Origin of the sequence: Pseudomonas sp. NPDC077408 (assembly GCF_050269105.1) — a bacterium.
Classification (GTDB): domain Bacteria; phylum Pseudomonadota; class Gammaproteobacteria; order Pseudomonadales; family Pseudomonadaceae; genus Stutzerimonas.
This window is the reverse complement of sequence record NZ_JBNNHS010000011.1, coordinates 1-57136: the sequence shown is the minus strand read 5'-3', so window position 1 is coordinate 57136 and position 57136 is coordinate 1. Positions and strand designations below refer to the sequence as shown.

At 55.6% G+C, this 57136-nt stretch carries 47 protein-coding genes and 5 pseudogenes (1 of these 52 cut by a window edge); 19 read left to right on the top strand and 33 right to left on the bottom strand.

Annotated features, from left to right (window positions below; translation table 11 throughout):
- The 8 genes from ACQKEK_RS20495 to ACQKEK_RS20460 all read right to left on the bottom strand — a co-directional run.
- A protein-coding gene (locus ACQKEK_RS20495; protein WP_017245520.1) for an SDR family oxidoreductase crosses the window boundary here: on the bottom strand, positions 1-273 show its 5' portion. The gene continues 726 nt to the left of window position 1, outside the view; only the first 273 of its 999 coding nucleotides appear in the window; its start codon is at positions 271-273; its stop codon lies beyond the left edge, outside the window.
- A gap of 33 nt (positions 274-306) precedes the next feature.
- Entirely contained in the window at positions 307-1767 is a 1461-nt protein-coding gene (locus tag ACQKEK_RS20490) for a vitamin K epoxide reductase family protein (RefSeq protein WP_230697812.1), read from the bottom strand.
- A gap of 230 nt (positions 1768-1997) precedes the next feature.
- Positions 1998-2327, bottom strand: a complete 330-nt coding sequence (locus ACQKEK_RS20485) for a four-helix bundle copper-binding protein (RefSeq protein WP_017245518.1) — start codon at positions 2325-2327, stop codon at positions 1998-2000.
- A 469-nt stretch (positions 2328-2796) separates the two neighbouring features.
- Positions 2797-3612, bottom strand: coding sequence for a c-type cytochrome (locus ACQKEK_RS20480; protein ID WP_017245517.1), 816 nt, complete (start codon positions 3610-3612; stop codon positions 2797-2799).
- A 9-nt stretch (positions 3613-3621) separates the two neighbouring features.
- Positions 3622-4620 carry a copper resistance protein B gene (locus tag ACQKEK_RS20475; RefSeq protein ID WP_037000667.1) on the bottom strand — a complete coding sequence of 333 codons (999 nt, stop codon included), beginning with the start codon at positions 4618-4620 and terminating at the stop codon, positions 3622-3624.
- Positions 4610-4912: a hypothetical protein gene (locus ACQKEK_RS20470; protein ID WP_014822233.1), complete on the bottom strand. Its 303-nt coding sequence runs from the start codon at positions 4910-4912 to the stop codon at positions 4610-4612. Before ACQKEK_RS20470 ends, ACQKEK_RS20475 begins: the two co-directional genes overlap by 11 nt.
- Before the next feature lie 12 nt (positions 4913-4924).
- Positions 4925-6766 (bottom strand): copper resistance system multicopper oxidase, encoded by a 1842-nt coding sequence (locus tag ACQKEK_RS20465; RefSeq protein ID WP_019407031.1) that lies wholly within the window; start codon positions 6764-6766, stop codon positions 4925-4927.
- Positions 6767-7314: 548 nt separating this feature from the next.
- On the bottom strand, positions 7315-7524 hold the full coding sequence (locus ACQKEK_RS20460) for a co-regulatory protein PtrA N-terminal domain-containing protein (RefSeq protein ID WP_015275566.1): 210 nt from the start codon (positions 7522-7524) through the stop codon (positions 7315-7317).
- Positions 7525-7954: 430 nt separating this feature from the next.
- On the opposite strand from ACQKEK_RS20460, the gene ACQKEK_RS20455 reads away from it, so the two are divergent.
- The gene (locus ACQKEK_RS20455; RefSeq protein ID WP_003292635.1) at positions 7955-8635 is read left to right on the top strand and encodes a heavy metal response regulator transcription factor; all 681 of its coding nucleotides are present in this window, start codon (positions 7955-7957) and stop codon (positions 8633-8635) included.
- Between the two features lie 90 nt (positions 8636-8725).
- Here ACQKEK_RS20455 and tcmP read toward each other — a convergent pair.
- Positions 8726-9357 (bottom strand): annotated as a pseudogene (gene tcmP, locus ACQKEK_RS20450) (three-Cys-motif partner protein TcmP); the annotation flags it as partial.
- Positions 9358-9614: 257 nt separating this feature from the next.
- Complete coding sequence (locus tag ACQKEK_RS20445; RefSeq protein ID WP_499143508.1) at positions 9615-10049, bottom strand: hypothetical protein; 435 nt, start codon at positions 10047-10049, stop codon at positions 9615-9617.
- Positions 10050-10619: 570 nt separating this feature from the next.
- On the opposite strand from ACQKEK_RS20445, the gene ACQKEK_RS20440 reads away from it, so the two are divergent.
- The 4 genes from ACQKEK_RS20440 (at position 10620) to ACQKEK_RS20425 (ending at position 15352) form a co-directional block, all read left to right on the top strand.
- Positions 10620-11513: a site-specific integrase gene (locus tag ACQKEK_RS20440; RefSeq protein ID WP_003291594.1), complete on the top strand. Its 894-nt coding sequence runs from the start codon at positions 10620-10622 to the stop codon at positions 11511-11513.
- Positions 11514-11705: 192 nt separating this feature from the next.
- Positions 11706-11945 carry a ribbon-helix-helix domain-containing protein gene (locus tag ACQKEK_RS20435; RefSeq protein ID WP_003089107.1) on the top strand — a complete coding sequence of 80 codons (240 nt, stop codon included), beginning with the start codon at positions 11706-11708 and terminating at the stop codon, positions 11943-11945.
- Positions 11945-12355 (top strand): putative toxin-antitoxin system toxin component, PIN family, encoded by a 411-nt coding sequence (locus ACQKEK_RS20430; protein ID WP_017246347.1) that lies wholly within the window; start codon positions 11945-11947, stop codon positions 12353-12355. The genes ACQKEK_RS20435 and ACQKEK_RS20430 overlap by 1 nt, the downstream gene beginning before the upstream one ends.
- A 3-nt stretch (positions 12356-12358) precedes the next feature.
- Positions 12359-15352: a Tn3 family transposase gene (locus ACQKEK_RS20425; RefSeq protein WP_003299771.1), complete on the top strand. Its 2994-nt coding sequence runs from the start codon at positions 12359-12361 to the stop codon at positions 15350-15352.
- Between the two features lie 12 nt (positions 15353-15364).
- Here the strand turns inward: ACQKEK_RS20425 and ACQKEK_RS20420 are convergent, their stop codons facing one another.
- Genes ACQKEK_RS20420 through ACQKEK_RS20410 form a run of 3 tightly spaced genes read right to left on the bottom strand, consistent with a single transcriptional unit; the run spans position 15365 to position 16223 of the window.
- Entirely contained in the window at positions 15365-15577 is a 213-nt protein-coding gene (locus tag ACQKEK_RS20420; protein WP_003089113.1) for a GDCCVxC domain-containing (seleno)protein, read from the bottom strand.
- 7 nt (positions 15578-15584) lie between these two features.
- Positions 15585-15860, bottom strand: coding sequence for a mercury resistance system periplasmic binding protein MerP (gene merP / locus ACQKEK_RS20415; RefSeq protein ID WP_003150552.1), 276 nt, complete (start codon positions 15858-15860; stop codon positions 15585-15587).
- A gap of 12 nt (positions 15861-15872) precedes the next feature.
- Entirely contained in the window at positions 15873-16223 is a 351-nt protein-coding gene (locus ACQKEK_RS20410; protein ID WP_003089115.1) for a mercuric transporter MerT family protein, read from the bottom strand.
- Between the two features lie 74 nt (positions 16224-16297).
- Between ACQKEK_RS20410 and merR the strand changes: the two genes are divergently transcribed.
- Positions 16298-16696, top strand: coding sequence for a mercury resistance transcriptional regulator MerR (gene merR, locus ACQKEK_RS20405; RefSeq protein WP_003089120.1), 399 nt, complete (start codon positions 16298-16300; stop codon positions 16694-16696).
- A gap of 84 nt (positions 16697-16780) precedes the next feature.
- Here the strand turns inward: merR and ACQKEK_RS20400 are convergent.
- Positions 16781-17638, bottom strand: a pseudogene (locus ACQKEK_RS20400) (IS5-like element ISPst7 family transposase); the annotation flags it as partial.
- Between the two features lie 172 nt (positions 17639-17810).
- On the bottom strand, positions 17811-18731 hold the full coding sequence (locus ACQKEK_RS20395; protein WP_037041098.1) for a cation diffusion facilitator family transporter: 921 nt from the start codon (positions 18729-18731) through the stop codon (positions 17811-17813).
- A 378-nt stretch (positions 18732-19109) separates the two neighbouring features.
- Here ACQKEK_RS20395 and ACQKEK_RS20390 point away from each other — a divergent pair, with 378 nt between their 5' ends.
- A complete protein-coding gene (locus tag ACQKEK_RS20390) occupies positions 19110-19439 on the top strand; it encodes a hypothetical protein (protein WP_128576267.1) in 330 nt (109 codons plus the stop codon).
- A gap of 639 nt (positions 19440-20078) precedes the next feature.
- Here the strand turns inward: ACQKEK_RS20390 and ACQKEK_RS20385 are convergent.
- The 3 genes from ACQKEK_RS20385 to ACQKEK_RS20375 are packed head-to-tail and all read right to left on the bottom strand — an operon-like array spanning position 20079 to position 25936.
- On the bottom strand, positions 20079-23249 hold the full coding sequence (locus ACQKEK_RS20385) for an efflux RND transporter permease subunit (RefSeq protein ID WP_038663116.1): 3171 nt from the start codon (positions 23247-23249) through the stop codon (positions 20079-20081).
- Positions 23250-23266: 17 nt separating this feature from the next.
- On the bottom strand, positions 23267-24619 hold the full coding sequence (locus ACQKEK_RS20380) for an efflux RND transporter periplasmic adaptor subunit (RefSeq protein ID WP_037041095.1): 1353 nt from the start codon (positions 24617-24619) through the stop codon (positions 23267-23269).
- Positions 24620-24628: 9 nt separating this feature from the next.
- Positions 24629-25936, bottom strand: a complete 1308-nt coding sequence (locus ACQKEK_RS20375; protein WP_038663111.1) for a TolC family protein — start codon at positions 25934-25936, stop codon at positions 24629-24631.
- 837 nt (positions 25937-26773) lie between these two features.
- On the opposite strand from ACQKEK_RS20375, the gene ACQKEK_RS20370 reads away from it, so the two are divergent.
- The 3 genes from ACQKEK_RS20370 (at position 26774) to ACQKEK_RS20360 (ending at position 30458) form a co-directional block, all read left to right on the top strand.
- The gene (locus tag ACQKEK_RS20370) at positions 26774-28093 is read left to right on the top strand and encodes an OprD family porin (protein WP_014822255.1); all 1320 of its coding nucleotides are present in this window, start codon (positions 26774-26776) and stop codon (positions 28091-28093) included.
- A gap of 320 nt (positions 28094-28413) precedes the next feature.
- Complete coding sequence (locus ACQKEK_RS20365) at positions 28414-29088, top strand: heavy metal response regulator transcription factor (protein WP_008569962.1); 675 nt, start codon at positions 28414-28416, stop codon at positions 29086-29088.
- Positions 29085-30458, top strand: a complete 1374-nt coding sequence (locus ACQKEK_RS20360) for a heavy metal sensor histidine kinase (protein WP_017246078.1) — start codon at positions 29085-29087, stop codon at positions 30456-30458. The genes ACQKEK_RS20365 and ACQKEK_RS20360 overlap by 4 nt, the downstream gene beginning before the upstream one ends.
- Positions 30459-30580: 122 nt before the next feature.
- On the opposite strand, the pseudogene ACQKEK_RS20355 reads toward ACQKEK_RS20360, so the two are convergent.
- Positions 30581-30700 (bottom strand): annotated as a pseudogene (locus tag ACQKEK_RS20355) (Cd(II)/Pb(II)-responsive transcriptional regulator); the annotation flags it as partial.
- Positions 30701-31290: 590 nt separating this feature from the next.
- Here ACQKEK_RS20355 and lnt point away from each other — a divergent pair.
- The 5 genes and pseudogenes from lnt to ACQKEK_RS20330 all read left to right on the top strand — a co-directional run bounded on the left by lnt (position 31291) and on the right by ACQKEK_RS20330 (position 37072).
- Positions 31291-32730 (top strand): apolipoprotein N-acyltransferase, encoded by a 1440-nt coding sequence (gene lnt, locus ACQKEK_RS20350; RefSeq protein WP_017246079.1) that lies wholly within the window; start codon positions 31291-31293, stop codon positions 32728-32730.
- Positions 32731-32830: 100 nt separating this feature from the next.
- Positions 32831-33485: pseudogene (locus ACQKEK_RS20345) on the top strand (IS5 family transposase); the annotation flags it as partial.
- A 438-nt stretch (positions 33486-33923) separates the two neighbouring features.
- Entirely contained in the window at positions 33924-34919 is a 996-nt protein-coding gene (locus ACQKEK_RS20340) for an IS5-like element ISPsp6 family transposase (RefSeq protein ID WP_017246247.1), read from the top strand.
- 360 nt (positions 34920-35279) lie between these two features.
- Positions 35280-36470, top strand: coding sequence for a protein-disulfide reductase DsbD family protein (locus ACQKEK_RS20335; RefSeq protein ID WP_017246246.1), 1191 nt, complete (start codon positions 35280-35282; stop codon positions 36468-36470).
- 17 nt (positions 36471-36487) lie between these two features.
- Positions 36488-37072, top strand: a complete 585-nt coding sequence (locus tag ACQKEK_RS20330) for a protein-disulfide reductase DsbD domain-containing protein (protein ID WP_017246245.1) — start codon at positions 36488-36490, stop codon at positions 37070-37072.
- 157 nt (positions 37073-37229) lie between these two features.
- On the opposite strand, the gene ACQKEK_RS20325 is transcribed toward ACQKEK_RS20330, so the two are convergent.
- From ACQKEK_RS20325 to cadR, 6 genes are all read right to left on the bottom strand, one after another.
- Positions 37230-38477 (bottom strand): cytochrome P450, encoded by a 1248-nt coding sequence (locus ACQKEK_RS20325; RefSeq protein ID WP_038663091.1) that lies wholly within the window; start codon positions 38475-38477, stop codon positions 37230-37232.
- A gap of 21 nt (positions 38478-38498) precedes the next feature.
- Positions 38499-39407 (bottom strand): sterol desaturase family protein, encoded by a 909-nt coding sequence (locus ACQKEK_RS20320; protein ID WP_023083085.1) that lies wholly within the window; start codon positions 39405-39407, stop codon positions 38499-38501.
- 68 nt (positions 39408-39475) lie between these two features.
- Positions 39476-40222, bottom strand: a complete 747-nt coding sequence (locus tag ACQKEK_RS20315) for a helix-turn-helix transcriptional regulator (protein ID WP_026006647.1) — start codon at positions 40220-40222, stop codon at positions 39476-39478.
- A complete protein-coding gene (gene lspA / locus ACQKEK_RS20310; protein ID WP_017246252.1) occupies positions 40219-40728 on the bottom strand; it encodes a signal peptidase II in 510 nt (169 codons plus the stop codon). Before lspA ends, ACQKEK_RS20315 begins: the two co-directional genes overlap by 4 nt.
- The gene (locus ACQKEK_RS20305; RefSeq protein ID WP_017246253.1) at positions 40725-41072 is read right to left on the bottom strand and encodes a DUF3703 domain-containing protein; all 348 of its coding nucleotides are present in this window, start codon (positions 41070-41072) and stop codon (positions 40725-40727) included. The genes lspA and ACQKEK_RS20305 overlap by 4 nt, the downstream gene beginning before the upstream one ends.
- A 107-nt stretch (positions 41073-41179) precedes the next feature.
- Complete coding sequence (cadR, locus tag ACQKEK_RS20300; protein ID WP_017246254.1) at positions 41180-41587, bottom strand: Cd(II)/Pb(II)-responsive transcriptional regulator; 408 nt, start codon at positions 41585-41587, stop codon at positions 41180-41182.
- 101 nt (positions 41588-41688) lie between these two features.
- Here cadR and ACQKEK_RS20295 point away from each other — a divergent pair, with 101 nt between their 5' ends.
- Positions 41689-42582 (top strand): cation efflux transmembrane domain-containing protein, encoded by an 894-nt coding sequence (locus tag ACQKEK_RS20295; protein WP_026006648.1) that lies wholly within the window; start codon positions 41689-41691, stop codon positions 42580-42582.
- A 125-nt stretch (positions 42583-42707) separates the two neighbouring features.
- Here ACQKEK_RS20295 and ACQKEK_RS20290 read toward each other — a convergent pair.
- Both ACQKEK_RS20290 and ACQKEK_RS20285 read right to left on the bottom strand, forming a co-directional pair.
- A pseudogene (locus ACQKEK_RS20290) lies at positions 42708-43133 on the bottom strand (DNA cytosine methyltransferase); the annotation flags it as partial.
- Between the two features lie 407 nt (positions 43134-43540).
- On the bottom strand, positions 43541-44182 hold the full coding sequence (locus ACQKEK_RS20285) for an SOS response-associated peptidase (protein ID WP_017246258.1): 642 nt from the start codon (positions 44180-44182) through the stop codon (positions 43541-43543).
- Between the two features lie 243 nt (positions 44183-44425).
- Between ACQKEK_RS20285 and ACQKEK_RS20280 the strand changes: the two genes are divergently transcribed.
- Positions 44426-45289, top strand: a complete 864-nt coding sequence (locus tag ACQKEK_RS20280) for a DUF6685 family protein (protein WP_020307701.1) — start codon at positions 44426-44428, stop codon at positions 45287-45289.
- A gap of 40 nt (positions 45290-45329) precedes the next feature.
- Here ACQKEK_RS20280 and ACQKEK_RS20275 read toward each other — a convergent pair whose 3' ends face one another.
- The 3 genes from ACQKEK_RS20275 to ACQKEK_RS20265 form a co-directional block, all read right to left on the bottom strand.
- Positions 45330-46574, bottom strand: coding sequence for a helicase/relaxase domain-containing protein (locus ACQKEK_RS20275; RefSeq protein WP_499143509.1), 1245 nt, complete (start codon positions 46572-46574; stop codon positions 45330-45332).
- A gap of 263 nt (positions 46575-46837) precedes the next feature.
- Positions 46838-47746, bottom strand: a complete 909-nt coding sequence (locus tag ACQKEK_RS20270) for a DMT family transporter (RefSeq protein WP_019406364.1) — start codon at positions 47744-47746, stop codon at positions 46838-46840.
- Positions 47747-48184: 438 nt separating this feature from the next.
- A complete protein-coding gene (locus ACQKEK_RS20265) occupies positions 48185-48898 on the bottom strand; it encodes an SOS response-associated peptidase family protein (RefSeq protein WP_011914413.1) in 714 nt (237 codons plus the stop codon).
- An 82-nt stretch (positions 48899-48980) separates the two neighbouring features.
- On the opposite strand from ACQKEK_RS20265, the gene ACQKEK_RS20260 reads away from it, so the two are divergent.
- Together ACQKEK_RS20260 and umuC are read left to right on the top strand one after the other, a co-directional pair.
- Positions 48981-49412: a LexA family protein gene (locus ACQKEK_RS20260; RefSeq protein WP_011914412.1), complete on the top strand. Its 432-nt coding sequence runs from the start codon at positions 48981-48983 to the stop codon at positions 49410-49412.
- On the top strand, positions 49399-50679 hold the full coding sequence (gene umuC / locus ACQKEK_RS20255) for a translesion error-prone DNA polymerase V subunit UmuC (RefSeq protein WP_017243954.1): 1281 nt from the start codon (positions 49399-49401) through the stop codon (positions 50677-50679). Before ACQKEK_RS20260 ends, umuC begins: the two co-directional genes overlap by 14 nt.
- A 125-nt stretch (positions 50680-50804) precedes the next feature.
- On the opposite strand, the gene ACQKEK_RS20250 is transcribed toward umuC, so the two are convergent.
- The 3 genes from ACQKEK_RS20250 to ACQKEK_RS20240 form a co-directional block, all read right to left on the bottom strand.
- On the bottom strand, positions 50805-51170 hold the full coding sequence (locus ACQKEK_RS20250; protein WP_017243953.1) for a histone-like nucleoid-structuring protein, MvaT/MvaU family: 366 nt from the start codon (positions 51168-51170) through the stop codon (positions 50805-50807).
- A gap of 1095 nt (positions 51171-52265) precedes the next feature.
- Entirely contained in the window at positions 52266-53525 is a 1260-nt protein-coding gene (locus ACQKEK_RS20245) for a site-specific integrase (RefSeq protein WP_011914403.1), read from the bottom strand.
- A gap of 162 nt (positions 53526-53687) precedes the next feature.
- Positions 53688-56129: a site-specific integrase gene (locus ACQKEK_RS20240; protein WP_026006482.1), complete on the bottom strand. Its 2442-nt coding sequence runs from the start codon at positions 56127-56129 to the stop codon at positions 53688-53690.
- Positions 56130-57136 lie beyond the last annotated feature (1007 nt).

The window sequence follows — 57136 nt, the reverse complement described above, 5'->3', positions numbered from 1 at the left end:
CATCGCGGCGTTGACCCATATCTCGATCGGACCCAGCTCCGCCTCGATACGCTCGGCTGCCTTATCGACCGCCTCGGCGTCGGCCACATCCGCTGAAATCGCCAGCGTCATGGTGCCCTTTTCCTCCAGTTCAGCACGGGTATCGGCTAACCCCTCTTCGCCGCGGGCGATCACTGCGATGCGAAAGCCAGCTTGCGCGAACGCATGAGCTGTCGCTCTTCCTATGCCTGCGGTCCCGCCACAAATCACGGCGGTTTTTGCGCGGTCGGTCATGTTCGACTCCTGTGCTGGTTGGATTGCATTGGCTTAGCGCAACAGCGCGTTCCAGCCGGCATAACGGTGGTTAATCACCCCCTTCGGAAGGCTCAGCACTATTACCAGCAGACCAGCGATCAGGCTGCCGATCGTGGCGGCGAATCCTGCCCCGTCTAGGAACGAGGGCGCGGCGATCAACCAGGCGCCGATGGGAAGATTCAGAAACCGCAGCGGGCGAGCTACTTCTGCAAAGGCCAGCACCGAGACGGTGATCAGCAGCGAGCCCATCAGGTGATCACTGTTGGCCATCGCGCCGTCGGTACCGAAGATCAACCGGGTCGACATCAGCCAGACGCCTAGAATGCACAGCAGCGCGAGCCCCCAGGGCAGGTTTACTCCGCGAAGGCCTTTGAGGGTCATTGAGGAGAGGCTGCCGTCGAACTCCGGCGTGTTGTCCTCGCGGGCGCCTTCCATTGCATCGCCCATGAAAAAGGTCTTCCAGAACGGCTTGCCGCGACGTCGCGCGTCTTTCAGAAACTGCCCCATGGCGACCAGCTCATCCAGTGCGTAAGGCATCATCACCAGCATGGCCAAGGCCTGAACCAGGCACAGCGTGCACCAGGTGTCGATGAAAATCGGCTGGGCGATGATGAAGAAGATACTCACCGCGCCAAGGGGCACGACCACCACGCCGAACGCTGCGACCATCCACGGCATGGTGCGCCAGCGCCGGGCATCGCCCATAACCGCCATGAGCAGCTCGATCATATAGGCCATCACACCGATCCCTGCATCGGATACCGGCCAGGCGCGCGACATGTCCGAGGTAATGATGGTCTCGGTGCCGTTAGGTTCGGTGCCGAAAAAAGGATCCCAGGCGTTCGAGGTATGGCCAAGCTGATAAGCGGCCAGATAACGCGCGAGCAGAATGCCGATCACGGCGAGGATGGCTATTGGCAGGCGTTGCAGCCAAGTCGAAGGGTTGTAATCCCAGCCCGGCGGCACTGCAGCCTTTTGCATCATGCCCTGCATGCTCATGCCGGGCATCATCGGCACCAGAGTAGAGAAGGCGATCACCAGCCCACCGACCAGCAAGGCATTGCCGTAGCTCGCCGGGGATGGAGTCCAGAACAGCAGCGGCGCGAACATCAACCACAATCCCATGACCGTGTTGGCCCATTGCGCCCAGCTAATCCGTTTGAGCGAGAGGATGGCGAACAACACGATCAACGCGCCGCTGATGACGTCGTTCCAGGTCATCAGCAACGCGCGGGTGGCGACTTCAGGCAAATTACGTTCGGCTGCCAGGCGTGGCAGATCAAGGTCACCCGGCGCTACGTTCATGTAGCCGAAGATGAAGGGCGCACTCAGCACCCAAAAGCCGAGCAATACATTGACGAAGTGGCACCACAGCGTCGCGAGATGGCGTCGCTCCATCATCTGCATATGCGCATCCATACCCATATCGGACGACGTGGCGCCTTGGCGTAGATATTCTCCTTGATGCTCCATAGATCTAGTCCCCAGCACTGTAGTATCGGTTACTTTGCGGCAAGAGAAAAAAGCGTTACGGTGTTGCGACCGCGCGCAGGTTTGGGTGAGCTAGGCCAGCGGATATCTAGGCTTTTCTGCTAGCAAGTCAGCTGGCTGAGCTTCTGCACATGCTGGGATATAACGGTCAATCCGGCGAAGCGGCTCTGGCAACGAGATATGAGCTTTGCCAGAGCAGCAAGTCGAGATTGTTACGCAGCCATGCGCTCGCATTCTTCAGCGCACTTCATGCACGCTTTGGCACACTCTTGGCAGTGATCCATCTGATGTTTCGCGCATTCCTCACCGCATGCGCGGCAGATCTTGGCGCAAAGGGCACAGAACTCCTTGGCGTACTCACTTTCACGGCTCATCAGTGTGGCGGCCAACCTACAAATGTCTGCGCAGTCACGGTCCAACTCGATGCAGCGAGCCATCATTTTTACGTCATCCTCACGCAGGCAAGCAGAGGCGCACGTTTCGCACACTAGGGCACAGTTCGAACAAGCTTGGATACAGGAAGCGAACATTGAGTTTGTCATTGCGTTCTCCAGGGTTCGATAGTGGTATGTCGTCGGTGCCTACTAGCCAAATACCTCATAAGCGTATTAGCAGGCACTGAATTACGACACGCTCCTACCGAGCCCGTTTCGACCAACTTCATTACAATGCTGTAAGGTGCGCAACGGTACCGAATATGATGTATGCGGTGACAGTTGGAGACGATGAGCCAAACTTCCGATGGCTTAGCCGGCTTCGCTAGTCTGTTCTAGATAACCGGTGGGGTATGGGGAGCTCCCGGTCGCCACGACTGGGAGCATCCAATGGGGAACGGCCGGAGCGAAAGCCCTTAACTATGAGAGTCACTAGACCTGCGGCCTAATGGTTGTGAAAAGCCCTCCGGTACCGTTGCGTCGAATTAGGATGGCCTAAGACCGACCCCCTTTGCTTGTGCCGAGGCGTCTTTCTAAGAGCCTGGTCAGAACCGCTTAGGTACAGACATACCGGATGTTAGTGGTCGTGTTGCTTCCCGTCTGCGTGTACATGGTTTTTTGAAGGAGATTTGCCTTCCGCATCGGCGTTGTCACCGCCATTGCCATTGCTGTGTTTAACCGCCTGGGGCTCCTCTGACGCATGATGGTCATCGCTTTCATTATTACCATGGTGACCAAAGTTTGATTGGCCGGCTGCATCACTTGAGCTGCTAGAGCCATGGTGATCCGAGTCGCCACTGTCGCCCTGATGGTGGTCGTCCAAGGCCACCTCACCATGTTGTTGACCGTGCCCAGCTGGGGTCTCCCCACCACCATGCTGGTGACCACCGCTAGACGCAACGAGTGCTCGATACGCTCCTTCATCTAACTCAGGAAGCTTCTGCAGAAAAGCCACCATTCCCCAGATGTACGGGTCAGCCATGCTTTTACCCCACGCAGGCATCCCAGTGGCCTTGATGCCATGCTTGATGACCCAAAATGTTTTTGCTGGGTCACCGTATAGCCCCGCTTCAGCCAGGCTGGGTGGTGCGGGATAAAGGCCATTGCTTAGCTCGGTCTCAGCCATGCCTGGCGCCAAATGACAACCCACACACATCGAGTCGTAGTTCCCCGCCCCGGCGCGGATTTGGTCTTCATCGTCGAGAGATGGCACGACTATGTCTTCGGAACGAACCTCAATCGAGCGATTGCGAGCAGTTTCCAGGAATGCGTGCACGACTCCCGTATGAGGATCATCCGCGGCAACGCTAATCAGTCCTGAGAAAACAACTCCGGCCACTACCAACAGGCCCAGAGCACAGAAGGCAGCGAAGCTAATAATTATTCTTTTCATCGAAGGTCCTTAAAACCAAAGCCTGATGCCAGCAACGAACCGCGCCTCATCTAGGTCTTCGCCCTCATCTCTCGCCATATCAGCGGTATTACCGTATGCCCGGCTCCACGTGACGCCGATGTACGGTGCGAACTCACGAACGATTTCGTATCGGAGGCGGAGCCCCACCTCTGTATTTGCTAGACCAGCGCCCACTCCGCGTGCAGGATCGTCCTTGCCATAGAAATTGAGCTCGGCAGTTGGTTGGAGGATGAGCCGGTTAGTTAGGAGAATGTCGTACTCGCCTTCAAAACGTGCTGCTGTCTGCCCACCTTCACCGACGAAGGCGGTGGCTTCCGCCTCAAACCCATACAGCGCCATCCCCTGGACGCCTAAAGCCGCCCACGTCTGCGGCGACTCGGGCTTAAAGTCCTGGCGAACACCTGCTACTACATCCCACCAGGGACTGATTGCACGCCCGTAAAGCGCCTGAATTTCCGCGTCTTCAGTAACGCCATTCGTTCGCTCACCTTCCGAGCGAAACCAGAACCGATTGATATCGCCACCAACCCAGGCAGTAGCTTCCCAACTGAGGGTGCTACCTTCATTTGCGTCCTGGTACTCAAGTTGATCTAGCAGAAGGAACCAGGCCAGATACTTGTCATGGACCGTATGACCTTGAAGACCAGGGAAAGCCGCTTCTCTATCCGCATCGGTCAATACTGGAATGAACGAGGGATGAACCATGCCGGGCATTTCGAGCGTATCGTCATGCTTCATTTGGCCATGGTTCATCTTGCTATGGTCCATCGCACCATGACCCATTGCAGAATGGTCCATTTGCCCACCGGAGCCATGATTCATTGCCGCGGGCTTGGCAGAAGATGCAGGGGCTTGAGCTGCCGGAATAGGAGGGGTTTGATGCATCGAGTGATCCATCATCTCGGCGGCGTTGGCTATCCGTCCAGCCGCTGCGCTCAACGAAACTCCGAGCGCAATAAGAGCAAAGCGAGAAGATCTAGTGGTCATGGTGCGAATCCACCTCAGTACCAGTAGCCTTCGGGTCATGATCCATCTTGCCATGGTCCATTTCACCATGGTCCATCGAGCCATGACCCATGTCGCCGTGGTCCATTTCTGAGTTAGAGGAGCCTTGTGTCTGAGATGCCGGCTTGTTGCCTGAATTTTGCGACGAAGCCGATGGTTGCTTGTGCTGATCATGCGTTTGCTCTGCAAACGCAGCTGATATATTCATTACGCCCAGCAGACTGAACATTAACGCGCTGCCGATAAGAGTTTTACGCTTCATAAAATTTCCCATATAAAGTTCCTCTTACTCGTCCACTCGGACTTCACGAAACATGCCCATTTCCATGTGAAGCAGTAGGTGACAGTGATAAGCCCAACGCCCGAGTGCATCGGCTGTCACGCGGTAGCTGCGCTTCGAACCTGGAGGCATGTCGATCGTGTGCTTGCGAACCATGAACTTTCCATTCTCATCCTCAAGATCGCTCCACATACCATGCAGATGAATCGGATGGGTCATCATGGTGTCGTTGACCAAAGTGATGCGTACCCGCTCGCCATATTTGAGCCGCAGGGGCTCCGAATCAGAGAACTCTATGCCGTCAAATGACCAGGAGAACTTCTCCATGTGGCCGGTGAGATGGAGTTCGATCGTCCGACTGGGCTCACGGCCGTCCGGATCGGGGAAAGTGCTTCTCAAGTCGCCATAGGTCAGGACTCGGCGGCCGTTGTCTCGTAAGCCAATACCGGGATCGTTCAGCCTATGAGTTGGGCTCATGGTCTGCATGTCCACCAGTGGGTTATTGGACTCTGAGGGCGGGTGCGATTGCATACCTGCGCTCATCCCAGCCATTCCAGAGTGGTCCATCCCGGACATCCCACCCATTTTGCTGTGATCCATGCCGGCCATTGCGCCCATGTCGCCCATCCCTTGCATGTCACCGTGGTTCATGCCGGACATGTTGCTATGGTCCATCGCGCCCATGTCGCCGCCATGGTCCATGCCCGCCATACCGCCCATGCTGCCGTGATCCATCCCCATGTCGTCCATGGTGATTAGTGGTCGAGGATCGGTTTCTGGAACAGGAGCGCTCAGCCCTTCGGCAACCGCTAGCGTGCCACGGGCGTATCCTGTGCGATCCATCGATTGGGCGAAGATCGTGTAAGCCTCCTCGGTCGCAGGCTCGACAATCACATCGTAGGTTTCTGCCACGGCAATGCGGAATTCGTCGACGCTAACTGGGTTGACGTATTGGCCATCGGCTGCGACTACAGTCATCTTCAGCCCTGGAATGCGGACATCGAAATAGCTCATGGCCGAGCCGTTGATGAACCGCAGACGAAGCTTCTCGCCGGGCTTAAAGATGCCGGTCCAGTTCCCGTCGGGTGCTTGGCCGTTCATTAGATAGGTATAGGTGTAGCCGCTTACGTCGGCGAGGTCGGTGGGACTCATTTTCATCTGAGCCCACATTTTCCGATTCGCAATCGTAGCGGCCCAGCCGTCTTCGCTCACGTCGTTAATGAAGTCTCCGACAGTGCGCTTGTGGAAGTTGTAATAATCGGACTGCTTCTTGAGCTTAGAAAGGATTCGAGCGGGATCCTCATCGGACCAATCAGTCAACATCACCACATAGTCGCGGTCATAGCTGAACGGTTCGGGATCCTTCGCATCGATGACCAAGGGACCATAGACACCAAGCTGCTCTTGTAGGCCTGAATGACTGTGGTACCAATAGGTACCGTTCTGTTTAACCTGAAACTTGTAGACATACATGCCATCGGGAGCGATGCCGTGGAAGCTCAATCCAGGCACGCCATCCATGTTGGCCGGCAGGATCATGCCGTGCCAGTGAATCGATGTATCTTCGCTCAACTTATTTCTGACTCGCAGCGTGACGGTATCCCCTTCACGCCAACGTAGAAGCGGCCCTGGGATGGTCCCATTGATAGTCATCGCTGTCCGGGCCGCGCCGGTGATATTGACCGGCGTCTCCCCAATCAGCAGATCGAACTCCGTGCCACTTAGTACGCTGGGCTGGCCTGGGCTAGTCACTGCCCAGACCGGAGCTCGCCACAAGCCAAGACCGCCAAGGATGCCTGCGGCAGTCAAGCCTTTAACAAAGGTTCGCCTAGAGGTTTTACGTTGCATGTGTAGGTTCCAATCAAACTAAGGAGCCAAGCCGAAACCAGCCGTAAGGTTGGTGTTGCCAGCGTTAATTGATCTTAGAAACTCGCGCACGGTCTGTCTTATCAAGCGACTCGCCTTTAATCGTAAATATGGCATGCCTAAGAAAGACGCGGGATTACATTTTTGTAAGCTTAAAGCGCTTCAGAAATCGCCCAAAAAATCGCCTGTGAGCATGTCAATCTCCAGGTGGAAGCTGCGCAATGGCTTTTGATTTCCGTGCAAGGATCCGGTTGCAACGATACTCATTGAAGTCAAAGATTGCTCAATGTACGGCTAATACCATCAGCCTCTAACCGCTGCCTTCACATTATTATATTCCGATCATCTTAATAGTTTAATTTAGGCTGCAGCTTTGATAATAATCGCTTAAAATAATGTGCGCTGTTAATACTGATATCGCCGGTTCTTCCAACGAATGTTACAACTACCAACACCGTGGCAACTACAACATCCGAGAAAGCTGCCACAGTTCCGAGAGGTGCATGGTCACAGTTGCGTAAGGTTTCGCTTCAGCAATTAGCGTGGGCGTGCTTCGCTGAAGTTGCTTTTGAGGCTACCTCCTGGGCTTGGTCCTTCTGGTCAGCCTGATAACTAGCGATCGCTATTTGGCGAGCCTGCTCCATACGAGCAAAGGTACGATCACCACCACCTTCTGCCATTGCATAGGAAGAGCTTGCTGCGATGGCGAGCAGTACAGAAACGGATCTGAAGAATTTCATTACTTGTTACCTCGTTCGAAGACATGGGAGACCCAGCGCAGCTCCATAAATAGAGGCTTTGGCTTTGGCTTGGTCTTGTGTCTAAGCTAACCGAGCGTTCCTGTCAGAACCCTGATTTAGACATTACGGTTTCGTCAGTAATGCATAAAGGCAGTGAGCCCAAGCGAAAGCGCAGGTAGCGTGCATGGTGCCTTTTCGTTCAGGCAAATAGGTCTTGTTTCCAGCGGGCAAAAAAAGGGCGCCATCTAGGCGCCGATAGGCCAAAGGAGCATGGAAAAGGCCAAAAAGCAGAGTGTGGGAGCAACTGCTGATGTAGACGTTAACGCTACAAGCTGTCAGACAGATGATGCGAGCATTACGTTTCTGTAAGGTACTGGCTGCACGCCCTGACAATCGGCACACTGCTCCAAATGCCGGAGGGAATACTTTCATGAAGCTTCTTGTTGCTGAAGACGAGCCGAAAACAGGCACCTACCTACAGCAGGGGCTTTCAGAGGCAGGCTTCACAGTCGATAGAGTTGAAAACGGGACCGATGCTGCTCAGCACGCGCTTCATACCACATACGACTTGCTCATCTTAGACGTGATGATGCCTGGCCTGGATGGGTGGCAGGTTTTACAGAAAGTCCGCGCTGCTGGTAATGAGGTTCCCGTGCTCTTTCTCACCGCCCGAGACGGGGTTCAGGATCGAGTAAAGGGATTGGAGTTGGGCGCTGATGATTATCTCATCAAGCCGTTTGCCTTCTCCGAATTGCTAGCCAGGATCCGTACGTTGCTTCGCCGCGGCAATAATGTCCCCAACCAAACAATACTCAAACTCCTCGACCTTGAGGTCGATCTGCTCAGGCGTCGAGTTACGCGATCGGGGAAACGAATAGACCTAACTGCAAAGGAATTCGCACTTCTTGAGCTATTACTTCGGCGTCGCGGGGAAGTGCTCTCAAAGTCCCTTATCGCCTCCCAAGTATGGGACATGAATTTCGACAGCGATACCAATGTGATTGAGGTGGCGGTACGACGGCTGAGAGCAAAAATCGATGATGAGTTCGAACCTAAGCTCATACAAACCGCGCGTGGGATGGGCTATTTGATCGACGCGCCAGACCCCTAGAGCGAAATGCTCGGCATTTCACGCGATGGGCCAAGCTACCGGTACCGATGCGGTTAAGGCGAGCCACCGAGCAAGGAGCGGTGCCGAACCTCAGTTCTCCGAGCTGGATTTCTTCAGCTGTGGCACGAAGAAGATGGGTCTCTGCGGGGGAGCTATCAGAATATCACTGGATTTGATGCTAGTGCCCTTGCGACGCCTGGTCTTGCCATCCTTACCGACCGCCAGCAAATCACCGGTCGCAACAGCGATATCGAGCGCCTGCTTTACGCGAAACTCGTCAGCCATGGTGTAGTTGGTCAATCCGCTCATCAGGCCCAAAAAAGGTTGCCGTTCTACCTCGTAGACCTGTTTGGGCAAGAGCTCTGAAAGTTCTCCTCGGACGCGGTCATCGGTGGCATCGTCGAAGTGATGCTCATCCAACAGCAAATCGTGTTGGCCTGTCACGGCGATATCCGATTGGCGTCGTAGCCGAAAAAGCTGGAAGGCGACAGCATATGGGAAAAGTTGTTGCCGTATTTCCAGTGGATCTTCTTCATCACATCGTTGGCGCGGTAGTTGTTCGCCAGATGGATAAACCAATAGGCCATCGGGTTGCTGCCAGCAGGGCGGATGAAGAACACGGTCATGTACTGGGCACCGCTTTCCTGTTTGATCCCTTCAGACAGATGGCGTTGGATCAGGTACTGCCAATTGCGAGGCTGATGTGCCTTCAGCTCTTTCAGCATGCCATGCGCTTTTGTTGGTGCAATCTATAAGCGTGCGTCGGTTGCCGGGCATTAGTAAATGAAAGGCTACCGAGACAGTAAAGATTTGAAGTGGGCAGTCTTCAAGCTAATCAGGCGATCTACAATAAAGCCAACGTCTAACCGAGTCACATTGAAGTCAATTTAGTCGATTAAACGTCTTTATATATAGCGCGCCTCGGTTGCATGCGGCTTTTGATTGGGAATGCAATGGCGGGACATTAGCGCGTGCACGCTTACCGTGGTGCATTGAAACTCAAAATATCCAGTTGCTCGGTCAGCCAGCGATGCGCCTGATATGTACTCTGAAATTTACGAGCTAGGATGCGTACACCTTTATCTACGCTACAGTCACGGAGCGTGAGGCCATGACCTTCTTCGTCGATTTCGTAGGTCTTTGCTTTCATATCGCCGAGCTGCATCGCCAGCAGCCTAACGTCATCGAGTGAATGAATGGGGGCTATGCTGTGCTTGCGCACGTAGGAGCGTACCTTCTCAGAAAGCTCATTGATGTCATCTGCATTAATGCGGTGGACTATATCATCTGAATCTGGGATTTTCTCCGGATAGTCATCATCAAGTGATACGCAGTGTTCCACACCGTGAATGCTTGCTACTAGGTATTGACCGCCGACTTCGTCGCGCTCGCAGTTAAGAATTAGGATAGACATGATTTTTCCTCAGGTTGTTGTTCTGTTCATAATTCTAAGTTGCTCTGCTTAAAAAAGGCAATAGGCTAACTGTATTTTTATGCAGTCTCTGGTTAACGCCCCGGAGGCCGTTCGGCTGGCTATCTAGTAGAGTGTTCGACCCAAAACTCATAATTTAAAAGTGGCACAAGCAGTATGTCGTGGGCAGTGGTGTCTCGGTAAGCGATCGCGCCAGTCCGTCGCCGACCCAGGCTGTGAGCGCAATTTAAAATTACTCTACTTGGTTCTCGCATTTTAAAATGTGAATCGGCTGAAAGAGTGGAAGCACCTGCTGATACCCGACGCTATCCAGTCGGTCTATGTGCTGCTCCCGGCGGGTTGTCTTGATGGGTCAGGTAACATGGTGCGTTCTTGGCCAACGAACCAAAGTCCGGAATGCGATATAGAAAGGATAGAATTTTTGCACCTTTGCAATGTTTGGCTTTTGGGGTTATATAAAAAATAATGCTCTGGTTGTTGTTTTTTTGTTTTCGTATTTGCAATAATTGATTGTGTGGCATGTGTCACGCAAATAATAATTAGAAGAATAATATGAATGCAGAGACTCAAAGCGCCTATATTAGTTTGGCCAGTAATTTTTATGCGACTCGGATGCAGGGCGTTGAGCTTGATGAGCTCAATATTATTGGTGCTTTACTACGGGCGGCCCCTGATTACCGCCCGGATTATTATCGGCGCCTACGTAACGCTTTGGCGTTTGATCAAAAGCATCGAGGAAATTTCTGGGCTGCCCAAGAAATCAATCGTACGCTCAATCCGGTCACTGTGTTAAATCTGCCGCGAAAGAAAAAGCAGCGACGTCCGCAGAAGCTTTCTACCGCTGATTTCGAAGCGTGGCTACGGTGTCTGGCTGAACGAGATATGCCTGTCGAAGCGGGAGCTTTAATGGTGATATCTCTTACCGGAGCGCGACCATGCGAGCTTAACGGAATTTCTATCGATGGCCGGCGCATCCATATATCCGGTGCAAAGCTTAGCCACAACGGTTTACGCGGCGCTAGCCGAACGCTTGAGGCTGATGGAGACGTCTGCAATATCTTGAGAAACGCTCTCGCTGCTTTTAAATGTCAGCCGCGCAGTATGGATTCAATACGCGTTGCGCTTCACCAAGTCGCTACTGAGCTATTCGGTAGGAGGAAGGTGCCGAGTATGTACACACTTCGTCACCAGTTCGGCTCAAATCTGAAAGCCTCAGGCATGTCCGCAATAGAAATGGCATACGTCATGGGGCACCAGGCTACCGATTCGATTAGCCGCTATGGCGATAAAAGATTTGGACGTGCAGAAGCGGTTAAGGTTAAGCCTGCAAGCGATGCTGACTTTTCAAAGGTGAGAGATACAGTGCCTGCTCGAATGCGTGCGGACGCCGTGGCTCTTAATGATCAGCGAGACTTGGATCGTAGGACTGAGGTCGCTGACGGCTGAGGTGATGTGGTCATTTCAGCGGACAATCATGAATTCCTTAGGCTATAGAGCGTTTGTATCTAGCTCTGGTTTTGATAGCGGTTTCCACCTTTACGTCGTCAACGCTCAGGTATCTGTTCGTTTTGTCGAACCATTGCATCGCCCTTTGTGATTGGCGTATAAACACACAAACACCTATTAGCGGAGAACGCTATGAATACCATTCGCTGGAATGTCGCCGTCTCGGCCGACACCGACCAGTCGCTTCGGATGTTTCTGGCCAGCCAGGGCGGCGGCCGTAAGGGCGACCTGTCGCGCTTCATCGAAGAAGCGGTACGGGCACACATCCTGGAGCTGAGCGCTGAGCAGGCCAAGGCCGCTAACGCCCATCTGAGTGAGGCAGAATTGACCAACGCGGTTGACGAAGCGCTCGACTGGGCACGTAAGCGCTGATGCGGGTCGTGTTGGATACCAACATCCTGTTCAGCGCCCTGATCTCGCCACATGGCGCGCCCGATGCGATCTACCGTGCCTGGCGGGCGGCGCGTTTCGAGGTGGTGACCTCGCGGATGCAACTCGATGAAATTCGTCGAGCCAGCCGCTATCCCAAGCTTCAGGCCATCCTACAGCCCGCCAAGGTGGGCGCCATGATCAATAACCTGCAACGGGCTGTGGTACTGGAGCGCCTGACCATCGAGGTCGAAGCCGATGATCCGGATGACTCGTTTTTGCTGGCCATGGCCTTGGCGGGCGATGCGGACTACCTGGTAACCGGTGATCGCCGCGCCGGCCTGCTGCAACGCGGGCACATCGAACACACGCGGATCGTCACGCCCGCCGTGTTCTGCGTCGAGGTGCTGTGATCAATGCCGGTCGGTTTTCTGACTCAAGAGCAACGCGACGGTTTTGGCCGCTATGTTGATTCGCCCAGCCGTGAAGAGCTGGAACGTTACTTCCACCTGAGCGATGAAGACCGTGAAGCCATCCAGGTGCTGCGGGGTAACCATAACCGTCTGGGTTATGCCGTTCTGCTGACCACCGTCCGCTTCGTTGGCGTTCTGCCGGACAAGCCCGCCGCCGTGCCGGTGGAAGTCCTGCAGGTGCTTTGCCGACAACTGGCGATTCCAGACCCCGACTGCCTCCAGCGCTATAGCGATCATCGCCGCTGGATACATGCCACCGATATTCAGAACCGCTTTGGCTATCGTCATTTCACCGATCCGGGCATCGGCTTTCGCTTGAGCCGCTGGCTGTATGCCCTCTGCTGGACGGGCACCGACCGGCCGGGAGTGCTGTTTGAGCGAGCCACCTCGTGGCTGTTCACACAGAAAGTCCTCCTGCCTGGTGTGTCTCAACTAGAGCGCTTTATCGCCCAGTTGCGCAGTCGGGTCGAAGAACGCCTCTGGTTTACGCTGGGCCGCAGCGTGACTGAGGAACAGCGATTGCAACTGCAAGACTTGCTGACGGTGGCCGAAGGCAACCGCAGCTCCCGGCTGGATCAATTGCGCTCCGGCCCGGTCATGGTCAGTGGCCCCGCGTTGATTCGGGCACTGCGCCGGCTCGATGACGTGCGCGGCATCGGCATCACCTTGCCGGCGGCGGCGCACATCCCTCCCAGCCGTATCGCCGCCCTGGCCCGCTTCGCCAACACGGCCAAGGTCACCGCGATTAATCGGCTGCCGGCGTCGCGGCGGATGGCGACACTGGTGGCCTTCGCACTCTGCCTGGAGGCGACTGCGCACGACGACGCACTGGAAGTCCTGGAGGCCTTGCTGCGCGACCTGTTCAGCAACGCGGAGAAGGCCGACAAGAAAGCCCGCATGCGCAGCCTGAAAGACCTGGATCGGTCGGCCGCGACGCTCGCCGCCGCGTGCAAGGTCGTGCTGGACAGCTCGATCAGCGATGACAACGTGCGCGCCCGGCTGTTCAACGACCTGCCGAGGACCACCCTGGAAAAGGCCCTGGAAGAGGTCAACGCGCTGATCCGCCCGGTAGATGACGTCTATTTTCTTGCATTGGAAGCGCGCTACCGCAGCGTGCGCCGCTTCCTGCCCGACCTGCTCAAGCACATCCGCTTCGGCTTCAGCCCGGCCGGCAAGGGCGTGGCGGCTAGTCTGGAGTGGCTGCAACTGAACCTGCCGCGCCGGAAGCCAGAGGATGACGCGCCGCAGGAGATCGTGGCCAAGGCTTGGCAGAAGCACATCACCCGCGAAGATGGCTCCCTCGACATGGGTGCCTATGTGTTCTGCACGCTCGATGCGCTGCGCACGGCCCTGCGCCGCCGCGATGTCTTCGTCTCGCCCAGTTGGCGCTATGCCGACCCGCGCCTTGGCCTGCTCGACGGTGCCGAATGGCTGGCGGCGCGACCGATCATCTGCCGGTCACTGGGCCTGACCATCGACGCCAAAACCACCCTGGACGCCTTGTCCGTCGAGCTGGATGCAACCTGGCTGGCAGTAGCCGCGCGCCTGCCCGACAACCCGGCGATTCAACTGAGCGAGAACACCGAGGGCAAGACCGAACTGTCGCTCGGGGCGCTGGACAAGCTGGACGAGCCCTGCTCGTTGCTGCAACTGCGGGCGGCCGTGTCTGACCTGATGCCGCGTGTCGATCTGCCGGAAATCCTCTTGGAAATCGCCGCCCGCACTGGCTTTTCCGAGGCCTTCACCCATGTCTCCGAACGCAATGCACGCGCCGACAACCTGGTCACCAGCCTCTGCGCGGTGCTGTTGGGCGGGGCCTGCAACACCGGCCTGGAGCCCTTGATCCGCACCGACAACCCGGCGCTGCGCCGTGACCGGCTGTCCTGGGTCAGCCAGAATTATATCCGCGACGACACCCTGTCAGCGGCTAACGCCATCCTGGTCGGAGCGCAAAGCCAACTGGAACTGGCCCAAGTCTGGGGTGGCGGCGAGGTCGCCTCCGCCGATGGCATGCGCTTCGTCGTACCGGTGCGCACCGTGCATGCCGGCCCCAATCCGAAGTATTTCGGCACCGGCCGGGGTGTCACCTGGTACAACCTGATTTCCGACCAATTCTCCGGCCTCAACGCCATCACCGTGCCCGGCACGCTGCGCGACAGCCTGGTGTTGCTGGCGGTCGTGCTGGAACAGCAGACCGAGTTGCAGCCGACGCAAATCATGACCGACACCGGGGCCTACAGCGATGTGGTGTTCGGGCTCTTCCGCCTACTTGGCTACCACTTCAGTCCGCGGCTGGCCGATGTCGGCGGTACCCGCTTCTGGCGCACGCGCCCGGACGCGGACTACGGCAAGCTCAACGGGCTGGCCCGCCAGTCGGTCAAACTCGACCTGATCGCCGAGCACTGGGACGACCTGCTGCGCCTGGCCGGCTCGCTCAAACTCGGCCGGGTGCCGGCGACTGGCATCATGCGCACGCTGCAAACGGGAGATAGACCCACCCGGCTGGCCCAGGCGCTGGCCGAATTCGGGCGGATCGAAAAGACTCTGCACACGTTGACCTATATCGACGACGAGTCCAAGCGCCGCGCCACCCTGACCCAGTTGAACCGAGGCGAAGGCCGGCACAGCCTGGCCCGCGCCGTGTTCCACGGCAAACGCGGCGAGCTCCGCCAGCGCTACCGCGAAGGCCAGGAAGACCAGCTCGGTGCTCTGGGCCTGGTGGTGAACATCATCGTGCTGTGGAACACCCTCTACATGACGGCGGCCGTGGAACGGCTCAAGCAGCACGGCTATCCAGTGCTGGAAGAGGATTTGGCCCGGCTATCGCCGCTGATCTACGAGCACATCAACATGCTCGGGCGGTATTCCTTTGCGGTACCGGAAGAAGTTGCGCGCGGCGAGCTGCGGCCACTGCGTAATCCAGACGACGACCTGTGATCCCCCTAAACGCTATGAGCAACACCCAAGCTGCTGCTGGATCGGCGGGCACTTCACCGAGCCGAACGAACAGAAAACGCAGCAATCCCCTGGGTTGGGGCGCAGCAGCGCCTTGCAGTTGCTGCACTCGTAATAGAACTGGCAGGCGTCCGTGGGCATGGTTTCCGGCTTGGCGAAGCCGCAGCGCGGGCAAGTCAGCACGGACTCAAGGACAATGGCGCTCATCGTGACCTCACTTCTGCACTGTGGAGGGGTATCCCGCGTTCGCGGTCGCCTCAGTCAGTGCCTCGGGCTGGGCCTTATCGGGATCGTAGGTGACGGTCGCCGTCTTCTGGTCGAAATTGACCTGGACGTCACTCACGCCGGACACCTTCTCCAGCGACTTCTTGACCGTGATCGGACAGAGTCCGCACGTCATGTTCTGCACGTCGAGCGTGACGGTTTTCGGGGGAGCCGCCAGCGCCACGAAGGGCAAGGCGAAAAGCACGGCGATCAGCAGTTTGCGCATGGTTAATCTCCTTCAGTAGAACAGCGGGGCGAGCCACGGCACGGCCAATAGGCCGAGCAGCAGCACGCTGACGATCCAGAACACGAGTCGCTGTCGCACGAGCGTGCGCGGATCGGCGCAGGGTGTACCTGGCGTACAAACCTGTGGCACCAGGTAGAGCTTGCGGAATGCCAATCCCAGGAACAGTAGAGTCAACCCGATGAAGAGGGGGCGTAGTGGCTCCATCATGGTCAGAGCGCCCACCCACGTACCGCCGACACCGAGTGCCAACAGCACCAGTGGCCCGACACAGCACACCGACGCACCGATGGCGGTCAGCGAACTCGCGACCAGCGAGCCTTTCCCGGTGAGTTGCATCCCCATTCCCATCTCCTGAGCCTGATTGCCTAGGTGCTATTCTAAACTCCGTACCAAAGTACGGAATCAAGGAGAAAGTGATGGCCACAGAGCTGACCATTGGCAAGCTGGCAGACGCCGCCGGGGTGAACGTCGAGACGATCCGCTACTACCAGCGACGCGGGCTGCTGGATGAACCAGCCAAACCCTTGGGTGGCCATCGGCGCTATCCGGTGGACATGGTGAAGCGACTGCGTTTCATCAAGCGGGCTCAGGCGCTGGGTTTCACGCTCTCGGAAGTCGGTGGACTGCTGACGCTGGATGAGTCGTGCGCCTGTGCCGAAACGCGAGCACGGGCTGCACGCAAGCTCGCGTTGATCGAGCAGAAGATGGCCGACTTGGTCGTCATGCAGCAACTGTTAGGCGAACTGGTGCAGCAATGTGATGCGGGAGACGGCGGAACGATCTGCCCGATCATCGAGGCACTGATCAGAGAGTAATGCCTGGCGGGTGAGCTGGAGATCGGAAAGCCCCTTTACGGTGGGATTCAGAGCTTACGTTGGTTTTTGGTTCCATTGCTCCCCAAACCCCAACTGCCGCTTGATCACCCGAAACGGGTGCTCAACCTTGGCCCGTACCTGAGCCTTGGCTTTCTCGATCTTGCGTCTGGCTTTGTACAGCGCGCTGCTCTTGCCCAGCTTTTTGTAAGTGCTGCGCCGTGCTGCCACCTGCCAAATCACTTCGCGGCCATCATGCTCGGCACGCTTCTCGACGCCGGTATAACCCGCATCGGCGCAGACCACGTTTTCCTCGCCATGCAGCAACTTGTCGACCTGGGTGACGTCCGCCACGTTAGCCGCCGTACCTACCACGCTATGTACCAGGCCCGATTCGTCATCGACGCCGATGTGGGCCTTCATGCCAAAGTAATACTGGTTGCCCTTCTTGGTCTGGTGCATCTCTGGGTCGCGCTTGCCGTCTTTGTTCTTGGTCGAACTCGGCGCATTGATCAGCGTGGCATCGACGATGGTGCCTTGGCGCAGCGACAGGCCACGGTCACCCAGGTAGCCATTGATCACGGCCAGGATGCCAGCAGCCAGTTCGTGTTTCTCCAGCAGGCGACGGAAGTTGAGGATGGTGGTTTCGTCGGGGATACGCTCCAGGCTCAGCCCCGCGAACTGCCGCAGGATGGTGGTCTCGTACAGTGCCTCCTCCATCGCTGGATCGCTATAACCGAACCAGTTTTGCATTAGATGAACCCGCAGCATTGCCATCAACGGGTACGCCGGACGGCCACCTTCACCCTTGGGGTAATGCGGCTCGATCAGGGCAATCAACCCCTTCCACGGCACCACCCGATCCATCTCGATCAGGAACAGCTCTTTGCGGGTCTGCTTGCGCTTGCCGGCGTACTCGGCATCGGCGAAGGTCATCTGCTTCATCAGAAAACTCGGTGGGTGGCGTTCGGCTATTTTGCCAAAATCAGAAAGTCTTTTTCAGACTGTCCCTAGCATGTCTCTGGTCGATGACATAGCGGCAACGAGTGATGTCACAAGTTCACTCCGGTTGATATCGAGCTAACTGTCTAGCAACAGCGTTGAGCGCAAAGCAGGCTTATGCTTCGCTGCGATGACTGTCGGCCTGCCTGGTGTCGATACAAACACTGCCGTCTAGTTCCATTTCAAGTGTCGAGTGGCTGACTTTGAATTGCTCATGAAGTACTCGTTTTAAATCAGTCTTTACTCGTTCAATTTCGGGCAGGCTAGCCTTCTTGATGACAACGTGAGCTTCCAATGCAGTTGAATGTTCGGCAATTTCCCAGACATGTACGTGGTGAACACTCACAACGTCGTCCACTTGCTCCATGACATTGATTATATCAGTGATGGAAACTCCTTCTGGTGCGCCCTCCATTAACAAGTGAATGGTTTTAGGCAGCATGCTAAAGCCCTGCCAGAGCACGTACCCAGCAATCATCAGTGTCAGGACAGTATCCGTCCAGTACCAGCCATACAGAAGAATCAATGTTCCGGCAATAATAACCCCGACGGAGGCCAGCGCATCCGACACATTGTGCAGGAATGCCGCCTTTATATTCATGCTATTCTTAGACATTGTGTAGGTGAGCAAGGCCGTGACGACATCTACAATCAAGGCTATTCCCGCCACCACGACCACTGTCCATCCTTCAATGGGCTGTGGGGCAAAAAACCGACCTATAGCTTCGTAGATGAGGTAGAGACCAACGATAATCAGCGTGACCAAGTTAATCAAAGCCGCTATGGTTTCACTGCGTCGGTAGCCGAAGGTTTTAAAAGCATCTGGCGGTTTGCGACCGATTTTACGTGCGATGAGCGCAATAACCAGTGATGCGGCATCGCTCAAGTTATGTAGCGCGTCAGCTATGAGCGATAAACTGCCAGAAAGTATTCCTCCAACAACTTGTGCCAGAGTTAGCACAGTATTAACGCCAATGGCAGCGATTAAACGCTTATCGCCTATGGCTTCGGTGTTATGGTTATGTTCGTGAGCCATTGGTTTTTAACCGTCATTAAATAACATAAGTCAAGGATAGGGAGCCCAAAAAAAGTAATAGATAATACTAGCACCAATACCATCTGGCCTTCCAAACCACACTGACAGAAATGGGACCACTCTCAAGCGAGTTCGTGCATTATCGTCTGAAACTTGCCGATAACTGGCCGATCCCTCTCAAACGTTAAACGACGTTGCTCGCTAATGATAGATGATACGGCGTCAATCCGAGGATGACAAAATTGTAATCTTCCAATCATTCTTTTCGTAGGATAGGCCCTTGCAGATTGGTGCGCCTCGGTGCTGACATGACGAAGCAAGGCGCTCATGTCACCGCGCAATGGAAGCATTACATTTCAATAATGTAATGCTTGGCTCATGCTGCTGTTAGCTTCAATCACGCAAAATTCATTCGAACCTGCAGGGCTCAGCGAGAAAGCTCAGCAAGCCACCTTTGAATTTAGCGAGGACTGCCCTATGAATCTGTTGAAAGCTATTGTTGTTGGTTTGGTAATCTGCGGCTCCGCATTGTCTTATGCAGAAGATGGCTATGACCGCTCAATTAAATTTAATGAAAAATTCCGAGCAGATCAAAAACGAATTCACGGAACCGAATCCGCCAAACGAAAAATAGACGAATTACAGATTAAGGATACCCGCCAAGATCAGAACAATACGGAAAGCAAGAAAGAAACCAAAGCTGACTAACCGCTTCATATCTGAACGATATTCGCCTCCGGCAGCTTCCAAGCTCCTTTGGAAGCAGTTGCACTCTAAGCGCCTTCGGGGCGCTTTTTTGTTTCCATAACTTGCCCGCAACATCGCTACCAGCGAATCGCCCTTGATTTATAAAAGCCGTTTCGTTTAAGTCAGGCCGCCATCGCCTGATCTGTTGTTATTAGCCTTCGCAAGGAGCATATCGAGTGAGCTGAACAGACGCTGGTGGCCTACCCCGCATCCATGTCGGGGGTCGTCATCTCAGCGGTCTCGCGGTTCGTGCATGATTGAAGGTGTCAGCTCGGTCTTGTACAGCCTGCTGATCATTCCAGCCAGGGCGTTGTCGTAGCTATCGCCCCTTGCTGCCAACCAGGGCAGGTCAGCCGCTGCTCGCATAATCCTTCGTCAGCTCACCTTGGGTGAAAGCCATCAGGTCGAGGAGGCGTATGTAGCGCAGGTCATAGCACTTAGCGCGAGCAAGTTTCTTATTTACCGCTTAGATGCATCAGACCTGCGCCACCAAGGCTGTACTGCCCGCTGCGCCGCTAATGAACTTAGCGCTCCGATAATCAACACGCCCCGTTCTTGCTTGCTAGCAAGAACGGGGCGTTGTGTACCGCCATCCGATATCTAGCTCGTTCTGTCGGCGGCTAGCGCGATTTCTTGCTCCTCCAATTCGTCTTCGCGCCGATGAGCCATCTGGTAGAGCAACGGCAAAACTAATAGCGTTAGCACCGTTGAGGAGAGAATCCCCCCGATTACCACCGTCGCAAGGGGGCGCTGCACCTCTGCACCGGTACCCACATTCAAGGCCATTGGAACGAACCCGAGTGAAGCCACTAGGGCCGTCATCAATACCGGGCGTAGCCGGGTAAGAGCGCCCTCGCGGATCGCGGTGTCCAGAGGCAAACCTTGCTCCCGTAGGCTACGGATGAAGGAGATCATTACCAGGCCATTTAGAACTGCGACGCCTGACAGAGCAATAAAGCCAACACCTGCTGAAATGGACAATGGGATATCTCTGAGCCACAGCGCAACAATGCCTCCCGTGAGCGCAAATGGAATCCCGGTAAAGACCAACAAGCCGTCTTTGACATTGTTGAACATCATGAAAAGCAGAATGAAGACCAGGAGCAGCGCCACGGGGACGACAATCTGCAGCCGCTTCGTTGCCGATTCAAGCTGCTCAAAGGTACCGCCCCAATCGATCCAATAACCTGCCGGGATATCTACCTGAGCCTGGATTTTCTGTTCTGCCTCGGATACGAATGATCCAATGTCCCGACCACGGACGTTTGCACTGACAACAATTCGCCGTTTCCCTTCCTCTCTACTGATCTGATTCGGACCGGGGGCCAAATCCAGGGTGGCCACCTCGCCGAGGGGGATATAACTTATGGCGCTGTTTAATTCCCTTGGAAGGGCAATTGGAAGCCGCTCAATTGCGGCGAGATCGCTGCGTATCTCGTCCGGTAAACGAACTACGATATCGAAACGCCGGTCTCCTTGAAACAAGGTGCCTGCCTCTCGGCCCCCGATGGCTACTGCAACCGCTTGCTGTACGGTATCTAGACTCAGGCCGTATCGTGCGATTTGATCGCGATCGATATCGATCGTGAGCATAGGAAGACCAGTTGTTTGCTCGACCGTAACCTCTGAAGCGCCTGGTACTTGTCCTAGCACCTCGGACACTTCCGCCGCCGTGCTGTTAAGAACGTCCATGTCATCACCATAGATTTTCACGGCTACAGCGGCACGAACACCGGAAATCAATTCGTTGAAACGCAGTTGAATCGGCTGGGAAAACTCGTAGTTATTGCCCGGTAGCTCAGCGGCGGATGCTTGGACCTCGCTTAAGAGTTCATTGCGCGACTTGCCTGGATCCGGCCATTGTTCTTGAGGCTTCAGCATGACGTACCCGTCAGAGATATTTGGTGGCATGGCATCGGATGCCACCTCCGCAGTGCCTGTGCGCGCAAAAATCCGCTCGATCTCCGGAAACTCGTCCATAAGCTTTCGTTCCAGCTGCTGCTGCATCTCGACAGACTGACTAAGGCTGGTAGCCGGTACACGAAGGGCTTGGATAGCGAAGTCCCCCTCGTTGAGGCTAGGCACGAATTCACTGCCCATACGTGACCCTACGAGGCCGGAAAGTATGACTACAACTACGGCAAAGGTGAGAACCGCTGGCTTGTTGGCCATCACCGCATCGAGTGCAGGTGCGTAGGCCCGTTTAGCATTGCGGATTAGAAAGTTTTCCTTCTCCGTAACCCGCTTACCGATAAATAGCGCAACGGCTGCTGGGACGAACGTCACCGAGAGGATCATCGCCCCGAATAGCGCTGTCACTACGGTAAACGCCATGGGCGTGAACATCTTACCTTCGACCCCTGTAAGGGCGAATATCGGCAGATATACGATCATAATGATCAGCTGCCCATAGAGTAGAGGTCGACGCACTTCCTTTGCCGCAGCGAACACTTCATGAAGCCGTTCGGACAGCGTTAATGCCCGCCCGTGATGGGACTGAGCGTGAGCAAGTCGACGCACGCAGTTCTCAACAATCACCACGGCACCATCGATAATGATGCCGAAATCCAATGCGCCTAAGCTCATCAGGTTGGCGCTGACCTCGTTGGCTACCATGCCGGTGAACGTAAAGAGCATCGCCAGCGGTATAACAAGTGCGGTTAGGATCGCCGCACGGATATTGCCCAAGAAGAGAAAAAGTATAACCACAACAAGAATGGCACCTTCAGTGAGGTTCTTCTTAACGGTGGATATAGCTTTGTCTACGAGCACAGTACGATCGTAGACAGTAATCGCCTTTACGCCCTCCGGAAGCGAAAGGTTTATCTCTTTCATTTTGTCATCGACAGCCCTAGAAACTACCCGGCTATTTTCACCGATAAGCATGAAAGCCGTACCTAGCACCACTTCGCGGCCATTCTCGGTGGCTGCGCCAGTGCGGAGCTCCTTTCCAACCTTGACCGTCGCAACGTCGCGGATACGCACTGGGGTACCGTCAACGTTGCTAATAAGGGTATCGCGGATGTCCTCCACAGACTGCATTTGCCCTGGCGCGCGAACAAGATACTGCTCGCCGCGCTTTTCAATATATCCGGCACCTAGATTGTTATTGTTTTGCTCAACCGCCTCGATCAAATCTTGTAGTGTTAGTCCAAACGACCGCAAAGTGTCTGGGTTGGGGGCGATCTGATATTCCTTTGCATATCCTCCAATCGTATTGATCTCAGTAACACCAGGTACATTTCGGACTTGCGGTTTGATGATCCAATCTTGAATCTCACGCAAGTCAGCAGGGGTATACGGCGTACCGTCCGATTTGGTGGCACCTTCCTCAGCTTCAACCGTCCAAAAATAGATTTCGCCAAGCCCAGTGGAAATAGGTCCAAGTGTTGGAGTGACGCCATCTGGGAGCTGATCTTTGGCCCCTCCCAGGCGCTCGTTCACAAGTTGGCGGGCAAAATAGATGTCAGTGCCTTCCTCAAAAATAACTGTGATCTGAGAAAGTCCATATCGAGACAAGGATCGTGTCTGCTCGAGCTTGGGCAGCCCAGCCATTACCGTCTCGAGCGGGTAGGTAATACGCTGCTCCACTTCCAGCGGGGAATAACCTGGCGCCGCAGTGTTGATTTGCACCTGTACGTTGGTGATATCCGGGACAGCATCGATAGGCAGCTTTTGGTAGCTGTAAGCTCCTAACGCTGCCATGCCAAGCACGGCTAGCATAACCAACCAGCGATGCTCGATAGAAAAACGAATGATACGTTCGAACACGATTCTATAACTCCGTATCAGTGAGCATGCGAGGCGCTGGCTTTGCCAAGCTCGGACTTGATGATGAAGCTGTTATCCAAGGCATAGCGCGCTCCGGCCTGGAGGCCTTCCTTGATTTCGACCGCTTCACTATCGCTGCGGCCACTCACGATTGGCTGAGCAGCAAAGCCATGGTCGGTCCGTACAAACACCACCGGCTTTTCTTCCAATGTGTGGATCGCATCAGGACTTACTGCGACTGGCACGGATGCTTCGCCAGCGCCTACCTGCACTTTGACGAACAGGCCGGGGCGCCAAACCCCTTCAGGGTTGGGAAGTGTGACCCGGGCGGTAGCGGCGCGGCTTTGCTGACCAACAAGTGAGCCGACATAAGAAACGGTGCCATTGGCACTGGACTCGAATGCTGTGGCCTCGATAACGGCATTGCTGCCGACTCGTACCGCGCTGAGTGCATTGGCAGGAACGCTGATATCTGCCCAAACGGTAGAGAGATCGGAAATGATGAATATCTGGTCATCGGTATTGACTGACTCACCGAGCGTGATGTCCTTCTCAACGATCATCCCATCGAACGGCGCCCTGAGTTCGTAGCGGCTCAATGCGTCTGGCTTGCCAGCATCACTGCCAAGCGCTTGTAGCTGTGCGTTTGCATTCGCAACAGTCAGCTCTGCTTCCCGTAAAGCCTGTTGTGCCTGTAAATAATCCTGTTCCGCAGAAATACGCTCTTCCCATAGCTCCTTTTCGCGTCGATAGGTTTTTTGAGCCAATGCAAGACGTTTTTGCGCCGCGTAGAACTCGCTTCTACGTTCCGACAGGTCTGTACTCGCGATCACAGCAAGTACTTGCCCCTGTTTCACCTGTTCGCCCAAATCGACTTTGACCGCTTCAACGACACCTGAGAGACGAGGCACAACTTGCGCTGTGCGATCCTGGTTAAACGTAATTTCACCTGGCAGCTCGATTGCGCTTTGTATCTTTGCAGGCTGAGCGGTTGCCAGCGAGATGCCCGCGGCTAGGATTTGGGTCTCGGAGAGTTCAACCTCTGCTGCTTCGGCGTGCGCTGCTCCCTCAGGACCATCGTCATGCTCATCTTTCTCTGCCGCACCGACCTCGTGATCGCTATCGGCGCCTCCTTCATCATGGCCATGATCTCCTTCTGCTTCTGCTTCTGCATCCTCATCCGAATGCCCTTCATCCTCATGCTCCGATTCGTCACCATGCTCGCTATGTGCGTCGCCCGCATCGGGCACAGTTGGACTACTGCGAAGAAGCAATCCGCCAAGCATAAGTGCCACGCTTAATATGACGACGATCCAAAAAATCTGCTTCTTGTGACCAGCCAAGGAAGATGTATTCGATTTACTTTTCATATGGATTCCTTATGGCTGAGTGGCCGAGGTGATAACGGCCGACCCATCGCCGACAATTCGCGAGATTTCTGCCGCCGCCTGGTTAGCTTGTGATAGCGCAGACAGATACTGAGATCGGGCTTGGAAAAGCGTGCGTTGAGCATCCAGTACGTCAAGGAACGTGAATTTTCCAAGTTCGAACCCCTTGCTGGCAGCTTCATAAGCGCTTTGGGCACTGGGGAGCATATCGTTGCGCAACAGTTCAAACTGCTGGCGAGCAGTGCGCAGCCGCATGTGCGCTTGGGAAAGTTCGCTTTTCAGGCGTATATGGACGGCGTTGAGCTCGTCCTGCGCCTGGTAGGCCCGTTCCTGCGCTGCTCCGATGTTGCCTTGGTTTCGATCAAACAACGGCAGGGGCATCGAGATACTCACCAGTCCCAGCGTGCCGTTATATTCATCTGAGCGTTGGGCACCTACGCTAACCGTCACGTTAGAAAAGCGATTCGTCCTTTCCAGCTCCAACGCAGCCCGACGTCTTTCAGCCTCCCGACGCGCGCGGGTTAGTTGGGCGGAATCGTTCAAACGGCTGTAAAGCTCAGCTAGCTCTGGAAGAGGAGGCACTGCCTCTGCCGGCTCTTCTACTCGCTCAAAGCGTGGCTGTGGATTTCCCCAGTTGGCCGCCAGCCGAGTGCGCGCAGCTTCGAGTTCAGCTGTGGCTTGGGCAAGCTCTACTTGCACGCCAGTAGCCGCAACCTGCGCCCGGGTTTCCTCTACGGGAGAGACCATGCCGGCCCTCACACGTCGATTGGCCACGTTCACTGCTCGCTTCGCAAGATCTGAAGCAGCCTGGGCGAGTTCCAGCCGTTCTTGAGCAGTAAGCACATCGTAATATGCGCCCATCACTGCCCCCCTCAGTCGAGCTTGAGCGTCCTGTAGGTCAGCGGCCGCTACGTCCATGGCGCGTTGCGCTGCCTCAATACGAGCCGAACGTTTACCGCCCAGCTCTATTTCTTGGCTCAGCTCAAGCGTCGTCTCCGGAGCATCGCCCCGGATTCCCTCCTGGCTAGCGGACAATATTGGATTCGGACGTGCTCCGGCTTGGCTAATTAATGCGCGAGAAGCAGCCAGCTCACGTCTTGCAACAGCCAGTTCAGGGCTTGCAGAGCTAGCGAGTTCCAAGGCGCGTAGAAAGCTTATGGAATCGACAGACTCAACGGGGAATGTATTTGACACACCGACAGGTAAGGTCTGTGTGAAGGTCGGCAACTCTAAAGGCTGCGCAAAGGCAAGGTTGCACGACAATGTCGCCAACCCCAGCGGTAGAAGAACTTTTCGCACCGAAATCTCCTAAAAAAGGGAAGGTTCGGTGAGACGTAAGATACAGATAAATGGCGCTTACTGGTTACTTTGGCGTCCCACCGGTTTTGTACTGATGCGCCAATTAGGTTTCTCAGGACGCCCCGCTTCAGCCGATGCGTAGCTAGCAGAAAGAAACGGTTTCAAGCTCATTGATAATACCGAACCAGTACAGATCCCTTTCGTTATAAGCGGCTTGATATGGTCACCATGGAAAACACAATCTCTATCCAGACTGATTTTTTTTGCGGCTTTTGACGATCCATCCTCGTCCGTACCTAGAGATTCATGCGCATGTTCATGATGTCCAAGATGGTTTGATGCCGAACCATATTCATGACTGCAACTCGTGCTTACAACTGCCCATGATGATTGCAATGGGAAAAGGGCTAGCAACAACAGCAGAACTGTTTTTCTCATCCAAGGCAAAAAGATGACTTCCTGGTTTAAATATCGAATCCAATCATAGAACTACCCCGCCAAGACGCTGAATACATGCACCTCTACTGCGATAGTGATTCGCCCTGAATTTAGTAGACAAATACACGAAAGCGTTTTTATCAGCCTTGCCAAGCCGGCGAGATAGCTGATGGCTATGGGGTGGTGACTTTAAATAAGTGTGGATAACGACCTGGTGACCGCAACATTACAAATCTGTAATCGAAGGAGTGCGCGATTGGGCTTCCTCAGATTACAAAATAGTCATTTGCCGCTAATCCTGCCGTCATCTCTAGGGGAAGAACATGGCCAAGCGCTAAAAAACAAAAAGGCGAAAGGCGTCATTCGAGCACTGACCTGCCGTACATAAGGAGCATCATCATGAGCAAAAAGGCCGTTTTTTCGCTGACAGCCCTTTCACTGGCATTGGGCAGCGCCCCGGTCTTTGCCCAATCGGAAACAGCCGAGGGCTTCATCGAAGGCAGCACGCTATCGCTGATAAATCGCAACTTCTATTTCAATCGGGATTTTCGCGACGGTGAGAGTGCCGCCGGCAATGGCTACTCCGAGGAATGGGCCCACGGATTGATGGCCTTCTTCGAGTCCGGATATACCCAAGGCTCGGTAGGGATTGGCTTCGACGCTTTCGCCATGCTCGGCCTCAAGCTCGACTCCGGTTCGGGGCGCTCCGGTGTGGGCGGCAGCATCGACCTGCTTCCCCACGACAGCGCTGGCGATCCTGAGGATGACTTCACACGGGTGGGGGGCGCGGTGAAAGCACGCTTGCTGGACACCGAGATCAAGGCCGGCGATGTATTTCCCACTACACCTGTCGTGCACTTCGGCGACTCTCGGCTGCTGCCGGAGTCTTTCAAGGGTGTCACCGTTGTGAACAACTCGCTGGACGACCTCACCCTTCAGGGAGGCCGCTTGCACGCGATGAGCCAGCCCAACACCAGTAACATGAACGAAGACTTCGTCACCTTCTACGGCGGGGGCGTAGACGCGCCTTGGCTCGGCTACGCAGGCGGTGACTACAGCGTGAATGAAAATATCAGTCTTAGCCTGTACACCAGCCGCCTCAAAGATGCCTGGAACCAGCATTACTTCGGTGCGTCGGCCACCTATCCGCTCTCCGATATCGTCGCGCTGCTGGCCAGCTTCAACTATTACAAGGCAACCGACGAAGGCCGTGAGTTGCTGGGCGAGTTCAACAACAACATCTGGAGCTCCAGCCTGGGTGTCGCCTTCGGCGCGCACACCGTCACGGCGTCGTATCAGCGAAACAACGGTAACAACGACTTTGACTACTTGCGCCAGGCGGACTCGATCTACCTGAACAACTCCATTCAGTACAGTGATTTCAACTCACCTAAAGAGCAGTCCTGGATGCTGCGCTACGACCTGAACATGGCGGAGTACGGCATACCCGGGCTTACTTTCATGACCCGCTACGCCCGCGGTTGGGGCGCCGATTACAGCAACGCGAACGAGGTGTACATGCGCCAAGACGATAACGGTGCGCCGCTGACGGGACAGAACCGCTGGGAACGCGACGTCGAAGCCCGCTACGTTGTACAGACTGGCTCTCTCAAGGATTTGTCTCTGCGGGTGCGCCAGGCTACCACGCGGGCGACTGCTTTCGAGTCCGACCTCGATGAGGTCCGATTCATCGCCGAGTACCCTCTCTCGATCTTGTGAAACACCATGAGCAACACCACATCTTCTTTAGTTTTGCTCCCTTGGTTTGAAGATGTGTTTCAGGCGCCCATCAGGGCGCCTTTTTTCGTTTGGTGCACCCGCTCGCGCTGCGGGTCAACCAAATGACCGGTAGATTACAAATTCGCAAGATAGCCCTCACAGGGCTTTTACCGCGTTAAAGTGCTTCCCGCTTCCCTGGGCAGATCTTTTCGCCTCTGCCTTTCACGCTAGAGCCAAGCCGCTTTCGTCTTGACCTAGTTACTACATGGATTTTTTTGGTTCCGCTTACCGCGCACCTCCTTGCCGAGTTACCTGAAAACATGCGCATCCTGGTTGTCGAAGACGAGATCAAAGCTGCGGAATACTTGCAGCAGGGTCTTATCGAATGTGGTTACTTGGTCGATTGCGTAAGTGATGGCCTCGATGGGTTTCACCTGGCACTGCAGAACGACTATGACATCGTGCTGCTAGATGTGAATCTGCCAACCATGGATGGGTGGGAGGTTCTCGAACTCATCAGGCGGCGTAAGCAGACACGCGTCATCATGCTGACTGCCAATGGCCGCTTAGAGCAAAAAGTCCGCGGCTTGGAATCGGGCGCCGACGACTATCTGGTCAAGCCGTTCCAGTTCCCCGAGCTGCTTGCCCGTATCCGGACACTGTTGCGGCGAGGCGAGGCAGTCACACTTCCGAGCAACCTGCGTGTAGCCGACCTCGAACTGGACCCGGCCCGGCATAGGGCTTACCGGAGCGGTCAGCGTATCGACCTCACCAGCAAAGAATTTGCGTTATTGCATCTGCTCATGCGCCGGACTGGCGAAGTCCTCACGCGTACGGAAATAACTGCCATGGTGTGGGACATCAATTTCGACTGCGATACCAATGTGGTGGATGTTGCGATTCGTCGCCTGCGGATGAAAGTGGACGAACCCTTCGGCGATCGCCTGATACACACCATCCGGGGTGTGGGCTACGTGCTGGAGGCGCGGCCTTGAAGCCACTCAGCCTCGCATCGCGTCTCGCGCTTCAAATCACACTGACCGGCGCCGCTTTGGTCGCGCTGCTGATTGCACTGAGCTACTGGGTACTGGTGCGCCAACTGGAACTGCGCGCCCAGGAGGAAGTGACGGCCAAGCTCTCTCAGATCGATCATGGACTCCTCGAAGACACCAAAGCCCGTATGGGCCGCTCCTGGCAACACGCATTGAGCGATACCGTACTCGGCCATGACAACCTTTCGATTACGGTCATCGGCGATACAGCGAAATCACCCATTTTCAGTATCGGCCGATTCGCCAATGCGCCGCAGCAGCTGGATCTCGTGAGCAGGGACGGCGACTATCTTGGCTGGACAACGAAAGATGGCGTGCAGATGCTAACCGGGCGCAAGCAAATCCAAGTCCCGGGACTGGCTTCAATGACGCTTTTACTTTCGCAAGATCGCAGTGCCGATCAACGGCTGGTGGCTGCATTCCTGCGCTCGGCCTTAGTGACCGTGCCGATGCTACTGATATTGATCGGATTGGCTGGATGGCTAATCGCCCAAAATGGCTTGCGGCCGCTTCGCAAGTTCCGGGCCTTGGCGACTAAGGTATCTACACAGGATCTATCACCTCGAATCCGCACCGATCGGCTTCCGCAAGAGCTCCAGGCATTGGCGCACAGCCTCAACGTAATGCTTCATCGACTCGATGACGGCGTTCAGCAACTGTCACAATTCTCGGACGATGTGGCTCATGAGTTAAAAACTCCGCTGAACAACCTGATAGGCAAGGCGCAGGTGACTTTGGTGCGTGAGCGAAGCAAGGAGCATTATCGGGAGGTGATCGAGTCGTCGGTTGAAGAACTCGAACGCATGGATCGAATCGTGTCAGACATGCTGTTTCTCGCCCAGGCCAGCCACGCCAGCCCAGCACTGAAGCTCGAACAATTATCTTTAGGAAGCGAGGCGAGGCGCGTATGTGAATACTTCGAAGTCCTTGCCGAAGAAGCGGGAGTCGCTACGACAGTAACGGGCGATGCCATGATTTTGGGAAATCGACTTATGGTCCAGCGGGCCATTTCCAACCTGCTATCCAACGCGCTGCGGCATTCAAATACTGGCAGTACGGTCGAACTTAAGATCCTTGAGGAGGACGTAGACATCGTCTCGCTGGCTGTCACCAATCATGGCGCGACTATCGAATCGGATCATCTCCCACATCTGTTCGACCGCTTTTACCGCGTTAACGGCATACAACCTCACGGGGCAGGATTGGGGCTAGCGATTGTCCGCTCAGTGATGAACCTCCACAAAGGCCACGTGGCCGTCGCCAGCAAAGACGGTCGGACCACGTTTGAACTCACGTTTCCTCGGCAGGCCTGACTCAAAGTGATACCGCACGGAGACAGCCATCACTACGAAGGGGCAAAAACCACAGGGACAAACAACCATTTCGAGGGCATGCGCGTTGGCCGGGTAACCAGGCCCGCAAGCCCCAACGCCGTTCATTTAATGCATGCGTCCTCGCTAATTCCGGCGAGAATGCCGCAAGCCTCAACTTCCCGCCCATCGTTGCAATTAGCCCGCAGTGAAACGAGTTGTCGTTCGAGTGATTGCAGAGCGGTTTCAATACTTGTGCTTTGGCAACAAGCGTCACAGGTAACGTCTGAAGTCGTTTCCGTTGGCTGCATTGCAACGTGCCGCATGATCATCACCTCCGAGGGGAGGAAAGTTTACAGCTGCCATCGAGCCCACATTTGAGACTAATTGAAGGTGGGCGAACATGCGCAAGCATGTGAGAGCAACACAAAGCCTAGAAATCAAACATTTATGGTTTGAATGTCTTAATTTTCCGTGATCTCGTTATGATTCCATAAAAATTCCCGTCATGGAAATGTTCTGATAAATCAATCAGTTAGGATGGATGTGAGTGAATTTTCCCGTTATCTCGGCATGGCCCCGAATACGGAGCAGCTCCCAGCTTACGGCGCACCTTGTCGAGTTCAGAAAGTTCACTTTGCTACTCTGGTCAGCCCGTCGAATGGGTTGATGGGTGTGAGTTGAGCGGAGCAAGAAAGCATGAGCTACAGGGTTGATCTTGGCTTAGGAGGCGAGAGCATTGGGTGATAAGTGCGCTCTACCGTCCGACTTAACCTCGGGAATGCGCTACAAGACGTTTCTGACAAGGGTGATGGCTTTACTAGCCGGAGGCGCCATGCCGCTTGCCTTTGCCCCTGTGGGCTGGGCATGGATTGCGGTGATGGCTCTTGCCGCATTATTTGTCCTGGTCGCGCAATCTTCAAGGCGTCAGGCGCTATGGTCGGCCTACATATTTGGCCTTGGTTACTTCGGCGTAGGTGTCTCCTGGGTCTACATCAGCATCAGCCAGTACGGCAATGGCCCCGTGGTGGCAGTGTTAGCCACAACGGCCTTTGTCTCGCTGCTAGCTCTCTTCCCATGGGGCGTCGCGTATCTCGTACGCCGCCTGCACCCTGAGATCGATGCGACGGCGCTCTGGCTAGGGCTACCAGCGGCATGGGTGTTGAGTGAATGGATGCGCACCTGGTTCTTAACCGGCTTTCCTTGGCTTTTTATCGGCTACAGCCAGACCGACACCACACTTGCCACTATCGCTCCTGTCTTTGGTGTGCTTGGCGTGAGTTTTCTGGTGGCCTTGCTCGCTGGCGGGCTTGCGTGGGTTATCTTGGGCTTAAGCCTGCACCGTGCGACGGTAGCCGGTGCCGTGTTAATCGCTACTCTCGCCAGCTTGCAGATTCTGGATCGTGAGTGGACGCAGCCAGCCGCTGGCCCTATCAATATTGCCCTCTTGCAGGGAAACATCACGCAAGACAAAAAATGGGACCCGGATTCCCGGGAAATCACGCTTGACCGCTATCAGACGCTTACGAAGCAGCATCTCGGGGCCGACATCGTGATTTGGCCAGAAGCGGCAATCCCGATGTGGCATGACCAGGCTAGAGAATATCTTGCTGAGCTCGAGGCGTTAGCCGATCAGGCCGGCACCTCGTTAATGATTGGCGTCCCTATACGCGAGACGGACGGTCGCACCTACAACGCGGTGATAAGCCTCTCAGATCCCGCAGGGTACTACTACAAACGCCACCTGGTGCCATTCGGTGAATATGTTCCGCTCCGGAACTTCTTGGGTTCGGCCCTCGACGTGCTCGGGGCGCCTATGTCCGATTTCACACCAGGACGGGAAGCGCACGTCCTTAACGCAGCGGGTGTGCCCGTCGGAGCACTCATCTGCTACGAGGCGGTCTTTGGTGCTGAAGTCACGGAACTTCTGCCCGAAGCGCAGTTACTGGTGAATGTCAGCAACGATGCTTGGTTCGGCAGCTCAATCGGCCCTCTCCAGCACTTCCAGATGGTCCGCATGCGTGCCATCGAAACCGGACGTGACCTACTGCGAGCCACGAACACGGGCATCACAGCAACTGTCAGCTATGAGGGAAAGGTCCTTACACGCGCTCCTCAATTCCGCGTAGCCACCCTCAGCGCCGAAGTGACCCCCCGAACTGGCGCGACCCCTTATGTGCGCTGGCGGGATTGGCCTATCCTTGGCGTGATCGCACTCGGACTCGGTTTGCTCCTGCTTCGTCGAATTCGGCAGTATCATCGGTTGGATACATAACGCTTGCCATTCTCACAGCGAGCAGACTCTGTATCGGGTGAGAAGGAAGGGATTTGTCTACATATGGCATTGGCTCGCAGGAAAAAGCTCCAAAGCCGGGCTGGAGAAACATGAGCTGGCTGCCGGCATCCTGGCTGTGATCAACGGCCACCTGGGTGACCACGGCCTGTCGCTGCGCCAAGGCACTATCGTCGATGCCACACTGATCAACGCGCCGAGTTCAACCAAGAACAAGGACGGCAAGCGCGACCCGGAGATGCACCAGACCAAGAAAGGCCAGCAATACTACTTCGGCATGAAGGCGCACATCGGCGTGGATGACGAATCGGGCTTGGTGCACAGCGTGGTGGGCACGGCGGCCAACGTGGCGGATGTCACCCAGGTCGATAAGCTGCTGCACGGCGACGAGAATGTGGTTTGCGCCGACGCTGGTTACACCGGCGTTGAGAAGCGTCCCGAGCATGAGGGGCGTCAGGTGATCTGGCAGGTTGCGGCACGCCGCATCACCTACAAGAAGCTCGATAAGCGCAGCGCGCTATACAAAGCCAAGCGCAAGATCGAGAAGGCCAAAGCCCCAAGTACGCGCCAAGGTCGAGCACCCGTTCCGCGTGATCAAGCGGCAGTTTGGCTATACCAAGGTGCGCTTCCGCGGGCTGGTGAAGAACACCGCTCAGTTGGTCACGCTGTTCGCGCTGTCGAATCTGTGGAAGGCGCGCCGACGGTTACTGACCAACGCGGGAGAGGTGCGCCTGTAATGCGGGGAATGGCCGCCGCGAGGTGCTCGCGGCGGCTAAAAACACAGAAATGAGCGGTGATCTGATCATTTTTGGTCGATTTTCCGCTTTCAAAATCGGCGGAAGCTGAAGTCAGCCAGAAATACATGGCTACTTCAGACCATCCCTAGGGGATTGTTTATAGGCCATTACTTATTCTTGAGAGGACCAGTAGGCTCGGTGCGTGCAGCTGCTCATTGAGCGATTGTGGGCCTCAGCGTGAACAGACTTATATTTAGTTGTTGGCTAGTCGTATGAAAATGGTAAGCCGCTAGGTTTTTAGCATACCCAGAGTGGCACTAACCAAGCATCTGCCTCGCCTGTGTAAAATTCTTTAAGGAGACACTGCATAAATAGCCAGCCGCCCCCACCCTTGGCACACTGAGCCCCCTCAACCAGCCCCCTCAACCAGCCCCCTCCATGAGCTTTGTTACGCGCGTGCAGAAGACCTTCTCCGAACTCGAATATACCGGCAAGAAAAAGCAGACTCGCCGAGATCGCTTCCTGGCTGACCTTGAACAGCTGGTGCCCTGGGCACAAGTGGAGGCGCAAGTGGCGCCGTTCTATAGCGACACCACAGGCAAGCGTGGACGCCCTGCGATTGGGTTGTCGCGCATGCTGCGCATGTATGTCGTGCAGCAGTGTTTCGGTCTCTCCGATGAAGGTACCGAAGATGCCGTCTACGACAGCCAGGCCATTCGTGGTTTCATCGGCATCGACCTGGGCCGTGAGTCGGCACCGGATGCCACTACCTTGTTGCGATTTCGCCGCTTGCTGGAAACCCATCAGCTAACGCGGGTGCTGTTTGAAACGATTAACCAGCATCTGGCCAGCCGGGGTCTGCTGCTCAAGGAAGGCACTATCGTCGACGCTACCCTGATCGCCGCGCCGCCCTCGGTCAAGAACCGAGAAGGTAAGCGTGATCCTGAGATGCATCAGGCCAAGAAAGGCAATCAATGGCACTTCGGGATGAAGGCCCACGTTGGTGTCGACGCCACATCGGGACTCGTGCACAGCGTGGTAGGGACTGCCGCCAACGTGGCGGATGTCACCCAGGTCGATCAGTTGCTGCACGGCGCCGAAACCTATGTTTCGGGTGACGCTGGATACACTGGTGCGGCCAAGCGACCGGAGCATGCTGAACGGGACGTTGTCTGGTCGATTGCAGCACGGCCAAGCAGTTACAAACATCACGGCAGAGACAGCGTGCTGTACCGAGTCAAGCGCAAAGTCGAATACGCCAAGGCGCAGCTGCGTGCCAAGGTCGAGCATCCCTTCCAGGTGATCAAGGTGCGCTTCAATCATCGTAAGGTTCGCTACCGTGGACTGGAAAAGAATACGGCGCAGTTGTTCAGTCTGTTTGGGTTGGCCAATCTGGTACTGGCCAAGCGGTATTTGCAACGGACGGCGGGATAAGTCCGTCCGAAAGGCGGGGCTGGCCCGCTAATCAGCAAAATCAGGGTAGAAATCGGCCCAAGAAACGCAGAATAAGGCCGGTAGGTTGAAAAAACCGGGTTGAAAAAGGGGGACGGTGAGAATTGGCTAATTGTTCAGCGTCTCCTTAATGTCATCTCAGCTCTTCGCGATGCCTGAAGCCGATGCGATAATCGTTACCGATAGCTGACGTTTGCCAATAACTCAAAGGACGGGGTCTATATGGAGAAGAGATATGAGCACTCAAAAAATCTGCTGTTTAAGTATGCAAGCAGCCAATGGCGGGGTCAGACCGGACGTTCCGGCCAGGAAGGGTGGGAAGGGGCTGGGAATAGCTGAGTGATGGATCAAATTCCCTCTTTACTCATCGCCGGCCAGCTCTTAATGGCGATAGTGGCAGGTTTGCTGCTCAACCTGACGCCCTGCGTTTTGCCTGCAATTCCCATTAAGGTCCGGACCATCTTACGAGAGGCGGGCAGCCAACGATCGCACCGCGTGCTGGCGGCATTGGCGTTCACCGCAGGAACGCTCGCGTTTTTCCTGACGTTGGGCGGACTGACCGCACTTCTGCAGTGGAGCTGGGGCACTTTGTTTCAGTCTGCGGTGTTCGTTGGTGTCCTTGTTGCCTTGATGGTCGGGTTTGCGGTGGTCACCTGGCTGGATTTGCCCATCCCGATCCCGGCGTTCGCCGCCTCGGTCCATGGCCGGCGCTACTTTGAAGCATTCGTATCTGGGTTATTGAGTGCGGTTTTGGCCGCACCCTGCGCCGGTCCTTTCCTTGGTGGAGTCCTAGCCTTTGCCGTTACCCAGCCGACGCCGGTAAGTATGGGGATATTCGGCAGTATCGGGCTGGGGTTGTCGCTGCCCTACGCAGCATTGATGCTCAAACCCGATTGGCTGAGCCGGTTGCCCAAGGCGGGGCCCTGGACCCTGGTCATTAGAGAAGTGCTCGCGTTGGTCTTGCTGGCCGCAGCCGTCTTTTTCAGCGCGAGCCTGGTGCCCAAAGCGGTTTATACCTGGCTATGGTGGTCTTGGCTGGCCCTGGTGCTGGCCTGGGGTGCCCGCCGTTTCGTCCAGGGTAATGGTACCGTGCGTGTGATCACCACAACGGCGGCAGGCCTTGCCCTTGCGATGACTGTGGAATTCGCATCCCCGCTGGGCAACAGCGAAGACGAACTCGTCTGGCAACCCTACTCCGCAAAACTACTGACGGAGACAAAAGCCCAGGGCACACCCTATTTGCTGGAGTTCACCGCCGACTGGTGCATCAACTGCAAGATACTTGAGCGCACGGTCTACCAGGAGGCCGCTGTGGCCGAAGCCGTGCGGCGCACCAAGATGGTGCCCATACAAGTTGACGTGACAGCGAGCAACCCAGAAAAAGATGCGCTATTAACTGCGACCGGCGGGCAGGCCTTACCCTTCGCAGTGGTTGTTGACCGTGACGACACCGTTATCGCCCGTTTCACGGGGCTTTTTGACACCGACAGCTTGGTCGAAGCTATCAATCGCACCGGAAACCCACAACCTTAGATACTGGAGACCCAATCATGGTGATTCGACAAAAAGGATTGCTAGCTGGAGTAGTGGTTTTTGCGATCGCGATCGCTGCGTTCATGTTGATCGACACCAACGGAAACAACCTCGACGCTGCCCAGACTGAACGTGCCGGTCTTGAAGTCCCGGTGCCGACCCGAGCAGGGTTGGCAAATTCCGCTGATAAGGTCCGCCTCACTGTTGCGGGAGGCGCCGCAGCAATGGCGGGAAAGACGGGTGATTTCGTTTTAACACTGAACATTCAACCGGGCTGGCATGTGAATGCAAATCCGGCCTCCATGGAATTCCTGATTCCCACCGTCGTCAGCTCTTCAGTCAACGGCCAGGCGCTTATAATCCCGACGCAGTACCCGCGCGGCCGGGTCAGTGACATTGTGCTGAGTGACACCGCCCTAGAGGTGTATGACGACGGTGCAAGTATTCGGCTGCGGCCCGACGAAAAACAGACCGCCGTGCTGGAAAAGGTAGGCAGGCTCGAAATGATTGTACGGGTGCAGGCCTGCAGTGACGAGGGCATTTGTCTGGCACCGACTGACCTGCCCGTTGCGCTGAATCTGGACGATACCAAGCGACAATAAGTCAGAACGGCCCTCGGAAATGACTCAATTGGGGAATGACTGTGAACAGCTTATTCTGAGTATTCCCCGATTGCCGTGGTTGCGCTGGGCAGCTCAACGCCATGCCCCACCGTTCATATCTTGAGATGGGCGAGACTCGCTTCGTTAAACACCAAACTTACATTGTGATTCGCGCATTCCGCATGACGAAGTGGCTTCGGGGCAGTGCCGGCAATCGGTCCCAGGTGATTGATAGATCCTGTTCGGGAACCTCATATTGGAGCGAGCGAGCCAGGAAGCGAACAGCAACGCTCATCAATGCGACGGCGACGCCTTCACCTGGACAGCGATGGTTAACATGCGGGTCGCCTGGTCCTTGTGGGATGAAGCAGTATGGCGACGGAGAGTTGGATCGAAAGCGCTCAGGCTTGAAACGATCTGCCTCCTCCCAGAGCTGGGAATCGTGATTGGTTCCGTATAAGTCCAGCAGGACTAAGGTGCCCCTGCCAAAGGAAAATCCTTCCCATAGAAAATCTTCTTTCACGCGAGCGCTGATCGCTGGGAAGAAGGGGTAGAAACGCCGCACTTCCTGCACAAAGCAACCTATATCTCTTTCATCTCCCGACTGCAGGTTTCTCAGACAGAACGGGTGCTTGTGCAGCGCTAGCGCTGCAAAGGTTATGAATACAGAGACGGCTACCGTCGGCCGCAGCAGATTTAGTAGTTCCACTGATGCGGTATGTAGATCCAACGGCTGTCCGTGCTGGTCCTTGTAATGGGCGATGCGTTCGAGAGGCGATTGCTCGGGTGTAGGGGGAGCGGCGCGAGTGGACTCGACGAGCTCTGCCGCCCATTGCTCCAATCGGCGACGTGCCTTCCGTGCCTGCCAGTGCTGCAGACCGATCGCGCCGGCGTGCTCATAGAGAGCTGCAAGATCTTGAGTCCATTGTTGAACATCTCTTTCAGCGATTGGAGCACCGGCCCAGTCGCATACGGTGCGGCATAGAATTTCGCGAGCAATCTCGTAGAGGACGATTGACTCACCGGGACGCCAAGTTCGCGCATACTCCCTCCAACGAACCTCGCTCAACTCTGCTAGTTCCTGCACGTTCGCGGGTGTGAGCACTCCCATGAAGAGGGCCTTTCGGTGACGATGCGCATCACCGTCCAAACCTTGGACACCGTCTTGTCCGAATAAGGTTTTTTGCAGTCGCTTGGGCGCAGCGTTCTGGCGAACGAATCGGTCAGGGTCGCAAATCAAGCGAGCAGCTTCGGCACCTGTTAGGCACAGAGTTTTCTGTAATATCAAGCGAGTTTGAAACACAGGCGATTGATGAAACTTACTGCGCGTGGAGATAAATCGGTAGGGATCTCGCAAAAAGGCCCAAGTACTGTCCAATCCGGTGTCACGCGGTATGTTTGGCATTGCTGACCCCACCCGTTCTAGCTACGTGTTGCGGATTTCATCCTGCTCTGAAGAATTGTGACCGGCCGGGTAAGCAGATGTTGGATGAACAGGATCAATAAATTGCCCGAAATAATTTCTGGGGTAGTCCTTTTCATGCAATCCAACCTCAGCCTCGCCCAGCTTCCCGGCGCTGTCGTAGAAGGTTCCAAACATCTGATCCCACACAGTTGAAAACTCACCGAAGTTGACCTGAGCGTCTTCGAAGTCGCGCTTATGGTGCCAACGATGGACCTCAGCAACCCCTAGCACATGCCGCAGCCAACCCACGCTGTAGTCCAGGTTCGAATGCTGAAAGGCCAGATGGACGGTTAGGATCCCAAACCACGTTGCGACTACGGCAGACGGAGCTCCAGATATGAGCAAAACCACCAGCCCCGGCCCGGCCATCAACGCCGCATGCAGAGGATGTCGACGTTCTCCGTTCATCCAGTAGAGCCGCTCAGCGCTGTGATGGATCATGTGAAAGCGCCACAGCCAATGCACCCGGTGGCTGATGCGGTGCATTACATACAGGCTCAAGTCGAGCACGGCGGCGACTAGTAGCAATTGCAGCCACAATGGGCTCTCGATCGGAAAGAGCCGAACCGAAGCCGGTACCGCATCGCCTAACTTAGCCAGGAATTCTGCAGTAAATTGAATGACAGACAGGTTCACCAGCATGTGCAGCAGATCCGTCAGGGTGTCCTGATGATCTTCCAGCCAGGCTCGCCGAAAAGGCTGGATGCGCTCCAAGCCAGCAATGAGTAGCAGCCCCGCCGCGGCGACTATGGGTGTGGTGGGCCAATACGGTATACCTGCATACAGCGCCCAAATCATGAAGGAGGCACAGCCGCCAAACACAAGTGGATAGCTCAGCCACCTTATGGCGAATCGCAAGGGAATAGACATCGCTCAGCTCCTGAGTAGGGAGCCATGACTGTATGTGGGAAGGTCCGCTTTCGGCTTGAACGAAAGAGCTACGACCCCTGAAGATCGACTTCAGCCAGGGCGGAGAAAGGATCGATGCCCAGCAGTGCCCGGAATGTCCGGGAGAAATGTGCCGAGTCAGAAAAGCCCGCCTCATGGGCCGCTTCGGTGAGTAGACCCCCTTTGGCTAGGTGCTGTAGGGCTTGTGTGAGACGTAACCATTTCGCATAGCTGCGCAGCGGCAAGCCTGTCTGTTCCACGAACCAATGGGAAAACCGTGTAGGGGATAAATGCACCAACGCGGCCATTTCTTCGCGCCTCATTTGGCCTCTATGCAGCGCTTCAATCACCTTTGTCAAGCGAGGATCTGGAATCGGTGGATCGGGTAGCCGCAGTGCCTGGCGCACCCCCGTCCTAACCTGGAGAGCGGTATGTCCTGTCTCGCGCAGCATATCGATAATCGCTACTACGTCCGCCGGGGCGATCACGACTACCCTTGCTTCTTCGGTACCCCGCATAGTTGGGGCTTCATCGGATAGTGCATCCAGATAGATCGACAGCACTCGACCAGCACTGATCCGGTGTTTCAGGCCCGCGGCGATGAAGATGGCAGCCCCTGTTTGAATGCCCAACGGAGTTTCAACCGATACAGGTGAATCGAGGCCCACTGAAATCTGATGCGCCTGATGGTGGTGCCACTCCTGGTGGCCGGCACGGCCATGAAAGATGCCGATGCCGGGCCCTATCCAGGCCTGGCCTGCCCAGCGTACGGTATCCGTTGAGAGCGAGCCTTTCATTCGTTGACTCGGTCGGCTTCCGCATTTGGGCTTAGCAAACTGCTCAGGATCAACATGGCGGCGCCACCGACGATAGCAATATCCGCCAGGTTAAACGCAGGCCAATGCCAGGACTGCCAGTAAAAATCCAGGTAGTCGATTACATGGCCTCGAAATGCGCGATCAATCAGATTCCCAACTGCCCCGCCCAAGATAAGGCTATAGCCTAGGGCTTCGCTTTTGGCTCTGCGTTTACGCAATATCAGAGCCAGCACGATCGAAACGACCAAAGCTATGACAATGAAGAAGTAACGCTGCCAACCACCCGCGTCAGCCAGGAAGCTGAACGCTGCACCGGTATTCCAGAAGTGAACCAGGTTGAAGAACGGGGTGAGAGGAATCACGGTGCCGACCGGGAGCGAACCCGTAATTGCGCTTTTCAACGCTAGGTCGGCCGAGGCAATGGCTAGCGATAGCATCCACCAGAACCCAGGAGCAACAAGAGGTGATCTAGGAGACGACCTCATTGCATTTCTCCTTGAAGAAGTCGCTGCAGCTCCGGTGAAATAGGCATCGGCGCAAAAGCACTAACCCTGGCGCGCCCGCTGTTTCCGAGCGGCACCCAGATCTTCGAGAACAGCAGGGCCGCCATGATTCGCGGTACTTGGCTGAGCACCTTTCGAAAGTCGCGCAACTGCCAGTCGGCCCTCAGCATCAGCCAATGGCTCTGAGCATGAAGAATAGGCATTCGCTGGCTCAATATGTGGGCTCGCTCCAGCCAGGAGAAAGCCTCGGTTGGCGCCTCTGCATTAAGTGCTTTCCTAGCCTGGAAGAAGGCCTCATCAATGGCAATGCTGAGGGTGGTATTCATCTGGATCTCACTTACGCAGTAGATGCCCGAGTGAACACCCTATAGCTGCTATAGGGTCAAGCGCTATGGGCGATTCAAGACGACGCAAAAATGACTTTATGTCGGAATTACGAAAGAGGTTTGTCGCCCCCCAGCAGGCCCGAAAGTATCCCGCAGTCCAGACTTTGTCGTTCGTTATCGCAGCAACCTCGCAACGTCACCAGCTGGTTTTCGAGAGCATGTAAGGATGCGATCTGAGCCCTTACCTGTGCGATATGTCTATCAAGGAGCTCATTGACCGCAACGCAGGGTTGCTGCGGCTGTTCCTGATAGCTCTGCAAAACACCAATTTCTTCCAGTGACATGCCAAAAGAGCGGCATCGGCGAATGAACAGCAGTTTGTCCGCATGGTCTGCTTTATAGGTTCGATAGCCATTGTCCTCGCGTTCGGGCGGTGGAAGCAGTCCCTGACGTTCATAAAAACGAATCGTCTGAGTGTCCACTCCTGTCCGCTGTGCAAGTTGACCGATGCGCATGGTCTGTCCCTTGGTAAAAAAGCCAGTATATCCAGGCTTGACCCTATAGCCACTACATGGTTTTTAATCGGTAGAATCAAGTCCTATAGGAGAGGCGAGTCATGACTTCTTGTGATAAATCCTGTGGCTGTGGCCCTGAGCCGGTAAGCACTGAAGCGGCAGCCGCGCCTTCGAATGAAGGGACTTGGGTCAGCAGTTTTTCTGTGCCCAAGATGGATTGCCCGTCAGAAGAGCGAATGATTCGGCTCGCGCTCAATGGCTTTTCTGAACTCAATTCGCTGTCCTTTGATCTGAGCAGCAGACAGGTACGCGCTTTCCATGACGGTCCGGTTGACCAGATCGCAACCAAGCTGGAATCACTTGGTTTGGGGGCAACATTGCTCGGTACTCAACCGGCCAGCCAGGAAGCAGCTTCGGCCAATAGCGCCAGTGAAGAGCTGACTGCTTCCAAGGAGGCTGGCTCGCTCAAAATCCTGCTCGGTATCAATGCCACGATGTTTGTCATCGAGTTGGGCGTAGGCTTGATTGCTCAGTCGACGGGTCTGATCGCCGACTCGCTGGACATGTTTGCTGATGCTGCCGTCTATGGTCTGGCTCTCTTTGCGGTCGGTCGGGCTGCGCAGCTGCAGGTTCGCGCTGCGCACCTGGCGGGTTTTATCCAGATCGTGTTGGCTCTGGGGGTACTCGTGGAGGTGGTTAGGCGCTTCATCTATGGCAGCGAACCTGAGTCGATGCTGATGATGGGGATTGGCTTAGTTGCACTCGTCGCGAACGTCAGCTGTCTCTTATTGATCTACGGCCATCGTGAAGGCGGTGCACACATGAAAGCGAGTTGGATTTTTTCGGCCAACGATGTGATCGCGAATATTGGTGTTATCGCCGCTGGAGCTCTGGTTGCGTGGACAGGCTCTTCCTATCCAGATTTGGTGATTGGTACGGTAGTTGGCCTCATCGTACTCAACGGTGCGCGCCGAATCCTGGCATTGAAAGCCTGACCAACCGGATCGACAGCACCCCCATTTTCCAAACAGAGACGCGTAGCTTGTGAGTGACGTTGAGACGGCTGAGATAGAACAGCTGATGGCTGGATTGGACGGCAAAATTGCCGAAGGGCATGCCGCTCGTTAAGGGCCTGATACTTGGGCGTTTTGCTGGTGGCCTCGGACAGCAGCCCACTGGCGCCCTTGCATGGCGAACTGATGAATACGGCGTCGGGGCGCAGATTCTGCGCGGCGCGGCGTATGTCCTCGGCAGTCGCCTCGGTCCAGCCAGCAGGCGGTTGCTGGCCATGGAAACGGGTGTATTGCTCGCGGGTAAAGAGGTCTAACAGGGTGCCGGGAACGCCAGCTAGTCGCTCGAAGTCACGGAGCCCAGCTGGGTCTACGTCTACACCTCCAAGACACTCCCATTGGGCCTCTACATTCCCGACAACGGGGCGCGCTCTATTGAACCCTCGAGCCCCACCCCCAAGGCCGCAGCAGAAATGGAAATGGTACAGGGTGCGTTTCAGGTGAGCAGAGCTGGAATCGCGGGAGCTGTCGTACATGCTAGATCCTCTAACGGATATGTTTGCATGCGCGACATTGAACTACAGTTCAACTTATGGCAACACAATAATTGAACTGTGGTTCAATTACTTGACGGACGGTAACCCGCGGACTGCATCATCCCAAATCTGATCACGCTCGGGATCGTTACCCACTTTGCTGATCCAAGCTACTGAGTAGCTCCACCGCTCAGCGAGCAGCCTGCCTGTCCAACCTTTGCTCTTATAAGCAGCCTTGAACTCGGCAGGAGTCATGCGTGCCGGCCTATCGGCCTCGCCGTCAGACATAATTTTTCCAGTCATAGTGATCTCTATCTGGCCGCGGCGCTGCCAAGCTATCGGCAGCAGGCCAACATTGAACTGTGATTCAACAAGGGGCAAGAGGTTTTATTGTACTTGGCGTCAACTCAAAGCTGGGGATAGGCAACCAGCCTATCGGCTGGATACTGGGTCATGAACTCACTGCTGATTTCAGCGGGAGCTGTCAGCCAGTCCTGGTACAGCGCCTGAGGGAGCACCACCACCATGCGCTTCTCATGCCCCGGGCGATGGAAGTTGCGCATCAGCGCATGGTCATCGGCATTCACCGTCAGCATTGAGAACGACAGCTCCCTATCACCTGCAGCAGTTTTCCTCTCCTCCCATAGGCCCGCTATCCCTAGCAGCCGCCCATCGGCACGGGAAATTCGAGTAGGAATAGCCTTGCCTGTTCGCCAGTCGGGCTCATAGATCGCCACCGCAGGGATGATGCAGTGCTGTGCCTTCTTCCATGCCTCCCTGAATGACCGCTTGACCGAGGCCGTCTCAGAACGGGCGTTGTAGGTGGACCGTGCCAGCTTTTTGTCGGCCCAGAAGGGCAGGAGCCCAAACACTCCCACCTCAGCTTCAAATGGCAACACGGCGTCATCGTACGGGTCGACATTGCGAGGCTTGCGCAGGAACGGCCCGGCATAACCTGGCCACAATTCGAGCTTCTCCTGAGCGTCGAACTCGACACCAAACTCTTCTTGGAGACGCTCTGGGGTAGGGGCTTCGTAACGACTGCACATAACACACCTCTCATTCGTCACTGTGCTGCTCGGTGTTGCGGCCCGCAACGCCTTGGCGAGTGGGATCTCTGATTAGGACTATCTCTCGCGGCACCCCGCTTACTGAGTACATCCTTATACTGAACGCCTGCCTCCGACGATGGTGAATGCATGTCGATAGATCAGCCCCTCCCTTTCTGGCGCAGAGCAGGAACATTTCTATGGGACTCAGTGCGTGAGGACTGTGGGTATCCTGCAACGCTCATGAAGCTGATTAAGAGCCCAGTCAAACTTAATTCGCCCATCCAGGAAACAGCAAAAGGTATTGGCGCAGGAGCGGTTGTTAGGTGGCACGACTTCGGATCTCTTATTTATGAGCGCGGGATATATCGCGACAAGCTGAATGGATGGACCCACTGCCGCACCTATGGTCGGTATGGCTCGACTAGCATCGAATGCGCCCCACTATTGCGCGTTGGCAGCGAGATGCAGATCCAACGGTGGCGGTGCGATATCCAACAGGTAGATGGCTTCTCCGCGTCGAAATCCGAACTCAAGGAGTTCGCCACCATGGATGACATGGTGGTAAGGAACTCACCCGAGATGATCGACGAGATATCTCCGGCGAAGCTGGCGAAGAATCTGGCCTGGGATGAAATTCGGATCATCAGCCACGTCGATCACGATTATTTCGCCACTTGGGCTTGGGACGGACGCGTCTTTCTGATGAACTCCGGCGGTTCGCATCACTTCGCAGCTGCCAAGTACATCGCGGCGCGGCTTGAACAGCCGGTTGAGCTGACCGGAACCTATAAGATCTACGGGTTATGTGAGCAGGCTATAACAGAACTCAGGCGTGAATACGGCATGTTCGTGTTGTCGCATGAGCCTGATGCTTGGTTGGGGTTCAACGAAGCTATGGCTCGCTTCAAGGCAACGTATTATTGGAAGACATTGCCCCGCCCGCACAACCACCAGCGTTGCGCAATTTTTTTACCGCTAAAGGAGAAGCGCTCTGCCATGGTTGCGAGGATTCTCAAGGAAAACAATTTCCAGGACCTAGGCGCTTACTTGGCTGGCCTAGCTGCCCAGTCACAAGCGGTCATCAACAAAGTCAATCCGCCATAATTAGGGTAGTCCAGACCTCAGCGCAACTATCCAATGATAGCTAGTGATCATCCTGACTCTCACAAAGTTTGAGATTGGGATTATCCAGCATCTCAGTTGTGAATACGTCGCCGGGTTTTTTGAGCATATAACCCTTCAGTGTTTTCGTTTTACGAGGTCCAAAGACTTCGCACGTCCAGATGTTATGTCCGTTGCTCTTCTTAACGTGAAGCTTCAGCTTTTCGAACGACTTTTGGACCTGCAGCCATGGCTGTCCTTCGCCAGCCCTCGCTGAGAAGAGGGTCGGATGCTCTTGGGCATACCTTCTGAATATTTCAGGAGTCACCAGAAAAGCCGTGCCGTTGACGGTGTGAACCTTGGCTTTTGCATCATTGATAATGATCTTGTGGGTTCCTACACCCACTTTTAGCCAGTGCATGAAAAGGTGACCTAGCGTGTCGCCGATCGGGCCAGCGATGGTAGCGGTCGCGGCAGTGTCTGACTGAGCTTCGACCTCGGACGCCGCCGGCATCGCCGGGACGGGTACCGAATTGGTCGGCGCGTCACGCATATCCATCAGATCCAGAAGGTAGTCCGTATCATCTACCTCATCGGGTTGCGGTCCATGGTCACTTGCGGGTTCGTCCCCTTGAGGCTCTGCCGCAACGGCATCGCCGCCCCCGACAGTAAGGCTGGGCTTTTCCTCCTGCGCTTCGGAAGCTGCGGCAGGGGCTGCTTCTTCGTTGAGGACTTGCACCGAGCCGCCAAAAGGCTCCGGGCGGTCTTCGCCAGCTGCCCATATGAGTGAAGGTGAAACTCTCAAGAACGTGAATGCGTTCTTCCATCCCGTAGGGCTCAGGATTTCGGCATCCCAAATAGCTTTGCCAGCAGGATTCGCAACAATCAGGCCGTTATCCTGAAAGACATTGAAGAGAGTGGAGTTGCGGTCCGGAACACCCTCAATCCCTTGGCTGAGGAGGTGAGCACGCAGCCGATCCGAAACGGTCTTGCTGACCAGCCAGATCGCATCGGCCGTGATCCAGCCATCGGAAGCGTCTGGCTGATTCAACTTGAGCTCGTTCTTCACCAGGTAGCGCAGCCCATCGAGGAGCTGACGCTGAAGAGTGTTACGCGGTGCTGCCACAGCTCTGTCTGGATTGCCGCCAAGCTCATGGGCGACCGACGCCTGGTCAGACCTTACAACGATGTCCCCAAGAACCCCAGCGTGCTCAAACTGGCCAGCCAGTACGTACAGCAAAGCACCCCAGAGCTCTGGATTGGATGAGATCCATCCGATACCATTCAATCAATGTACCCATAGAACGCATACGCGGAATTCGTGTGTGCGTTGATTCGTGAGCGGCAGAGAGAGGGCATTCATTGGTGAAGCAGCGCTGCGGGGTTTAAGAGTGCTCAGCGAGCCTGCTCGAAGAGCCGGCGCCGTGCTGAAGCACGTGAACCGAAACGCCGCTCTGGCCCGGTAGCTGCCAGTCGTCACCGGCGGCAATCGGCCAAATGCTGCCTCCGGCAGCTACCGACCAAAGCCTCCACAGAATTCCATCCAAATACTCATTGGCGCCTAGCCCACGGGGCAAACAGGGCGCGCAGCAGGCGGGATAAGAACTTGGGTACATCAATCTCGGCGATCAGCAGAGCTGAAAAGATGAGAGCTGCACCGGCCAGGGTTCTTCCATCCAAGGTTTCGCCAAGGAGCATCGCTCCCGCGAATGCTGCGAAGATGGGCTCGAACAGGTAGGTCAGGGCTACTTTTTCTTCTTCGAGATACTTCTGCGCAGCACTCTGAACCGCGTACATGAAGGCTGTGGCGAGCAACGCGCAGAACAGAACTCCTTCCCAGAAGGAGGAATCCATTGGGGCCCATTCGGCCCTAGCGTCGAAAAGTGCAGCAAAAAGGTATCCAGTAGCGCAGGTAGCCAGCGCAATGATGACCGTAAGCATCGAGTCGTACTTATGCGAGAAGAAGCCAACCGTGAGCACATATGCGGCAAAAAAGACTGCACAGCACATGATCCAGATGTCACCTGGATTCAGAGTAAGCCCGGCCCTCGTAACGATCAGATAGAGCCCTGTCAGCGCGACGGCGCAGCAGAGCCAGATTCGAGGCTCGACGCGCTTCCGAAAGAGAGCCCACTTGAAGACCGGGATGAGCAATACATCCAGGCCAGTGATGAAGGCGGTGTTGGTGATGCTGGTGTGCTGAAGCCCGACAGTCTGGAAAATGTTACCCAAACACAAGGGTAGACCTATGGCCACGCCGGCCAGGAGCGTTTCTTTGTTGATCAGTTTCAGCCGTCTGAAAAAGATCACGCAAAGCACTAGCGTAGCGAGTGCGAACTTGTACCCCAGGAATACGAAGGGTGACCCGTCCGCAACACCCACTTTGGTGAAGGCAAACGAAATCCCCCAGAACGCGGTTCCGAGGATTAACAGGCATAGATATGTCTGACGAACAGGCATGCGAAAACCATCCATTCAAATTGGAGTGGTTAGAGCATGCGGAGAGGCCGCAAGAAAGCCCGAGTTTGCCTTCAATCTCTTCTCTAACGTTAAGGCAAGTCGGTAAAGCGCTTTCATCTGCCGCTATTAATCAATCTGGGGCAGCAGGCTGTCAACAGGTGCTACAAACCAGTCTGCAGCAAGCTGCCATCGACAGATGGCTACAACATGGCACCCGATGCACTGTCGCCAGCTTCCGCTTCTGGCCGTAAGCGGAAGCGGTGCTATCTGCCCCTAAGAGGTGTGTTCAAGCTCGTCGTTTGAGCTTTAGCGAATTTCCCTGGCTCACTTTTCTAAACTGACGACTCACCGTCGCGCGAGCCCATACAGTGGCGGGCCTGAAAGCAAAGCTCGCACTTGATTTAGGTTGTCACCAACGGTCATTGAAGCGAAATGCCTTTATACCAGCGGCTGGGCGATCCTATTGATAAGTTCCGGCCCATCATTCCGCACGTTCCCGACGTCCTTACCCACCGGATGCCACTCGAATTCCTCGACGCATAAACCATGCGCCAGTGCTAGCTCCTCAGCCTTGAGCGGCAAAAGCTCCTGCTGCATCCAGAGCGCAGCGTACTCTGGCGATAGAACCAGAGGACGCCGATCGTGAATATCGAGCATGCCGGCAGCGCTAGATGACGTAATGACAACAAAGCCGTCGCCGTCTCGGGGTTCCAGCGAGGCGCCTCGCTGAAACCGCCCGAGCGCAGCGAAAAACATCGGCTCGCCGCTACGGAGCGTGATGTAGTAGGGCTGCTTGATCTTCGGGTTGGCCGCGTCCTTCTTCCACTCGTACCAACCATCAGCGGGCACTATTGCGCGGCCGGTTTGCCAGATATCGCGAAAGAACTTGCTAGTCGCGGCCGTTTCCACCCTGGCATTTATCGCTGGTGGTCGCTTCCCCTGTGCCCACAATGGGGCGTAACCCCACTTGACCGGCTCCATGCGCAGGCCATCATCGTCCTGGTGCAGGAGCTGAACCAGTGATTGCGGACACACGTTGTAGCGTCCGATTGGCTCAGGATTCACGCTGCCACGCAATGGCAAGGGCAGCTGCATCGCGATCTTGTCCAGGTACTCATAGGCGATTCGGTACTGAGCGAAACGTCCACACATGGGTGCCCCCGCACATCTGGTTCAATTGACCGGACTCTAGCTTCAGAATACTGTATATGCATACAGTTATGAGGTCTGTGCCATGCCCGTCCATATGTTGGGACCTGCTGCTCCCGCCACAATTGCACTGCCGTTTTTCAGTTTCTGCGTGCCCGCCGGATTCCCGAGCCCAGCGCAGGACCACATGGAGGGGAGCATCTCGCTCGACGAGCTGATGAACATCCGAGCTCCGCATACCTACCTGGCGCGCGCAGACGGGGAGAGCATGATCCAGGTCGGCATTTTCGACCGAGACATTCTGATCATCGACCGGGGACGGGAGGCAGAAAAAGGGGAGGTGATCATCGCAGCGCTGAATAACGAGCCTCTGGTCAAGATTTTCGACCGAGCCGGCAGCCAGGTCATTCTGCGCTCGGCTAATCCGAAGTTCCCGCCGCGGTACCTCCTCGAAAGCGAAGAACTCTACGTATGGGGCGTGGTGTCATACAGCATCCGAATCCATGGCAAGTACTGAGCGGGCCATCGCCCTCATTGATTGCAACTCGTTCTACGCCAGCTGCGAGCGTGTCTTTCGACCAGACTTGCGCCGTACGCCTATCGTCGTGCTTTCGAACAATGACGGCTGCGTGATCGCGCGCTCGGCCGAGGCAAAGCAGCTCGGTATCAAAATGGGCGTGCCGTATTTTCAGATCCGGCGCGACCTGGAGCGTTGGGGCGTTGTGGTGTTTTCCAGCAATTACGCGCTGTACGGCGACATGAGCGAGCGCGTCATGACGGTCATCGAGAGCCTGGTGCCTGCGGTTGAGGTGTACTCAATCGACGAGTCGTTTGCCGACCTTACCGGTGTGCCAGACGTCGAAGTGCTCGGCAGGCGGATCCGCGCTGAGGTACTGCGCAGCACAGGTATCCCGGTCGGGGTGGGCATTGGGGGGACCAAGACGCTCGCCAAGTTGGCGAACCATTCAGCGAAGCGCTGGCAGAAGCAGACGGGTGGGGTAGTGGACCTTCTCGACCCGGTGCGGCGCGACAAGGTGCTGCGCGTGACTGACGTCGGCGATGTATGGGGTGTCGGTCGCCGGATGACCGAGCACCTGAACAGGTTGGGCATACGTACTGCTTGGGATCTAGCTAGCGCGGATGCCTGGACCCTGCGCAAAAAATTCAGCGTGGTCATCGAGAAAACCGCACGCGAACTGCGCGGGACGCCGTGCCTCGATCTGGAGGAGGTCGCGTCACCCAAACAGGAGATCTGCTGCTCGCGGATGTTCGGCAAGCGCCTGCGCGAGCTTGAGCCAATCAAGGACGCAGTGGCGGCATATGCCGCTCGGGCCAGCGAGAAGCTGAGGGCACAGCAGTCCATGTGCAAGCGCGTCCGAATCAGCATCCGTACCGGCATGTTTAATCCCGACGAGCCCAAGTTCGCGAAAGGCGTCGTGTGTGAGCTGCCGTATCCCACCAACGACACCCGCTACATCATCCGGGCGGCGATCGCTGGGTTGGAACACATCTATCGCGATGGCTTTTCGTTCAGCAAGGCAGAGGTCCTGCTGATGGACCTCTGCCAGCGCGGCGAGTACACCGACGATCTATTCGCCCAAACCCAGCCCGCCGCGTCGGAGCGCGTTATGGGCGTGCTCGATGCAATCAACGCCAAGTGGGGCCGCAATACCCTCCGGCCCGGCCGCGTAACCACCGCGCCGGACTGGGGCATGCGACGGGAGATGATGAGCCAAAGTTTCACGACCAGGCTGGATCAGTTGTGGGTGGTGCGGTGCAACTAGGCGAGTGCATGCGAGGACCGATGAATTCCAGGTACTGGTTGTAGTGCGATCGCTTGCATCCGTTGACCGCTGAAAGCGTAAAGAAAAAGCCAGGCAGTGCCTGGCTCTTGTGTTGGTCGGATAGCTTACTGAAGCCAACCCTCTACCTTTTCGGCGCCGTGCTTTTCTTTCCAAGCTTTCAAAATCTTATGATTGCCACCCTTCGTCTCTACCACCTCTCCAGTTTCTGGGTTTTTGTAAACCTTAACTTGGCGCTGCCGACGAGGCGCTTGAGACGTCGGGGTGGCGCTGATGCTGGTGCGGCTGGGCTGCGGATCCAATATTGAAATAATTTCGCGCAGGCCTACGTCATATTGCCCCATCAAATTGCGGAGTTTTTCCTCGAACTCGATTTCGCGCTTGAGTTTGTCGTCATTCTTAAGAGCATCAAGCTGCTTGAGCTGGGCTGCGAGCTGGGCTTCTAGAGCTTTGAATTCGGCGAGTTTGGACATGGGTAACCTTCGGAGAACGAAACTGCTTTGTGTGTCTCAGTCTACCGCTTGGGCACGGAGGGAGAAAACTAAGGACCGACCGATTTCGTGAGTAATTCAGTCATCGAGAAGGCTGGTACAGGGATGGCGCTGCGGAGTGTTTGTCAGCCAGAGAGGTGCGTACTTCCTGACATATGAAGTGGTGGGTTAGCAAAATGGGAGGTGACCAAGCGGCGGCCGTTGCATAGAAACGTCGCGCATCCCGTAGAGGAAGCGGACGTGAGCAGGCTTCTTCTGCTTTAGCAGAGGTAGCCATGCATAGCATCGAAATTGGAGCTAGCCATTTACCTGCGGCAAATGAAGAAAGCTGCCTTTTTTGACAACAATGGCAGCCGCTTCGCGAAGGCAGTTGATCATTTTGGTCTTATTGCTCGGTCTCGCTCCACATTCGTTTCGCTTACCTGCAAACGCCCAAAATGCTCAACTGCCCCATACTTGAAGGTTTCAAGTATGGGGCGCGGGGGCATACTTGAAGGAACGCTTCGCTGCTTCAAGTATGCCCCCGCAATTTTGTTGTCAAATCATAGCCGCCAGGCGTTGCCTGGCCGAAATGGCGATTGTGCACAGACGTGAGCTGCGCCATTCGCGGGCGCTGCCGCCCCGGCCTCAATCATAAGCCCGATCACTGCGGCACACTTGTCTTACGACCGCCATGTCACATGACTCGAGTGCTGCAGTCTCGCCGTGTCACTCGTAGGGCTTGCGGCAGTTAGTGAGTGTCGATGCGCCGGGTGACCGTGCCGTGTGTCTGTCACAGTGGCGTTATGAAGCGGTGTCCGGTCTGATGCCAAAGCGCCCACGCTTCAACTGAAATTTGTGTGGCAGCAGCCGACTGTCACGGAATTCTCGTCGCAGCGGATGCAAGTTCTTCGATGGTGGACTGTGCTCAGCGATAGGGCGTGCCAACCGTCGCCGCAAGCGATGCCCGGAGTTGCGTGAAAATTCGGTTTCTTTCCTGTTGTGTTCAGAACGAAAAAGGCCGCAGATTGGCTGCGGCCTTTTATTCATCCTGTCTCATAATCATCTCCAGGCGATGATTGTTTTGAACGCTACGCGCTAGCAAGGCTTTTGCTTAGTTCTCCTTCCTCGCTTTCCGCGTCCGGCTTGGTTTGCGAGCAGCTTTTTAAAATGCTCCCAGCGGATCTGCTCGGTCTGTGCGTTGTATGTCAGTCCCCGTTCCATCTGCTCCAGTAATCTCAGACTCAGTGGCTGCTCCAGGTAATGGTCTGCTGTGACTTCTGGTGCACCACCCTCATGGCCGAGCAGATAGGCGATCGTGGATGGAGATATGCCTGACCGTTCCAGCCGAACGGCAAACGAGCGACGGAGACTTTTAAAATTGAGCCCGCCATTAACCGCCGGCGGACAGTGCTGACCGATGTATCCTGTACCCGTGCACGGCCCGCAGAAAAACCGACTTGGGTCGCGGGAGTATAGGTGCTTTGGATCGAAGCTCAGCTCGTTGAAAAGCAGAGCGTCATTGCCATCGGCCTGGCGCCGTTCTTCTACGAAATTTAGAAAGCCCATCTCCACTAGCTTCGAGCAGATTGGAATCTGCCGAGCCGACGGCCCCGTCTTCAACGACTTGTTGTAGCCATTATCGTTGATATCGATAAGGTCTACGCCGTGGACATCCTGGATCACATCATGCACACGTAGCTGGCAGAGCTCGTTAAGCCGCGCGCCGGTATAGAGCCCAAGCGGGAGCAACCAAAACCGATAGGGCTTGGCGTCCTGGTTGATTTTCGGCAGGTCGCCTGCGAGATACTTTCTGTAGGGCCAGCCTGAGAACATCTGATTCAGATTGCTATCCAGAAATGGCTTGGTGATTTCGGCGTGTTTTGTATTGCAGGTCGCGACTTTGATCGCCTCGGTAATCAGCTTGCTCTCAAGTGCTTCGTCCAGCATTCGATTGAACAACTGATAGTAGGTCGTGAGGTTTGCGCCTTTGCTACCCGACGCAGCGTTCTGCTTGAGTAACGACGGTAGCTGATCCTTCAGACGCTGTACGTCGGCCCGATCAAGCTCAGCAACTCGGCGGGTAGGATTATCTTGCGTCAGAGCGATTTTTAGTTTCTCCATCCGCGCTCGAAGCATGTGCTCGGATTTCCCTGCGTAATTGTTTTCTCGCAGAAAGCGGGACAGCGTTATGTCCATGAACTCGGTAAGCAAAGGAGAAGACTGAAAGCGGTTTATCGCATCCGTAATCGCTGAAATGTTTGCCAACGCGATTCGCAAGTGTTCTTCATGGCCGGGTTCGACGATAAGACTCAGGCCTTTGTAAAAAGGAATGGAGAGGGGGGCAGTTACATTCATATATACCTCACAGTGGGTGAGGCTTGAGATTATTACTGGATGGATAAACAGTCAAGATAATCTATTAGGATTTACCATGCGATAGTTTTTATTGACAACTTGTCAATAATCGCAAGATGAGCAAAAGGTAAGAGCGAGCCCCTACCTTTTATTAGCTGAATATTATGCGTACGTTTTCCAGTGTCGCTTAGCAACCCGCACGCTGGGGAAGGGGGTGCCAACCGGGCGACCGACATTGAAAACGCCCTGGCGTTCTCGTAACTCTTGATAGTGCCGGTAATGGATGTGTCCCAGCCCTAGCCCGAAATCGAGCTTGTCGAGCTCGTCTTTGAGCACGTCAGACGGATAGCAGTCGCCGTACCCACCGGTGGTACTTTTATCCGAGTGGCCTACAAGCGCTTTGGCTTTCGCCAGGTCAAGGTTCTGTCTGCGAAATTGATTGATAAAGGTGTGGCGCAGACCGTGGTACGTCAGGCCGTCATCTCCCAGGCCGCAAAGCCCAAGGTAACCCCGGCTAATCTGGCTTGAGCCGAGAAACCAACGGCTCGCAACATGCCCGGGAGAAAGGTCGCCGTATACCCGAATATTGTCGAAAAGCGGAGCCTTGCCGTCTCGCTCGACAGCTTCCAGGCGTGCTTGATGAAACTCCAGGAAGCCCGACTCGATAAGCTGCCGGTGAATCGGCACCAACCTTTCCGAATCGGACGTCTTCAGCTGTTTCGACCCGCTTCGATTGATGCTGATGAGCCAGACGCCGAGTTCTTGCCGAATGTCTTCGAGCCGTAGCTGGCACAGCTCACTTAGCCTTGCGCCTGTAAAAAGGCCAAGCAGCGGCAGCCAAAACTTGTAGTCATCCAAGCGCCAGCGCGGCGGCGTGGTCAGTGTGTAGGCCGGACCGTGAAGAAGTTTCTCGATCTGGCTTGGGCTATACGTGCGCTTCCTCGGCGCCTCGGCTCCTTTGGTGCTGAATGCCAATCCGGCCGCGATATTTTCGGTGATGTAACCCTGATCATGAGCGTAGGTGACAAGGGCCCTTGCCAGCTCAAAAAACTTTTTCGCAGTGCGAGGGTTGATTGGCTCGAACTTACCGTCGCTAATGATCTTACTTAGCGGCTGGTTACGCGTGGCACGGAGGCGATGCCGGTTCTTCGGATAGCTACGCAGATGATCGCGTAGCGTGTTGAATTCAGCGCGAGTCAGCGTCTCGACTTGCCGGTGCCCGCCAAGCAGCTCGCACAGGCCTTCCAGGCGGGCCTTTGCGGTAATGCGAGTCCGCGGGTTAGCCCAGGCGCCTTCACGAATTTGCCGTTCTTCGTATTCCTTTACCAAAGCTGCGAGGCTCAACCCTGCGTTTGAACCACGCGCCGGCGAGACAATACGATCGTTGACGGAGGGTTGCGTAAAGAGGGTTTCAAGCTTGGCTTTCTGCGCGTCGGGCAGAACGCTCCCGAGCGCATTCAGCAACGCGAGCGTGCCTGGATCCTGTGGCGGTGCCACAGCATCTGTCGGCGAGTTCAGCTCCGGAATCGTCTGCATAGGCTCGGCGGTTGCAGCAGAACCCAACATCCGCCGAACCAGGTCACCGATTTCCTGCATGGCTTGGGCGTAAGGATCTTGGTGATCGTCTTCCTGAAAGTAACGCAACAGCACCTTATCAACCTTCTGCAGCGTATACGTCAGCATGAGGACCGCAATGATGATGGAGCTAGTGAGCAGCTCAACCCGAAAGCTTTTCTTTTCTCTCAGATGCGCTTTCATGCACAGCGGATCGAGTTCGATAAGCATCACATAAAGCCCCGATCCCTCCTGCACCAAGAGCGCTCGATCAATGATGCGGAGCTTCAGATGCATCGCGTTGGCTTGCTGAAGATGAAAATGCAAAGCTTGCCGAGATTGCGGTAGTGCTGGGGGGATGTGCATGAGATTCCGACCCTGGTCTGGGCGGGCATGGCACAGGTATTCATAAAGCGTCATCGCTGCAAACGCAGGAGATTCTTTCGAGTAGCGACCTGGAGAGGGTGGGACAGTCTCAAGCACATCAAGGGCGGCGTAAATGTACCGGGCAGCGTCGCTGGCGACGTTGTGATTGCAGGTTCCGAGCGGCCAGTCGAAGCGTACGAACCCAACGCCAAGCGCTTTTACCAGTGCGGGCGTTGGTGTCAGTGCGAAGAAAATTTCGCCCCCTGGCTCGTGGCTATAGAGCACTACACGCTCGGCACTCTCTTTCATCATGCGAGCGTCGGCGACCGAAAGGTCTTGGTTCGCGAGCTTCATTGGCGACGGGCGGACTTTCCAAACTCGGTCGGCGAATTTAAGTGCTTCCGCTACCGCAAGGTGAAACCTTTGGAGGTCAACCAGCAGGCGGTCAGAAAAGAGCTCGACGTAGTGCTCGGTTGCCTTGGCAAGGAACTGCTCGAAAGAAGCATTCAGGTACTTAGCGAGATCGCGGGCTAGGGCTTCGTCGTGACTTAGCGCCCACCGGATTTGCGCGGGCAGCTTGGGGTTGGCTGCGAAATGCTTTGGGAAAGTCAGGTAGTACTGGAAGCCGGTTTTGGCTTGATAGACGAGGTGCGGAACACCTGTTTTGCTTTGGCGCTGGGACATGATGGCATACCTTTTGGATTCACAGACGGACTGTGAGTAATCCAATGCCATCAAATCTGGTCTGAAACCCGCGTTCTAGACGGGTTTCAGTGTTGAAATGGTGGAGCCGGGGGGATCCAAAATATATGCATAACCTATTGTTCTTAAATACTTTTTTGAAAGATCTATTGTTAGATGCCCCCATAAGTGCCCCGTGCACGTATTTCCGATGAGCGGCCTTTAGAAGGAGTTGAACTGGCGTCCTGAACTCTCGTTTCGCGACAGGGCGATGCCGGTCGACCACCGAGGAGGATTCAGTAGAATCAGTCGCCTACAGCATAACCCCGGTTACCTGGGCGGGAGGGTTCGATGCCCAGCTTAGCAGCAGGTGTTGGCTAGATGTCAGGTCCGGTAGTTGGGGTTTTTCCGCGGTAGCGCACCATGGGCTCATCTAGGACGATTTGAGCTGAGGTGCGGTATGAGACACTCGATGGTTACCTGTCACAACTGTGGCAAAGCGATGGTTCCGAGGGCGTCATATAGCCGTGGTTTCTGGGGTTATTCGCCTTCGTCCAATCATTGCCCCTTTTGCCTGAGTGAGAACTGGCACGGCGGAAATCCAGGGCTAGGGGCTCGGCTGTTCGCTTTGGTTGGCCTGGGTCTTGGTGTTCTGGCCTGCGCGTTGGTGGGAGCTCTTCTATTTAAAGTGCAGTGGTGGCTTGGTGTCGAGGGACAGTGGCCTCTATTGACGCTGGGCACATGTGCTGTGTCAGTTAGCGCGGGATACCATTTTTACAACTGGTTTGTTGATTGCTGACCGGTGACCATGCTGTGGAAGGCAGCAATCGGCCGATTCTGTTGAAAAAGTAGGTTTAGCGGCAGCAAGGCGGTCGGATGTACCTGCTGTCGAAATGGCTGCAAGCCACTTCAAGTTGCCTTCCGGCGTTTCACTGAGCGTCCTTGCTCCGGTTTAAGGGTTAATTTGAGGGTTTCTGCTCGTAGCAGGCGTACCTATCCCGTCAGCGGTG

What these genes read in the sequence shown, in the direction of transcription:
- ACQKEK_RS20395 (WP_037041098.1), bottom strand. Translation starts at nt 18,731, where the DNA reads ATGGCTCACGAACATAACCATAACACCGAAGCCATAGGCGATAAGCGT.
- ACQKEK_RS20460 (WP_015275566.1), bottom strand. Translation starts at nt 7,524, where the DNA reads ATGAAATTCTTCAGATCCGTTTCTGTACTGCTCGCCATCGCAGCAAGC.
- ACQKEK_RS20490 (WP_230697812.1), bottom strand. Translation starts at nt 1,767, where the DNA reads ATGGAGCATCAAGGAGAATATCTACGCCAAGGCGCCACGTCGTCCGAT.
- ACQKEK_RS20465 (WP_019407031.1), bottom strand. Translation starts at nt 6,766, where the DNA reads ATGCAACGTAAAACCTCTAGGCGAACCTTTGTTAAAGGCTTGACTGCC.
- ACQKEK_RS20335 (WP_017246246.1), top strand. Translation starts at nt 35,280, where the DNA reads ATGGATCAAATTCCCTCTTTACTCATCGCCGGCCAGCTCTTAATGGCG.
- ACQKEK_RS20365 (WP_008569962.1), top strand. Translation starts at nt 28,414, where the DNA reads ATGCGCATCCTGGTTGTCGAAGACGAGATCAAAGCTGCGGAATACTTG.
- ACQKEK_RS20455 (WP_003292635.1), top strand. Translation starts at nt 7,955, where the DNA reads ATGAAGCTTCTTGTTGCTGAAGACGAGCCGAAAACAGGCACCTACCTA.
- ACQKEK_RS20270 (WP_019406364.1), bottom strand. Translation starts at nt 47,746, where the DNA reads ATGCCTGTTCGTCAGACATATCTATGCCTGTTAATCCTCGGAACCGCG.
- lnt (WP_017246079.1), top strand. Translation starts at nt 31,291, where the DNA reads ATGCCGCTTGCCTTTGCCCCTGTGGGCTGGGCATGGATTGCGGTGATG.
- ACQKEK_RS20285 (WP_017246258.1), bottom strand. Translation starts at nt 44,182, where the DNA reads ATGTGCAGTCGTTACGAAGCCCCTACCCCAGAGCGTCTCCAAGAAGAG.
- ACQKEK_RS20485 (WP_017245518.1), bottom strand. Translation starts at nt 2,327, where the DNA reads ATGACAAACTCAATGTTCGCTTCCTGTATCCAAGCTTGTTCGAACTGT.
- ACQKEK_RS20480 (WP_017245517.1), bottom strand. Translation starts at nt 3,612, where the DNA reads ATGAAAAGAATAATTATTAGCTTCGCTGCCTTCTGTGCTCTGGGCCTG.
- ACQKEK_RS20265 (WP_011914413.1), bottom strand. Translation starts at nt 48,898, where the DNA reads ATGTGTGGACGTTTCGCTCAGTACCGAATCGCCTATGAGTACCTGGAC.
- merP (WP_003150552.1), bottom strand. Translation starts at nt 15,860, where the DNA reads ATGCGCAAACTGCTGATCGCCGTGCTTTTCGCCTTGCCCTTCGTGGCG.
- ACQKEK_RS20430 (WP_017246347.1), top strand. Translation starts at nt 11,945, where the DNA reads ATGCGGGTCGTGTTGGATACCAACATCCTGTTCAGCGCCCTGATCTCG.
- ACQKEK_RS20245 (WP_011914403.1), bottom strand. Translation starts at nt 53,525, where the DNA reads ATGAATGTAACTGCCCCCCTCTCCATTCCTTTTTACAAAGGCCTGAGT.
- merR (WP_003089120.1), top strand. Translation starts at nt 16,298, where the DNA reads ATGGCCACAGAGCTGACCATTGGCAAGCTGGCAGACGCCGCCGGGGTG.
- ACQKEK_RS20370 (WP_014822255.1), top strand. Translation starts at nt 26,774, where the DNA reads ATGAGCAAAAAGGCCGTTTTTTCGCTGACAGCCCTTTCACTGGCATTG.
- ACQKEK_RS20440 (WP_003291594.1), top strand. Translation starts at nt 10,620, where the DNA reads ATGAATGCAGAGACTCAAAGCGCCTATATTAGTTTGGCCAGTAATTTT.
- ACQKEK_RS20260 (WP_011914412.1), top strand. Translation starts at nt 48,981, where the DNA reads ATGCCCGTCCATATGTTGGGACCTGCTGCTCCCGCCACAATTGCACTG.
- ACQKEK_RS20470 (WP_014822233.1), bottom strand. Translation starts at nt 4,912, where the DNA reads ATGGGAAATTTTATGAAGCGTAAAACTCTTATCGGCAGCGCGTTAATG.
- ACQKEK_RS20425 (WP_003299771.1), top strand. Translation starts at nt 12,359, where the DNA reads ATGCCGGTCGGTTTTCTGACTCAAGAGCAACGCGACGGTTTTGGCCGC.
- ACQKEK_RS20320 (WP_023083085.1), bottom strand. Translation starts at nt 39,407, where the DNA reads ATGTCTATTCCCTTGCGATTCGCCATAAGGTGGCTGAGCTATCCACTT.
- ACQKEK_RS20390 (WP_128576267.1), top strand. Translation starts at nt 19,110, where the DNA reads ATGCTGCTGTTAGCTTCAATCACGCAAAATTCATTCGAACCTGCAGGG.
- ACQKEK_RS20410 (WP_003089115.1), bottom strand. Translation starts at nt 16,223, where the DNA reads ATGGGGATGCAACTCACCGGGAAAGGCTCGCTGGTCGCGAGTTCGCTG.
- umuC (WP_017243954.1), top strand. Translation starts at nt 49,399, where the DNA reads ATGGCAAGTACTGAGCGGGCCATCGCCCTCATTGATTGCAACTCGTTC.
- ACQKEK_RS20420 (WP_003089113.1), bottom strand. Translation starts at nt 15,577, where the DNA reads ATGAGCGCCATTGTCCTTGAGTCCGTGCTGACTTGCCCGCGCTGCGGC.
- ACQKEK_RS20280 (WP_020307701.1), top strand. Translation starts at nt 44,426, where the DNA reads ATGAAGCTGATTAAGAGCCCAGTCAAACTTAATTCGCCCATCCAGGAA.
- ACQKEK_RS20340 (WP_017246247.1), top strand. Translation starts at nt 33,924, where the DNA reads ATGAGCTTTGTTACGCGCGTGCAGAAGACCTTCTCCGAACTCGAATAT.
- ACQKEK_RS20435 (WP_003089107.1), top strand. Translation starts at nt 11,706, where the DNA reads ATGAATACCATTCGCTGGAATGTCGCCGTCTCGGCCGACACCGACCAG.
- ACQKEK_RS20315 (WP_026006647.1), bottom strand. Translation starts at nt 40,222, where the DNA reads ATGAAAGGCTCGCTCTCAACGGATACCGTACGCTGGGCAGGCCAGGCC.
- ACQKEK_RS20380 (WP_037041095.1), bottom strand. Translation starts at nt 24,619, where the DNA reads ATGAAAAGTAAATCGAATACATCTTCCTTGGCTGGTCACAAGAAGCAG.
- ACQKEK_RS20330 (WP_017246245.1), top strand. Translation starts at nt 36,488, where the DNA reads ATGGTGATTCGACAAAAAGGATTGCTAGCTGGAGTAGTGGTTTTTGCG.
- ACQKEK_RS20475 (WP_037000667.1), bottom strand. Translation starts at nt 4,620, where the DNA reads ATGACCACTAGATCTTCTCGCTTTGCTCTTATTGCGCTCGGAGTTTCG.
- ACQKEK_RS20295 (WP_026006648.1), top strand. Translation starts at nt 41,689, where the DNA reads ATGACTTCTTGTGATAAATCCTGTGGCTGTGGCCCTGAGCCGGTAAGC.
- lspA (WP_017246252.1), bottom strand. Translation starts at nt 40,728, where the DNA reads ATGAGGTCGTCTCCTAGATCACCTCTTGTTGCTCCTGGGTTCTGGTGG.
- cadR (WP_017246254.1), bottom strand. Translation starts at nt 41,587, where the DNA reads ATGCGCATCGGTCAACTTGCACAGCGGACAGGAGTGGACACTCAGACG.
- ACQKEK_RS20305 (WP_017246253.1), bottom strand. Translation starts at nt 41,072, where the DNA reads ATGAATACCACCCTCAGCATTGCCATTGATGAGGCCTTCTTCCAGGCT.
- ACQKEK_RS20325 (WP_038663091.1), bottom strand. Translation starts at nt 38,477, where the DNA reads ATGCCAAACATACCGCGTGACACCGGATTGGACAGTACTTGGGCCTTT.
- ACQKEK_RS20445 (WP_499143508.1), bottom strand. Translation starts at nt 10,049, where the DNA reads ATGTCTATCCTAATTCTTAACTGCGAGCGCGACGAAGTCGGCGGTCAA.
- ACQKEK_RS20250 (WP_017243953.1), bottom strand. Translation starts at nt 51,170, where the DNA reads ATGTCCAAACTCGCCGAATTCAAAGCTCTAGAAGCCCAGCTCGCAGCC.
- ACQKEK_RS20240 (WP_026006482.1), bottom strand. Translation starts at nt 56,129, where the DNA reads ATGTCCCAGCGCCAAAGCAAAACAGGTGTTCCGCACCTCGTCTATCAA.